The sequence below is a fragment of the Enterococcus sp. S53 genome (assembly GCF_016516865.1).
Classification (GTDB): domain Bacteria; phylum Bacillota; class Bacilli; order Lactobacillales; family Enterococcaceae; genus Enterococcus_D; species Enterococcus_D innesii.
In genome coordinates, this window is sequence record NZ_JACVUH010000010.1 from 1 (window position 1) to 57,671 (window position 57,671).

The following is a 57,671-nucleotide window of genomic DNA, read 5'->3' on the forward strand; positions in this document are numbered from 1 at the left end:
CGGTTACTACGCTCCCTATGGTCGCCTAGTACTGTTCATCATCTGCTCTGTTCCGCTTTGCGGACCAATCGCAGTGATTCACAGCAAAAAACACGTCCGTCCCTGGCAAGGGACGAACGTGTTCGTGGTACCACCCAAATTTAATTGTCATTTTGACAATTCTTTGATGATCGGTAACGGGATCAGGCGTCGTTCTCTACTCGAGTCTTTGAAAAGTCAGCTCTTTCAAGAACGCAACTCACAGATGATCTGATTTCTTGCAGGGTTTTATTTGGCTTCCACTCTCCCAAACTCGCTTGAAAAATATAAGAAATTTTTCTGTTCTGTGTCTTAGTTGTTATCTGTTTTGTTCAACTCGTCTAATAAGTTTCTCGCATCATCTAACGTTTTCACTTCAGGGCTTTCACTTACATCAACGATTTTTTCATCTGATTCAACAATGTCCACATCAAATGTTTCCACTGCTTCTGAGTTTACTCCAGAACCATTTTCACTGTCAAGTTCTTTTGACAAAACTTCTCTGATCACTTGGTGGGAATCTTGTACATAGCTTGAAAATGGCGCCAAAATTTCTTCCCATTCAGGGCTCTTCACTTGTTCTAATTGCGTTTGCAACATAACTAATAAGTTGTTATGGAAGACTCTGGTTTTCTTCTTCAAGTCATTTGTTTCTGTCGCCAATTGACGTGCATTATTTGTTGCATCTGTCAAAATCTCTTTGGCTTTTTCTTCTGCTGAGGTCATCAAGGCATGGGCATGTTTTTCTGCAGTAGCAACCATCTCATCCGCACGGTTTTGGGCAGAAGTAACGATTACTTCTGATTCTTTGCTTGCGCTTGTTTTTACTTTATCCGCCGTATCTTGAGCCACGATAATGGATTGGTTCAAGGCGTCTTTCAATTCATTGAAGTATTCGAGTTTTTCTTCTGCATGTTTCAATGATTTCTCTAACTCACGATTGCGTTGAACAGCTTCTTCATAATCACGAACAATCATATCCAAGAAGTCATCGACTTCGTCTTGATTGTAGCCTCTCATTTTTACTGAAAAGTTTTTATTTTGAATGTCTAATGGAGTTAATGCCATATTCTATACACCTCTTTGATTTATTTACGTAATACACCTAATAACAATCTAACTTTTTCTTTTTTCGTGGTTCCTTCTAACCCCTGTATTTGAATCCGACCAAATCCTCTTACTGAAACGATATCCAGTAAATCCAGAACAAAATCTGGTCGTAATGCTTCTGTCCAGTTTACTTTTACTTTTCCTGATTCGATCAACTGTTTCGATCGCTGACGAGAGATGTTGTACACGGCGGAGATCACTGTATCAAGACGCAATGAACTAACCGTTTCTCTTTCCTCGGTCCAGCCATCTTTAGGCACGATCAAATCGGTATATTTCGTTTCTTCCAAACGTACCGATACGTTGCCGATTTTATCCACTTGTAGTTGAATAAAATGACTGACTTCAGTAGCAACGAATACTTGCCATATTTCACCATCGGAAAGAATGTCTCCAAAGTATTCCCTCTTGACTCCAGTCCCCATTAACGTGCCCAAAACTTTTCCATGACTCAAAACCGTAAATTTTTTCGGGTATTGAATCGTAAATAAAGTCATGTCAAACTCATCGGTGGTGGGCTCATAGTAATCAGGATAAATTAAACAGCGTCGTCTTTCAGCAGCTTCGTATCCGCCAAAAAAACGGAAGCTTAAATCCGTTGATTGACGAATCAAGCTTTCTAAGATATACGCTTGTCTTGGATCTAAGAAATCAGTCAAGTATGGCGCATACTGCATTTGCACTTGTTCGATCCATCCTTGAGCGGAATCAATAAAAGGGCGTTCATCGTTTCGAAAATGTTGATAGACATTTGCGTTCACCGATAACCACCCCTTACGTTAAAATAAAATTGATTGTAGGATCAATATCAATGCTTGTGATGCTAGCTGTAAGACAATAATTGCAAATGCAATCGTAAAATCGATACCAGCAAAACTTAATTTCAATCGATCAAATAAACTCAAATACGGTTCACACACTTTTGCCAAGAAACGGCCAAAAGCGGATTGATACCCTCCTGGAAACCAAGACAAAAGTGCATAGATCACTAATAAAATGGTATACAGATAAACAGCATCACTCAGTAATTTAACGAATCTCAAGAATAAAATTGGCGTTCCTCCTCACTTTAGATATCAAAAAAATTGGTATCTGCTAATGTTTGGGCAGTGCCTTCAATTTCCATACCCTTAGGCGTGCAAAGAAAAATTTCATCGCCAACGCGCTTGATATCACCATCTTCAGCGTACACTGTTCCTGTTAAAAAATCAACTATTCGACGAGCTTGGTACTCTTCAATTAAATGAAAATTAACAAGTACAGCATCACCATTGATGACTTGCTTCGCAATCCCCATTGCTTCAGAGTAAACACGTGGTTCTACGATCGTTATTTTTCCTGCCACTTGCGAGGAAGTTTCTTTTGCTTTTGTATCTTTGACTCTCGTATTGGTTCTTTGTTGCGCCATCGGAACGACTTTTTCTTCCGTCTTAGGTACCGATCTTACTCGTTCAGCCGCAGCTGAGGATTGTTGATAAGCAGCAGTTTGAGGTTGCTGTCTGTATTGATAAGCTTGATTTTGTGGTTGACTTGTTGTACGGGTTGCCGCTTGGCCAGATGCATACGTATTCGCGGATGTTCTGGAGGCTGTAGAAGCTCCTCCTTGGTTCACAGCCGGTTTAGATGCTGTTCGTGCCGGTTCTTCAGTGGCATATGTTTCTTCGTAATAATCTTCTTCGTCAGTCAATCCAAAAAAATTGGTCAGTTTCTCTTTGAGCGACATCGGTCAACCTCCTTTTTTATTGAAATAATGCTGTTCCTACACGAATAAATGTTGCGCCTTCTTGGATCGCAATGGGAAAGTCATTACTCATTCCCATACTCGTTTCTAAGCAAGGGGCATGTGTAAGATGCAGGTCAGCGATTTGTTGTTGAATCCTTTTTAATTCTTTAAAAATCTGATGCTGCTCGTCTTTGGAAGCAGTGAGCGGGGCCATCGTCATCAATCCAACAACACGAATTTTATCGAACGAAGCGAGTGCTTCAATAAAAGCCATCACCTCTTCTACGAAAATCCCTTGTTTCGTTGCTTCCTGCGAAACATTTACTTCCACAAAGCAGTTGATCGGATGCTCTGCTCGTTTTTGAATTTCTTGTGCCAGTTTGATTGAATCTAACGCATGGAAAAAATCAATCTCGTTTATAATTGATTTTACCTTTCTACGCTGCAAATTGCCAATAAAATGCCAACGGACATCTGGAAAATCCGTTAATGCTGCTTTTTTTTCAAGTAGTTTTTCTACTCGATTTTCAGCACAATTCCGCACACCATTTTCTAGAAGTTCTCTTGTCGTTTCTGTATCGACGGATTTTGTTACAGCTGTCAAACAGACCTCACTGGCGTTTCTAGAAACAAGAGCACAGGAGTCCTGTATCTCTTGCTGGATCTTGTGCAAGTTCTCAGAAATCATGTGCTCTGCCCCCTAGCGTTTACGACGGAAAAATGGTGGTGTGCTTAATTCGTCGTCATCATTCGAGCGTACTTCATCACGGCTGAAGGTGTCGAATTCTTTCTTTTCTACATTTTCAAATGTGTTTTCTTCTACTTTAGGTCGTACATTTTGTTCTTTACGGATATCCCAATCACCGAAACCGTTGCTTTCCTCTGCTTGCGCAGGGCGTGCTTGGTCCATATCTAATGTGGGTTTTTGTGGGATAGAATGAATTTGGCTTTGGCTTTGTCTGCTAGAGCGAGACCCACGTTCTTTTTTAGAAGGGTCAATGCCAGTTGCAATGACAGTCACACGGATTTCATCGCCTAGGTCTTCGTTGATTGAGGTACCTAAGATAATATTTACATCACCTGTTGCTGCATGAGCGACGATATCAGAAGCATCTTGTGCTTCAAATAAAGTCATATCCAATCCGCCAGTGATGTTCAATAGTACTTGTTCGGCACCATCGATCGAAGTTTCTAGTAATGGTGAAGAGATTGCTTTTTTCGTTGCTTCGATTACACGTTCTTCGCCGCTAGCAACACCAATTCCCATCAAAGCGGTGCCTTGGTTTTCCATCACTGTTTTCACATCAGCGAAGTCCAAGTTAACGTAGCCTGGAGCAGTGATCAAGTCTGAGATCCCTTGAACCCCTTGACGCAAGACATTGTCTGCTTCACGGAATGCTTCAAGCATTGGTGTTTTCTTATCGACAACTTCTAACAAGCGATTGTTCGAGATGATCAATAGTGTATCGACATTCTCTTTCAATTTAGCAATTCCTTCAGCCGCAAAACGGCCGCGTTTTGGTCCTTCAAAAGTAAATGGGCGAGTAACGACACCGACTGTCAATGCGCCGATTTCTTTGGCGATTTTCGCTACGATCGGTGCAGCACCGGTCCCGGTTCCGCCACCCATACCAGCGGTAATGAAAATCATGTCCGCGCCTTCTAATGATTCACGAATAGAATCTTCACTTTCTTCTGCCGCTTTTTGACCAACTTCTGGTTGAGAACCAGCACCAAGACCGCGGGTATATTTAGGGCCTAATTGAATCACTGTTTCTGCTTTTGAATTTTTTAATGCTTGAACGTCAGTGTTGGCCGCAATAAATTCTACGCCTTTGACATTTTCTTCGATCATACGGTTGACTGCGTTGCCGCCACCGCCGCCGACTCCGATGACTTTGATCACAGCGCCGTCATTGATGTTATTATCAATTGAAAATTCCATAGTTTATCTTCCTCCTGAGAATCGTTTTAGATTATTCAAAGATATTTGAGAAGAAATCTTTTACTCGGTTTGTGATCGACTCACCTTTTTTCTCTTCTTCTACTTCTTCATAAGTTTCTTCTGGAGCTTCATATTGTTCGTAATGTACTTCTTGTTGTTGAATAGCAACGGGCTGTTGCGCGACTGTTTTTTCACCGGTGATCGCACTTTTGGCAAGCTGATAGACTTCGCTTAAGTTTGCTGAATAGTCAACGATACTGATTACATTGGTGAATACAGGATTTCTAAGTCCCATATGATTAGGAACGTAAAGCTTAACGTTTGTTTCGAATACTTCTTGAGCAAGATCTACGACACCTGGCAGGCTTGCAGCGCCACCAGTTAAAATCACACCACCTGGTAAATCAAGTCCATCAATTTCGTCTAAGACTTCTTTTGATTTAGTGAAAATTTGTTCCATACGGGCTTCAATGATTTCTGACAAATAGCGTTCATCAATCTTCACAGGTTCTGATTTTCCAATCACATCGACCGGAAATTCTTCGCTAGCTGAAGTTCGTTCAGGATACGCATCCCCATAATTGATCTTCAATGCTTCTGCATTGTTGAAAGAGGTATTTAAAACCGTTGAAATGTCTTTGGTGACAAATTCGCCGCCCTCTTGGTTCACATGAGTAAATTTCAATTGTTTGTCGTGCATCGCAGCTGTCGTTGTTTGGCCGCCACCGATATCGATAACGATCGTGCCAAAATCTTTTTCACCATCAGATAAAATCGATTCTGTCAATGCTAATGGCGTAATGACCACTTCATTGACGATCAGTCCGGATTTTTCCACACACTTACGAATGTTGTGAATGATGGTTTTTGGTCCTGTATAAACCACCCCAAACATTTCTAAGCGAACACCGATCATGCCACGAGGATCTTTGATCCCTTCAAACCCATCCACAGTAAATTCTTGCGGTAAAATAGCAATGATCTGTCTTTCGGGAGGGGTTGAACGTACAAGTGCTGCGGAAGCAACATTGCGGACGTCCTCGTCGGTGATCTCTTTTGATTCACTATTGACCGCGATCATCCCTTGACAATTTTCCACTTCAAGAAGATTGGCTGGTACACCAACACTTACACTGCGAATTTGAATTCCTGCTTTTTCTTCTGCTTGTCTTACTGCTCTTTGAATGGCTTGTACCGTTTTATCGATATCTACAATAATCCCACGGTTGATTCCTTCTGATTTTGCATTTCCTACACCAATGATATTCATTTGGCTGTCAACGTATTCGGCTACTACAACTTTTACAGATGTCGTACCGATATCAAGGCCAACATACATTCCCGTTTTTGCCATGGATGGGGTTCCCTCCTACTTAAATTGGATATATAGCGAACCATCACAGTCCGTTTTTAGAGTTCATTCGAATAATTTGTTCACTGTTACCAATTCTACCATATAATGGCGCTTTTTAGAAACAAGTTAATGAAAAAAACTCTTGAATTTTTCCTAAGAATCACTATCAGCTGTTTGATTTTCGTCTGCATCGTCTTCTTGTGTATTTGAAATAGGATACGTAAAGATCCCAACTTCCATATCCACAATACTGTCCTCGGTCAAATCTTTGGCAATTTGCGGATAATACTGCATTTGACTCACCATATTTGAGATGTTGACGATCACTTGATTGCCATCATTCATAAAGAGAGTCAGCAGCTCATCATTGCTGTCACGGGGGGTGTATTTGATTTGAGAAATGCCATCGCGAATTTCTGAACTTAATTCTTGATAGGCACTGAGTGTCGCTTTGATTTTATCTTCAGCCGAAAAATTTTCTAAAACCGGCAATCCTTCCTCTGGCTGCTCACTGATGTCTTCCAAAACAGCGCCATTTTCCAAAACTGGTGCATAGCCGCCGTCTTTGGCTAATAAAGCCACTTCTTGAAATTCAGTAACAGTGATATCGAAACGATTAATACCAGATAGAGAAATGGAAGCATTTTTTATGCGCGGCAATTCTTTTTTGATTGCGGCCACACTCTGATTCCGTTCAAAAAATTGCGGCCACATCTCTTCATTGACGGCTAGGTCAGAATTTTCGAGAATCGCTTCTGCGGATACTTCTTGATTGCCTTTGACCACCACATTAGCCAAACGACTAAGCGGCGAAACAAAATACAAAACAATCAACAAAGGAATCATCAGTAGACCGATAATCAGCGCTAAGCGGCGAATCAATACCTGATTGCGGTACGCCTTTAGATTAGGCAGCCGATCAGCGAAAGAGCGAGCTTTTTTTTCTGGCTCAGTCACTCCTTCTTTCTCATCGTCTGTTTCTTCTATCGCTTGTTCTGCTTCAAAAAGAGTTTCTTCTGTCAACTCATCTTCATGTGCTTGGGACATGTCTTCTGTTTCATCAGACGCGGATGACGACCAAGCTGGCTGATTGCCTTTTTCTTGCAAATATTTTAGATTTTCTTTTTGCCAAGGGGTCAACTCTTCCGTTGACGAGGGGGTTTGATCATCATGAGGTGTTTTGTCTTTACTAATGATAATCGCTCCTTTCTATCCCACACATTGTACTATTTGATTACCTCTTGCACAAGTCGAAATAATCGTTCCGAGGCATCGCTGATCCCTTGTTCTTTTGAGGCTTTGGCCATCTTACTACGAAGGGCTTCATCTTGCATGATACTATCTACTGCTTCCACGAGGTTTTGGCTGTTTAATTCATGATCGGCAATCATTTTGACTGCTCCTGCATTGGCTAAACTTTGGGCGTTCTTCGTTTGGTGGTCATTGGTCACATAAGGACTTGGAATCAGAATCGCTGGAATCCCTAATGCCGTAAATTCGGCGATCGATGTGGCACCCGCTCGACCAATCAACAAATCGCTATTTGCCATCACTTCTGCCATTTGATCGATATAGGGACGAATACTGATATTAGGAAAGGCATCTTTTGACATCCCAATTTTTTCTTCGATCTCTTTGTAATACCTTTCGCCAGATGCATAAAGTAACTGATACTCTTTTTGAGCAAACAGCGGCAGCGCATCAATGATCGCTTGATTGATTTTCAGAGCTCCTTGACTCCCACCAAAAACTAAGACTGTTTTTTTCGCCGGATTTAAATCGTAAGAAGACAAAATCGTCGACTTTTGACTATTCCGTACTTCTTGACCACGAGGATTGCCCACCAACACCGTTTTCTTCGCTGGAAAGTATTGAGAAGCATCGTGAAAAGCAATGGCGATTTTATCCACATATTTGGTTAGAAATTTATTGGTGATTCCAGGTACACTATTTTGTTCATGAATAATGGTAGGTATTTTCAACTTCGAGGCAGCAAAGACCACGGCGCCGGATACATAGCCGCCGGTGCCGATCACTACATCCGGTTGGAACTCTTTGATGATTTTCTTTGCCGCGTAGTAGCTTTTCATAAAAAGCTGGATCGTTTTTACGTTATCCAAAGATAGCTTACGCTTAAATCCTTGAATCTCTAATGTTTTAAAAGGAATACCTGTTGGAGGGACGATTTTATTCTCTAAGCCCCTTGTTGCACCAATGTATAAAAATTCGGCTGTCGGGTCAATCTCCTTCACGTAATCCACAAAAGACAACGCTGGATAGATGTGTCCGCCAGTACCGCCGCCAGTCACAAGTATTTTCATATCCTTCACTCATTTCTATTTAAGTTCTGCTACTGCCGCCATAAATTTGTCGCCTCGAACTTCAAAATCAGGGTATTGATCCCAACTTGCATTCGCCGGTGACAATAGAATCGTATCTCCAGCAGCACTTAAAGAAAAGGCTAATGGGACGGCTGTTTCAACATTCTCTGTCATTTCAATCGTTTTTACACCAGCTGCTTGAGCAGCAGCGGCTAATTTTTCTTTTGTTTCTCCAAACACAACGATAGCTTTGAGCCCATTTAGTGCTGGAACCAACTCATCAAAGCTGTTGCCACGATCCAATCCGCCTGCCAGTAAGACCAATTTTTCATTGTCAAAACCACCTAAGGCCATTTCTGTTGCTAAGATGTTGGTTGCTTTGGAATCATTGAAAAATTTCACCTGATTGATGGTGGTGACATACTGGGTCCGATGAGGTACACCTGTAAAGGTTTGTAACGCTTGCTTAATGGCTTCGTTTGGCATATCGCAAAGTTTACCGACAGCAATCGCTGCTAATGCATTTTCTATATTATGATCTCCTGGCACGCCAAGTTCATCAGCTGCCATGATCACTTCTTCTTTATAATAGAGGATACCGTCAAGCATGTACGCGCCTGCTACTTTTTCCTTGGTGGAAAAAGGAATGATTTTCGCCTTTGATTTGGCCGACAGTGCTTCTAGTTCTGGTTGGTTCCAGTTAATCACTAAATAATCGTCAGCGGTCATTCGTTGTTGCAAGCGCCATTTTGCTAAGACATATTCCGGGCGACTACCATGGTAATCGATATGGGCTTCATAAATATTCGTGATGACAGCGATTTTCGGCCGCAAGGTATCGATTCCCATCAATTGGAAACTTGAAAGCTCCATCACCAAGCGATCTTCAGGCTTAGCTGTTTGAGCAACGGAACTTGCAGGAAACCCGATATTTCCAGAAAGCAATGCCTGTCCTTTTTCCATTCCAGCATTCAAGACATTGGCGATCATGGTCGTTGTAGTGGTTTTTCCATTCGTACCAGTAATACCGATAATCGGCGCTTCAGAGATTTGATACGCCAGTTCCACTTCCGTAATCACAGGAATTTTTTTCTCTAAAGCTTTTTGGACAAGAGGTTGTGAATAAGGGATCCCTGGATTTTTAACAACTAGGGAGAACCCTTCATCCAATAATTCAATTGGGTGGCTGCCAGTGATCACTTTGACCCCTAAAGCCAAAAGATCTTGTGCTTCTGGATTTTCAGCAAATGGCTTTCCGTCATTAACGGTCACAAGTGCGCCCAAATCATGTAACAATTTGGCCGCACTGAATCCACTACGCGCTAATCCTAGCACAAGAACTTTTTTATTTTGATATGTTGTAATTTTTTTCATTTTCTTCATCTCCTACCATACAAGGGCTATTGTGAGCAACGAGCAACCTAACGCGATACACCAAAATACAGTGTCGATCTTCCACTCAGACCATCCACTCATTTCAAAATGATGATGAATGGGTGACATCTTGAAGATTCGTTTGCCCGTTAATTTGAATGAGGCAACTTGCAGCATCACGCTTGCTGTTTCACAAACATAGACCAATCCGACAAGCAAGAGGGTCCATTCTTGGTGTAAAAGAATCGAGATAGCTGCCAGCAGACCGCCTAAAGCCAGTGAACCGACATCCCCCATGAAAATTTTTGCCGGTTTGCGATTGTAGGGAAAGAAGCCGATCAATCCGCCAATGATCGCAAGACAAACGATCAAAACATCGATTTGATCTTGTCGCCAAGCAATCAGTGCGTATGTTGAAAAAGAAATCGTGCCCAGTCCTGCGACTAGTCCATCGATCCCATCCGTCAAGTTGACTGCATTTGAAAAACCCACAAGCCAAAAAATGACGAACAAGCCATAAAAAATCGATAGCGATACATCGATCCCAAAGAAATTCAGTACATCCGCATTGCCTTCAGATCGGAAAACAAAGTAAAAGACGAGTCCGCCTAAAATCTGTCCAATCAGCTTTTGCAGCGAGTTTAAGCCCATATTTCTTTTGCGGAAAATCTTGATGAAGTCATCAAGAAATCCTAATGCACCATAAACCAAGGTAATGAACAAAAGAATGAACAATGAAGCAGTCAATTGATTTTGCCATGCTCCTACCCAGATGGCAGTGATCATTGCAGAAATCAAAAATACAAACCCACCCATCGTTGGTGTTCCGGCCTTTACATTGTGCCATTTGGGACCGTCACCACGTATTTCCTGTCCGTATTTCTTCATTTGAAAATAGCCGATAAACAAAGGCATTGTGGCTGTTACGATCGCAAAGCCACTTGCCAAAGGTAATATCATCTCTGTCCATTCCATATTGTTCTCTCCTATTTATTCGTTTTCACTTAGTGTAAACTTGATCGATTGCCCCGATAATTCGGTGTAAGGCTCAACGCTTTGTTTGGTACAATAGCCGTCTCCTTCAAAACTAACATCTACATTTAGTAGACTGCCAAATTTAATCAAATCTGCTTTTGACCAGGAAGTTGTATCCGGCATATAGTACTTATCGCTATCGGTAACGAGCAGTACTCGTTCTCCTGGCATGATCGAAGTTCCACTGTCAACCGATTGGGCAATGACTTTTTCACCATCCCCGATGACTATTGGAATCAACCCAGCTTTTTGAACGTCGGTTGCAGCAGATTCTGTATCGAGATTGCGATAATCCCCCACAGTCGTTTCGCTACCAGATGTTGTGCTTTCTTCTAATGCAGAGTTTTTCAGATCCATGACCCGTTTCATCAATGGATTGGCAATCTCACCTAACACGGTACTTTCATGCTTCTCTGGTAGTTTAATGGTCAAATACAAAATATATTCTGGTTCTTCTGAAGGAAACATCAAAACGACAGAATACAGATAATTGGTGCCTCCAGACAAATACTTGCCGGTTGTTGGATCAGCTACTTGGGCCGTCCCGGTTTTCGCAGAAATGTTGTAGCCAGGTAATTCATAAACGCCATAGGCACTTCCGTAATTTTCACTTTCGACAACATCACGCATATATTCGCGAACCTTCGTTGCCGCTTCTTCTGTGATGGGGTGCCCCACCTCTTCAGGTTGCGTGACCGTTTCTTCTCCAGTATTGCCATCAACGATTTTACTAATAAATTGTGGTTTCAGCATCGTTCCATTATTGGCGACCGATGTAAAAGCCTGCATCATTTGGAAATTCGTCACACCAATCGCTTGACCAAAAGAAGTCATCGCCTGGCTGACAGGATTATCTTCTGGGGTGATTCCCGTATTTTCGTTAGGCAATCCTGAATAGGTGCTACGACCAAAGCCAAATTCTTTTAAGTATTGTTGCCAGCGGTCAGCCATTCGCTGTTCCAAGGTCACCATTCCAATATTACTGGACCACGAAAGAGCTTGGCGCATCGTCAAGGTTCCTTTTTGACCAAAGTCCCAGTCATTGATGGTGGCATCATAAAGTTTCAATCCATCAGGGCTTGGGGTAAAAGTTTCGTTCTCATTGAAGATGCCTTGATCGATGGCAGCTGCCGTCGTTAAGATTTTCATGGTGGATCCTGGCTCATAGTTGTCTTCAACCAATAGATTTTGCCAATCATTGATTGAATCCAAATTTTCTGGATTGTAGGTTGGTCGTTGTGCCATCGCTATAATCTCGCCGGTTTTGGCATCCATTAAATTGGCTGTTAAGTTTTCTGGTTTGTTTTCTTTAAAGACACTGTCCATCAGCGTTTCCAAATAGCTTTGGATACGACTATCGATGGTTGTATAGACGTCTTTTCCATCCACCGCTGCGACGGTTTCGGCAACTGTTCCTGGTAGCGGGTTTTGATTGTTATCTTTTTGATAAACAATCTCGCCATCAGTTCCCGATAACACATCATTGTAGGCAGCTTCTAACCCGGTTTTACCGACTAGACCAGTATCGTCGTCATTGGCAACCGCATAGCCGATAAAGTGAGAAGAAAAGACCCCATTCGGATAAAGGCGAGCTGGATGGCTATCAAAATGGAAGCCAGCAATATCTTCTTGTTCCATCGCATCTTCAATCGCATTTTTTTGTTCTAATGTAATATTATTTCCCTTACTCCCAAAAGACACTCGCCACAATTGTTGCTCAAGACCATCCTCTAACGTATTGACTGCTGTCTCTTGATCAATGGACAAGACATCTGACAAGATTTTGGCCAACTTATTGAAGTTTGCTTTTTCTGCAAAGAGATTCTTATTACCATCTTTGTAATTTTGATTTAAAACAGCGTAAATAGAGTATGAGGTCACGTCCTCAGCAATCGGGATTCCATTGCGGTCATAGATCGTTCCTCGTTTCGCCTTGATAACTTCACTGCCCTCATAGAGATTTTTGGTTTTTTCTGCTAATGAAGTCCCCGCAACATCTCCGACAATGACGATATAGCTCAAACGCGTGACAAACAAAAAGAACAATCCAATACTCGTAGCAAACAGAATAATACCTACTTTTTTGCGATTGTTCGTTGTAGTTTGATTGTTCTTTTTTAAGTATTGCTTGAATTTATCTGTTAACTTCATTTAGTCCACTTTCCTTAAATTGCCATCATCGATCGACAATCCATTATCCTCAGCAATCTTTTGGATCCGTTCGGTTTTAGAAAGCTCATTTTTCTCTTGTTCCAACTGTTCTGCTTGTGTCGTTTTTTCACTGATATCCGATTGGATAAGAGAAATATCATGTTCGACTTGGCTGATATTGGTCCGAATATTGATGGTCAAGATCGCCAACGTCAATACAGCGATGATCACAAAGGCAGCAATCAGTTTTTCTAGAGTAGAAATACTTTTTAACCGACGAGCCGGAGATGCTAGTACACGGATGACCTCAGGACGCTGGGGATCAGTAGGCAGTTTTTCAGTTGTCGGTTCAGAGTGATCCAAAGGTTGTGATTCAAATGGTTCTCTGAATTCATAGTCATGAACTTTTAGTTCTGCCATAGTTGTTACCCTTCGCTTTCCTTGATTTTTTCCGCGATTCGTAGTTTCGCACTACGAGAACGATTATTTTCAGCTACTTCTTCCTCAGTAGGAAGCAGTGGTTTTCTTGTTATAAGTTTTAGTGTTGGTTGAAATTCTTCTGGTATCATCGGCAGACCTGGCGGCATGTCCTTCGGTGTACTGTATTCCTTGAACATCGATTTCACGATTCGATCTTCTAAAGAGTGGAACGTGATCACACTGACACGTCCGTTAACTGATAAAAGATGAATTGCTTGTTCAAGAGATTCTTCAATTACACCTAGCTCATCATTGACTGCAATTCGAATGGCTTGGAAAACCCGTTTTGCTGGGTGACCGCCCTTTCTTCTTGCTGGAGCTGGAATGGCTGCTTTGATGATATCGACCAATTCCCCCGTTGTTTCGATGGGATGATCTTGTCTCACCCGCTCGATTTCACGAGCGATTTGTTTTGAGAATTTTTCTTCTCCATAACGGAAGAAGATCTTGACTAATTGATGGTAGTCGAATTGATTGACCACTTCATAGGCAGTCAATGCTGCAGTTTGATCCATCCGCATATCCAGCGGTGCATCTTGGTGGTAGCTAAAGCCACGTTCGGCTTCATCTAATTGGGGTGAGGAAACACCTAAATCGTACAAAATCCCATCGACTCGGCTCACACCGTGTTGATGCAATGCTTCCTTTAAATAGCGAAAATTACTTTTAATAAACGTGACCATCCCTTTAGCAACATATGGTGCTAAACGTTCTTTTGCATGGTCGATGGCGGTTTGGTCTTGATCAAAGGCAAAGAGATGTCCCTCTTCAGATAGTTGTGACAATAGATATTCACTATGACCGGCTCCACCTAATGTACAATCGACATAGACGCCTTCTGGACGAATCTTTAACCCATCAACGGTCTCCTGTAGCATAACGGTGTAGTGTTGAAAATCTGCCATGTGTTTTTTCCTCTTCCTATCAAGCCTATAAGCCAAAGTCGATCATTGTTTCAGCAATTTCATCAAAGTTTTCTTCTGCTTCTTCAGAGAATGCTTGCCAACGCGTTTCATCCCAAATCTCAATCCGGTTTGAAACCCCGATGATCACGCAGCTTTTAGTAAGGTCTGCATGATTTCTCAATGTAACAGGGATATTGATCCGACCTTGTTTATCGATCTCGCACTCTGTTGCAGCAGAATAAAAGAAGCGGACAAATGTCCGAGCATCCTTTTTCGCTAAAGGCATTTCGTTTAGTTTTTCTTCAAGTTTTTCCCATTCAGATAAGGGGTAGCCAAATAAACAGCCATCTAATCCACGTGTCACCACAAATTTTTCTCCGAGTTTTTCTCGTAGTTTTGAAGGGACGATTAGTCGGCCTTTTGCATCTATCGAATGTTGAAATTCTCCCATAAACATCGATAAATAACCCCCGATCTCCACCTGATATTCACAGTCTACCACAATCCCCCACTTTCTACCACAAATTATATGAAATTTGAAAGGGAAGTTGTTTGACTTTTCTTTACCAAATGAACAAAAAGGGAGAAAAAGACTTCTTAGAGTTTTTAAAAAAACTTTAAGAGAAAAAATGGACGTTTATCAATGGTCAAACTACTATAAGTAACTTACAATATTTAAAATGATCAAAACGATATGAAAGATGATCGTAAAGAGGAAAATACTGCGCCAATACATTTTAAAATAGCGACTATATTGGATTTCTTCATAGTAGTACGCCTGAAAGACGGCCAGTAGAATGCCTAATAGAAAAATGGAGATCAAATAGTACAATGTGATCGCTTGATCAAAAGTATATTTTGATAATTGGTGAATCCCCACCATTAAAAATGGTACCGCTAAATCCGGTGCCTTCACATGGAAACGATCACTCAACGAAAGTGCAGAAACGATAAAACGACAAGCAAAATAAACGAGCACAGGAAAAATATACCAAAACAAAACGATTGGATTAAATCCAGACATACAGCAAAATCCTTTCTAACAACTAGTGTCACTATACTTTATTTTCTTTACATCCATGTTTCAGTTCTTTTAAAAATCTAAGCCGGAATAAGACAGCCATGAAATTTTTTAAGGAGGCTCTTATTTCAGCAACTAACTTTTGAAAGTTTTAAAGAATGTATTTCTTTACCTATTAAAGCAGAAGGGCGTAGCTTCAACAAGCCTATCTTGCCATTCTAACGAATTTTTTTATGGTGAAATTGAAATTTTCTTAATTTCTCCTTGGATCAACTTGAGTTCTTGAGAAATTGAGGGTAAACTGTCACTAGAATAACTCTAAAAGGTGGATTAGAATGAACGAGAAAAAACCAAAAAGTACCTTTGCAAAAATCACACAAGTCGTGATCTGGACCATGCTTATTCTCACTGTCGGCTCGATTTTCTTAGCAGCATACACAAGTATTATGGGTTAATCCTATTAAAAAGTGCCCTTTTCCAAAATGATGGCTTCCATCTTTTGGAAAAGGGCACTTTTTTTACAGTAACGGTGACACGAGTCGTGCCAAACCTTCTTTGATTTTGATCGTCAACTTTCTTTGTTGATATGCTTCGATCGTTAGCGGCTTCGAATCGATCGAATCTGCTAGAAACGCTTCTTTCGTTTTGGTCGCTAGCTGCGCATCATAGATGATTGTATTAACTTCAAAATCTAGGCGAAAAGATCGGACATCAATATTTGCCGAACCAATCGATACAAGTCCACTGTCAATGATCATCGTTTTTGCATGCATAAACCCTTTTTCATAAGTCTCGATGATTGCGCCAAAGCGGAGCAATTCAGCCGCAAATGAATAGGTCGCCCAATAAACTAAAGGATGATCAGGTTTGTTCGGAATTTGTATATGAACTTTCACCCCAGAGAGCAGGGCTAACTTTAAGGCATTATGAATGGCTTCATCCGGAATATAGTACGGCGTTTGGATTAGGATCTCTTTTTTAGCTAAATTGATCATTTTCAAATAAGTCATTTTGATTTCTTCATGTTCCGTATCAGGACCACTAGTGATGACTTGGGCAGCGACTGTCCCCGTTTGTTTGATCTCAGGAAACAATGCCGGATCATATTTGATTTCCAAGGCATGTTGTGAGTTCCAGTCCATTAGAAACCGATTTTGCAGCGAATAGACTGCTGAGCCGGCAATTCGCAAGTGATTATCTCGCCAATAACCGAATTTTTCCACTTGTCCTAGATACTCGTCTCCCACATTAAATCCACCTGTATAACCAATCTCACCATCAATCACCACGATTTTACGATGATTCCGATAATTGATTCGCGGATTGACATAAGGAACGAACAAAGGAAAGAAAAAGGCAATTTGCCCGCCATGTAGACGCAACTCATCAAAAAACTTCAAGGATACTTGGGTACTGCCCCAAGCATCTAATAAGACTCTTACTTTCACACCTCGCTTTGCCGCTCGTACCAATGCTTCTTTGACTTCATTCCCTAATGCATCGCTGCGATAAATATAATATTCCATATGAATATGATTTTTTGCCTGTTCGATATCAGCAATCAAAGCATCAAATTTCTGCCGTCCATCGGTATAAAGCGTCATGCTATTGGCTGTCGTATAGAGAGATTGACCAAAGACCGTCAACAGATAGACTAACTGCTGGACTTCTACTTGAGCAGTCGGCGGATGCGGAAACAAATGACGCGAAAGTGCTTGTTTTTGCTCTTCTAGTTCAACATTTAGACCAATCTTTGCTTGCGAGCGCATATCAAAGATCTTTTCCTTGGAGATCCCTCTTCCGAAGAAAAAGTAAAGAACAAAACCAACAATAGGAATAAACATCAAGACCAAAAGCCAGGCCCATGTTTGAGCAGTCTGCCGCCTTTCTCTGAAAATGATAATAATTGATAACAAAATATTGACTATAAATAAAATGGTTACTAGATTGTCCATTACAACCATTTTTTCACCTCTTCCCCGATTTCCCGCTACTAAAGCATATCAAAAAATAGTACCTAAAGTAAAGAAACACTGTGAGGAAACAAAAAAAGCCGATCTGACGATCGACTTAAGAAAACATCGGTTTAGAATTTTAAGAATCGGCGCATCGATAAGACGGAACCAAGTGAACCGATCACGATCCCAATCAACGCCATCACACCACATACTTGAATCAAGAACAGATTTGGTGCAATTAGACTGTAATTTGAACGTAGCAAGGATGGATTGACCATTGCATAAACTTGATGATACCCGAAGTACATCAACGCAATTGGGACGATTGATCCTAAGAGTCCGATCCAGCCGCCTTCAAGAAAGAATGGCCAACGAATGTAGCCGTTTTTCGCCCCTACCAGACGCATGATTTGAATTTCTCTTTGACGAGATAAAATCGTGATCCGAATCGTATTGGAGATCAGGAACATTGCTACAAAAATCAGTAAGACTGCCGCCGCTAAGCCCCAAGTCCGCACAGCCGCAGACAATTCAAAGATTCGGTCAGAAGAATCTCCGCCGTAATCGGCTTTGAAAACATTTGGCAATTCGCCCGCTTGTTCAGCGATCTCTGTCGTATACTCTGGATCTGTTGCACTGACGACAAACACGTTATAGAGCGGATTGCTGTCGCCTTCGAACAAGTTCCATGAATCTCCCATGGCATCTTGGATCTTCTGCAATTCTTCGTCTCGACTAGAAAATTTCACTTCCGAAACGTTAGGTAGATCGTTTAAGGATTGTTCTAAAGCATCCATATCTTCTTGTTCCGTACCAATATCAACGAAAACCGAAACATCCACATTCTCACGAATGTCTTCGGCTAATTTTGTTGCATTTAAGATTACACCTAGAAAAATACCGACTAATGTCAGTGTGATCGTTACCGCACTCAACGACGCGATGGTCATCCAGCCGTTACGCTTTAAACTTTTGATACTCTCCAGGAGATGACGGAAAAATGTTCTAATCATCGTAACCATATTCTCCTTCCGCTTGGTCGCGAATAATGCGGCCATTCTCAATCGCGATCACGCGATGACGAATCGTATTTACGATCGTACTATTATGGGTCGCCATAACGACCGTTGTTCCTTGGGCATTGATCCGATCAAGCAATTTCATGATTTCCCACGAGTTTTCAGGATCTAGATTCCCCGTTGGTTCATCCGCAATCAATACTTTCGGCGTATTTACGATGGCACGAGCGATTGACACACGTTGTTGTTCCCCACCGGAAAGCTCACTCGGAAATACCCGTACTTTATGTTTTAGTCCGACTAAATCCAGAACTTCCATCACCCGTTTTTTGATATCACGGGGTTTGCGTCCGATAACTTGCATTGCATAAGCAACATTTTCAAAGACCGTTTTCCGCGGTAAAAGTTTGTAGTCTTGGAAGACCACGCCGATTTCTCGGCGCATCAAAGGGATCTCACGGTTTTTCATGCCGACCAAATCATATCCTGCGACATTCAAAACGCCTTTTGTTGCTCTTTCTTCTCGATACATCAATTTGATAAAGGTTGATTTTCCGGCACCGGATGGTCCAACGACATAGACAAACTCCCCTTGATCAATTGAAATCGAAAGGTTGCGGATAGCAGTCGTACCATTAGAGTACTTTTTCATTATATCTTTCATTTCTATCATACAGCTATCTCTCCATCTCAAATTTTCATTCTGGCTTATTATAGCATGAATATATTTCACCTTGCTTGCAACAGATTACAATTATGTTTCAATCTGTTTAAGTCACACCAGGTTATTTTTGATTCAGTTTTAGCTTCAAATACGCATCGATAAAGCCATCCAAATCGCCATCCATGACTGCCTGTACATTCCCAGTTTCGAAATTTGTCCGGTGATCTTTGACCATCGAATAGGGATGGAAGACATAGGAACGGATTTGCGAGCCCCATCCAATTTCTAACTGTTCGCCTCGCAAAGCTGCTGCTTCTTGTTCTTTCTTTTCCACTTCTAATTGATACAGCTTAGCTTTCAACATCCCCATCGCTTGCTCGCGGTTTTTCAATTGTGAGCGCTGGGCTTGGCTAGCAACTACCGTACCTGTCGGGATATGGGTGATCCGCACAGCAGATTCGGTTTTGTTGATGTGCTGTCCACCAGCGCCGCTTGCGCGGTACGTATCGATCTTCAAATCATCTGAGTTGATCTCCACATCGATCGCCCCATCTAATTCCGGCATCACATCCACCGAACAAAATGACGTATGCCGTCTCTTAGCAGAATCAAAAGGTGAAATACGGACCAAGCGATGCACGCCTTTTTCCGACTTCAAATAGCCATAGGCGTTGTGCCCTTTCACAAGTAATGTGACACTTTTGATCCCCGCTTCATCACCGGCTTGATAGTCCAAGGTTTCCACCTGATATCCATGTTGTTCGCAAAAACGAGTATACATCCGTAACAGCATGCTGCCCCAGTCTTGCGACTCGGTACCGCCTGCGCCCGGATGGAGCTCGATGATCGCATTGTTCCGATCATAGGGTTCATCTAACAACATCGACAATTCATAAGAAGCCATTTTCTCATTTAACTTACCGATTCGTGCTTCAAGTTCTGCTTCCATTTCCGGATCAGCTTCTTCTTGAATCATTTCTAGCATCACTTCGAGCTCTTCCAATTCTTCTGCTAGCTGATTGAATTGATCGTAGGTCTCTTTGTTGGCATTGTTGGCGTTAATGACTTGTTGGGCTTTTTCCGAGTCATCCCAAAAGGTGGGATCTGCCATTTGGTGCTCCGCTTCTGCAATGTCCTCTTCTAACTGATCTAAGTCAAAGAGACCCCCTAAAACTGATTATTTTTTCATTCATCTGGGTCAATTGATTCCGAATATCTGCGATTTCCATTAAAATTCCTTCTTTCTTTTTTTCTTACAAACGAAAGTAGACTGGACAAAAACGTCTGCCAGCCTACTCTCACCTTTTTCAAAACTTGTTACATATTTTTCCCGTGGCAATTCTTGAATTTTTTCCCGCTTCCGCATGGACAAGGATCATTGCGACCCACGTTTTTGAAACTTGGCGCTTGGGCAGCCGGTGCTTCTTCTACCCCTTGCGCTTCTCCTTGGGCTACTTGTTCCCGTTGAACGTTTTGACGAATCTCTGCCTTCATAAACAGACGCGTTACTTCATACTCGATGGCTCCAACCATGTTTTCAAACATATTGAATCCTTCTGTTTGGTACTCAACTAATGGATTGTTTTGTCCATAAGCCCGTAACCCAACCGATTGACGCAACTGATCCATAGCATCGATGTGGTCGGTCCACTTCGTATCAACGACTCGTAAAATCACTACTTTTTCAAATTCCAGTAATTGTTCTGGACTATTAAGTTGTGTTTTCTTTTGTTCAAAGACTTCTTCTGCCCGTTGGTTTAGATAATCTTTGATCTCTTGAGCTGATTTTCCCTTGATGTCTTCGATGCTGATGGTATCTTCATGAACAAGTGCATTGGCCGCAAAATCAACGATTCCTTCATAATTCCAATTGCTTTCTTCTAATTGCGTATGACTGTCAACGACCCGGCTGATGGAGCGTTTCACCATATTCATTAATTGTGGTGAAAGATCCGTTTCTTCCATGATCACTTCTTGACGTTGTCCGTAAATAACTTCCCGCTGTTCTCGCATTACGTCATCGTATTGCAAGACGTTTTTCCGGGTATCGTAGTTATTCCCTTCCACTCGTCGTTGGGCAGATTCTACTTGTTTTGAAAGCATCTTACTTTGGATCACGGCATCGCCTTCATCGATTTTCATCCGATCCAAGAACAATTTGATTCGTTCAGAACCAAAACGCTTCATTAAATCATCTTCTAGCGATAAGTAAAATTGCGACATCCCTGGATCTCCTTGACGTCCCGCACGTCCCCGCAACTGATTATCGATCCGTCGTGATTCATGACGCTCAGTACCGATAACTGCCAAGCCGCCTAGTTCTGCAACACCAAGACCTAACTTGATGTCCGTTCCCCGACCAGCCATATTGGTCGCGATCGTTACAGCGCCTTTTTGTCCCGCATTCAAAATGATTTCTGCTTCTTTAAAGTGATTCTTGGCATTCAATACTTCATGAGGAACTTTCTCACGATCAAGCATTGATGACAGTAATTCAGACGTCTCAACAGCGACCGTCCCTACAAGCACTGGTTGTCCTTTACGGTGACGCTCTTTGATGTCTTGAACGACTGCTTGGAATTTGCTGGTAAGCGTTGGATAAAGCAAGTCCGCACGATCATCCCGTAAAATTGGTTTGTTTGTAGGAATCTGAATGACTTGCATGTTATAGATTTCTCGAAACTCTTCTTCTTCTGTTTTCGCTGTACCGGTCATCCCAGACAGTTTTTTGTACATCCGGAAGTAGTTCTGGAATGTGATCGTCGCCATCGTTTTGGTTTCATCTTCGATCTCGACACTTTCTTTTGCTTCGATCGCTTGATGTAGCCCGTCAGAATAGCGGCGGCCATCCATGATCCGACCTGTAAATTGGTCAACGATCATTACTTTCCCATCTTGCACCACGTAATCAATGTCGCGAATCATAATGTAATTCGCTCGTAGCGCTTGGTCCAAGTGATGGGTCAATGCCGTGTTTTCAATATCATACAAGTTTTCTAAGCCGAAAGTCTCTTCCGCTTTTTCGATCCCACGCTCTGTCAAACCGATCGTTTTTGATTGGATATCGATTTTGTAGTCTTCTTCTTCCGTCAAGCGTTTGACAAAATTGTCGACCCGGGTGTATAGCGCAGTTGATTTTTCTGCTTGTCCTGAAATGATCAACGGTGTTCTCGCTTCATCGATCAAGATCGAATCGACCTCATCGACGATGGCATAGTTTAATGGACGTTGTACCATTTGATGACGGTAAACCACCATGTTGTCCCGCAAATAGTCAAACCCTAATTCATTGTTTGTACTGTAAGTGATGTCACAAGCATACGCCGCACGTTTTTCTTCTGCTGATTTTGAGTTGATGTTCAAGCCGACCGTCAAGCCTAAAAAGTTGTACAGCTCTCCCATCTCAGTCGAGTCACGAGTTGCCAAGTATTCATTGACGGTTACGACGTGGACGCCTTGACCACTCAAGGCATTCAAATAAACAGGTAATGTCGCCGTCAAGGTTTTCCCTTCACCGGTACGCATCTCTGGAATATTCCCATCATGTAAGACGATCCCACCCATTAATTGGACGTGGTAAGGATACAGACCCAAAACGCGTTTTGCAGCTTCACGAACTACTGCAAAGGCTTCAGGTAATAATTTATCCAAAGTCTCTCCCTCTTGGAAACGACGACGAAATTCATCGGTTTTCCCGCGTAATTGTTCATCAGATAAAGCGGCCATTTCATCCGCATGTGATTCAACTTGATTCGCAATATGGTCAAGACGTTTTAATTCTTTTTTGTCGTTTTCGATTAATTTTCTAAAAAAATTGGCCATACCTTAATAATTCTCCTTTTACTTCTACATTATCCTAGCTGGAAACTCTCCTAACTATTTTAGCACTAGTTCACCATAAATGAAATATTTTTCGATAGAACTATCGCATCAATCTTGCGTGATAAACGGATTCTTAACCTTTTTTCACAGATTTTAAAGAAACGAAGGGAAAAAATACGCAACAAGCCATTGATCGGCGCCAAAAGTCCAGCGCACGTCCAAATGACTTGTTGCGAATGTTTGCAAATTAGGCCGTTTTAAAACGGGTTTTTAAGAAAGTTAAGAAAAGCATCAGCAGCATGCCTAAAGACTGAATCCCGATCATCAAGATGATATCAGCGCCAATAAATCCTGCCAACATTGCCACCAGAGAGCCTACCCCCAATGCATTTAAAATCACGTTCGTGCTTTCTTTGAAGCTGCCGATTGTCGACAGTCGTGATTTTTTCGTCACCCAGAGGAAAAATGCTGCGCCTATGACGAGAATACTATTCATTGCCACCAATAAAAATGCCACTGTGATCGTCTGACTGAAGAAAATCGCCGTCTCGTTGTTGCGATAGAAGCCGTCTTCGATCACTTTCTGAAACGAAGTCGCATCATGCACTTGATCAGGCATCATTTCCGCCGTGTAACGCATTTCATAGTGATAGGTTTGTCCATCGATTTCTTCTTTGATGGTCCAGTCTGTTTCTCGGAAATTGATGGCATATTTGGCTTCCTCAAGGTCCGCTTCTGAAAGCCCAACGCCTATAATGCCCGTTTCTGTTTGCGAAAAGACTTGTGACTCATCCGTTAAAAGTTTGCCATCTTCCAGCTGCAGTTCACTGTATTTGGCTGCTGTTTCAGCAGTCATGAGTGTTTTTGCATGGGGGAAAAATGCTGCAAAGGCTTGATCCGTTTGCTTGCTGATCATCAAGGTCAGCGGGACCATCAGCAAGGACATCAAGAAAATATAGACAAACACTTGCTGCCAGCGATTTAATTTTTTACGCCATGCATAGACTTTTGTTGGAGAAAAAATGGCCCCAAAGTATGTTAAGGGAAATCGTTGTTCAGACATCCTATCATTCCTATCCTTTTGTTCCACCCGAGGTCAAACCTGAAACAAAGTATTTTTGTAAGAAGAAAAACAGTGCAGCGATCGGTACGGCGATCAAAATCGCCCCAGCCGCAAAAAGTGCTACCCGTTGGTTACGGGCATCGTTGATAAAAGTCTGCAGACCGACTGCGACAGTCAAACGCTCTTGCGAGCGAAGCAAGAACCGCGCTAGCAAGAATTCGCCGAATGGTCCCATAAAGGCCCATAATGCTTGCACGGCGACCATTGGTTTTACGAGGGGCAAAACGATTTGCCAAAAGATGCGAAAATGCCCTGCACCATCAAGTTTTGCTGATTCATCCAAGTCAATTGGTACCGTATCAAAGTACCCTTTCATCAGCCAAGTGTTCATGGGAATCCCACCACCGATATAGATCAGTGTCAAAAACCAAAAACTATCTAGACCGTTTGCTAATAAGCCCATGACATAAAAAGCGGTCAACGCCGACATCGTTGGCACCATCTGAACGATCAAGAACACCATCAAACTGCTCTTACGACCGGCAAAGCGATAACGACTGTAAGTATACCCTGCCAGCGTTACGATCATTACTTGGATCACCATCGTGGAAACAGCCACGATCAAAGTGTTTTTATACCATGTCAAATAGGGGGTTTCATTGAACAATCGTCGAAAGTTGTTCAATGTCCAATCCGCATCAAAATCCAAGCGAAAAGCGATCATATTCCCTGCCTTAAAGGCTGAGGTTGCGGTAATCAACAAGGGATAGATGATAATGATCGATAAAGCGATCATAAACAAGTAGGTAAATAATTTGCTGAAAGAAAACTTTTTCTTTTTCATCCTCAGTCCTCCATATTAAATGCATTCGTCTTTTTAAACACCAGTAATGAAATGGAGATCACCACAAAGGAAATGATCAAGGTCAATGCAGATGCGATCGAATATTGTGGCGAGCCACCCGTCGTCAATTTGTAGATCCATGAAATCAAAATATCTGTCGAACCGGCATTTCCGCCTAAACTTCCTGGACCACCTTCGTTAAAGAGATAGATCATGGAGAAGTTATTAAAGTTCCCTGTGTATTGCGTAACGAAGGTTGGTGCTGCCACCAAAAAGATCGCCGGCAACGTAATATTGCGAAAACGCTGAATCGCATTTGCCCCATCCATTTTGGCTGCTTCGTATAAATCTTCAGAAATGGATTGTAAAATCCCTGAGACCATGACATAAATATATGGAAAACCTAACCACCCTTGAATCAAAATAATCGCCGTCTTTGTCCAAAACGGGTCGGTTTTCCAAGCAATATTGCCAATATCAACAAAAGGCAAGTTGTTCAATAGCGGGATCACCTGAGTATTGATTGCTCCAGCGGTATCATTAAACATGTTCGAAAAACTCATGATCGTGATGAACGCTGGCACCGCCCAAGGAAGTAAGAAAATCACCCCGAAGACCCGACGGAACTTCACAAATTTTTGATTGGCAACAACTGCTGTCAGTATTCCTAAGGTAATTTGCAGAGTAGTTGCTAAAACGGTCCAAATCACCGTCCAACTAAACACTTTTACAAAGGTGTCGCGGTAAGAACTTAAGGTGAAGATATTCGTAAAATTCGAAAAACCGATCCAGTCGATTAAGTTTGCTGGCGGAATATGTCGAAAATCATAGTTGGTAAACGCCATGAAGAGTGTCACCATTACCGGAAAAATAATTGCTACGATCATCACCAGATAGGCTGGGATCGTCAATAGATAAGCGAAACCATCCTCATACAATTTATTGAAAAACTCTTTTCTCGTAACTGCCACCGGGAACCCTTTTTCAATACTTTGGCGAACTTGATAGGCATCTTTGATATTTAAAACCCAAAAGATAATGAAAATAACGGTAACGATGACCTGTAGCGTTCCTTCGATCAACAAGAACAAAGAATTGTGTTCCATCGGTACGGATCCCAGTGTGACAAAATTATATAATGCTTGTCCACCGAACAAAAGCATTTCGCCAAGAAAAATTAGAAAGACCGCAAAAAAGAGTCCCGCTTTAAATTTCTGACCATTTTTGAATTGTCCCACCCCAGGGATGATTGAAAGAAGCGCTGTCTGCATGGCTTTTGAATTCGTCCTCATATGTATCCTCCTTAAAATCGAAAGTCTGCCAAGCGGCCGACGATCCATAGAAATCAATCTCATCAAGCAATTTCTTGCGTGCTACGTTGCAAGGAATCCTTTTGACAAACATCCTCTATAGAATCGTCGACATGAATGACAGACCGTAATCGGCTATTTATTAATATTTCTGCTCAATCGCTTCTTCGATTGTTTTGGCAGCATTATCCGCTGCTTCTTGAGGAGTCATATTACCTGAACCTGCATCAAATAGCATGTTTTCAGCCCTACCCAAACCTCAGACATTTCAGGGATATTTGGCATTGGTTGTGAAACACTGTATTGCTCGATTACTGCTTTTGCTACTGGATCATCAGAAGCAGCGACTGTTTCTTGAGCCATAATGTTTGCTGGAATATCATGACGCATTTCATACAATTTCTCTTGATTGGCTTCGTTGGTCAAATACTCGACAAATTGTTGAGAAACGTCTTTGTTTTGTGAGTAGTTGGAAACAACCCACGCTTTTCCTCCGCCAAATGTTTCATAATCATTGCCATTGCTCAATGTTGGGATTTTCGCTACGCCATAGTTGATCCCTGCTTCTTCAAAGCCGTTCACGCCCCATGGGCCGTAGATGATAGCTGCTGTTTTGCCTTGGTTGAAGTAATCCAACATCAAGTTTTCGTTGGCTGATACGTCCAGCATTCCTTGCGGCCAAACATTTTGGAACCAATCTGTTGCATAGGTGATCGCTTCAACAGAACCTTCATTGTTGATCCCTAAATCAGATGGATCTGTTCCTTCATCCCCAAAGACATAACCACCATAACCAGCTAATAGACCATACGTATAATAAAAGTCTGTCCAGCGAGCTAAGAAGCCAACATTGTCATCGCCTTCTGCAAAACGATCATCTTTTGCTAGTTCTTCTAAATCAGAAAATGTTGCTGGCGCTTCATCGATCAAATCTTTGTTATAAAACATGACAACCGCTTCAATCATTGCTGGTGCGCCATAGATTTTATCATCGATCGTCACTTGTTGCTTGTCTGTATCGCTGTAACGGCCATCATCTGGCAAAGTCATCTCTGCCAAATGCCCTTGCGATCCTACTTGACCCACGCGGTCATAAGGAGACATCGTAACGTCGGGTCCTTTGCCAGCAGGTCCGTCTAATTGAAGCGCATCCATTTGATCGAACATGTCCATTTCTACAACGTTGATGGTCACATCATTTTCAGATTCAAAGTCAGATTTCACTTCATTGATATAATCAATATAGTCTGCGCCTACAGAGACCGTGATCGTTTTTTCATCGCTACCTGAACCTGCATCTGCATTGCTACCATCGGTACTACCGCTGTTGCCACCACATGCCGCAAGCGCTAACAATGCGCTTCCTGAAACTAATCCTAAAGCTGCCTTTTTCCAATTCACTTTCATCCTCTTTACCTCCTGCAATTTGTAACTCCATTATGCAACCGGTTTCTTAAAATGGCAAACCTTTTCTAAATGTTAGCGATAACAAAAATAGAAAAAGCCTTTAAATTAAGATATCGAAGAATCAAAAAGAAATTGCGCAACCATTTGCTTAATTTTCACCTTGTGGATTCACGAACCACCAGTTGAGGTAAAAAGCGCTGTTGTCGCTGGCTTGTATCATTATGTTCGATTTTTTGGATCAATAATTCGCCGCAAGCTTCCCCCATTTCCACGATGGCTTGCTTCATCGTTGTCAATTTTGGCGAACTTACCTGATCAAGGAATACGCCATCATAGCCGATGATCCCAAAATCAGCTGGCACCTCCACTCCGATCGACTGCAAGCCTTGATTAATGCCTAAGGCTAAACGATCAGTAGCACAGATAAAACAAGTGTTTTTCACTAAATGCTCATTCTGCGTTTGGATAAACTTGCGGGCGGCGGAAGAGCGATTGTCGAAACGATAGATTTTTGGTGCTTGTCCCGCTTTTGTGACTGTATCTATGTATCCTTTTTCTCGGCTTTTCGTAAACGCTTCTTCCAACTCTAAACCAATATAGACCAATTGTTGATAGCCGGCCTCGATAGCATGTTTGCATGCAGAAACGATTCCCTGGTAGTTGTCACTGTCGACAAAACTGAACCCAGCTTCATTTTCACCAAATAACACCACAGGCTTCCTTAAATTTCTTATCCAGTCCATGTCAGCCTGCCGAAAGCCCGTAATGATACTGCCATCTGCTGGGCCACGATCCACCCCGTCAGTCGTAACCAGCTGCAAAGAATAGTGTGCTTTACCGATAGAACGAGCGATCCCAACCAATAAGTTCATATAGTAAGGTTCTGTCGTATCCATCTCCTCTAAGATATACACTTTGATGATATGGGAACGCTTGGAAACTAATGATTTGGCAGCAATGTTCGGCTGATAATCCAATTCAAGCATCGCTTGATGAACTAATTCCTTTAACTCTTCAGTTACTTTGTCCGGATGATTGATCACTCGAGAAACGGTCATTGCGGAAACATTTGCTTTTTTAGCAACATCTGCTAGCGTAGTCATGATTCACTCTCCTTGTATTATTTCATCTATAGTATAACACATTAATTTAAAAGATAACTTGAAAGGATTTAGATATAAAAAGAATTTCTCCCTCTATAGACAATATAAAAAAACAGAGCAGCTTCTCAGCTACTCTGTCAAAAAAGACTTTTTGGGGTGTCGAGAAAAAGACTCAACACTTGTTAATCTGTTTCGATCAACCCGTATTTGCCATCTTTTCGACGATACACAATGCTCGTTCCATTCGTTTCCGCATCTTCAAAGATAAAGAAGTTGTGTCCAAGCATGTTCATTTGTAAAACAGCTTCTTCACTGTCCATTGGTTTTAAAGACAAACGTTTTGTACGTACGATGTCTAATTCAGAACCATTGTTTTCTTCATCATTTGCTTCAGTTGTGAACAAATCACCATCTGTTGGCGGAACCAACGCTGTCTCACGAGATTTGCGGTTGATTTTTGTTTTAAATTTGCGGATTTGGCGTTCCAATTTGTCAACAACCAAATCGATACTAGCATATAGATCAGGTGAGGTTTCTTCCGCACGCAGAACTAAGAATGGTAAAGGAATCGTTACTTCTACTTTTGCTGTTTTTTCAGTATATACTTTCAAATTAACATGTGCTGTTGCTTCCGGCACATCATTAAAATAACGTTCTAATTTACCTACTTTTTTCTCGACGTAATCACGGATCGCTTCTGTTACCTCGATATTTTCGCCGCGCACATTATATCTAAACATAAAAATTACCCCTTTCGTCTACCAGTAAAGAAGGAAAAGGACCACTCTTTTCTTCTTCTTAACTCTATTATATCGAACTCTTGGTCATTTGCCTAGTAAATCGAACAATTTTCTTTAAGCGTTTTCAAAATAACGATTCAACGGGCAAAGGAAAAGGATCGAATCGACTGGGGGGCAAAGGTCTGCAATGCTTCAGCTGCGTGATATAACGTTCTACCGGTAGTGTAAACATCATCGATCAACAATAATTTTTTCCCTTTAATTTCACATGCTACATCCGGCTTCACCGCAAAAGGTTGGGCCTCCTCTAATCGTTGCTTGCGAGAACGTTGAGCTTGTGGTGCGGTATCAACCACTTTATCCAGCCATTCTTGCGACTTGACTCCGGCTGCGTCCAGCACAGCGGTCACTTGATTAAACCCTCGCTGCTGGTAACGTTCTGCCGATAGCGGGATGGGTATCAAACAATCGTATTCAAAGTTGTTGATCTTTTGTCTGATGGCCGCAGCAAAGGTCTCCCGCAACTGATAGTTTCCCATTAATTTGTATTCGTGAATCCACGCCTTCATCCCTTGATCGTAAGCGAACAGTGCCCGATGCTGCAAATAGATCATGGGACAGGTTTTCGCCCAAAAGAGACAGTCACTGCAGGAAATGGTATCCTTTTTGCCACATGTTGGGCAGCAGCTTTGCCAATCGATCACGGTAAATCGCTGAGCGCATTGTGGACATAATTCTTTTTCGGGGATGCGCCAAGGAGCCAACAGCTCAATGATCGTTATCTCTCTTGGAAAAAATATTTGGCACCAACTACACTCCATCAGTCAACCAGCTCCTTGCTAATTGGTTCATCTCATTGATTTCTTTAATTGCTTGACGGATCGCTTCTGTCATTTGGTCGTAGAAAAAAATGACTTCTCCTTCTGTAAACGCACCTTTGCGATCGACACGGCCAGCGATTTGTACTAACGCCGATTTTGTAAAGACCGGGTGATTGGCTCCCAGTACCACCACTGAGACATTTTCAAACGTTACGCCTCGTTCTAAAATCATCGTTGTAAACAACACCTTGTACATTTGGCTGCGCGCCGATTGGACTTTTTCCCTCCGTTTTTCATCTTGTGAAGAAACACTAGTGATGAGCCATGATGCTTCTTGCCTGAGGACAGCCCCTTCCATTTCCTTCATCAGCTGAATACTTGGACAAAATACCAAGACAAAGTTTTTTTTAACCAACCGCTGCAAGTGCTGTAGCAATGGTCGCAGCCAACGTTTTTTGCGATAAGCCTGCGCCCAGCGGCTATATTGAATAGGTTTGGGAACGATCAGCGGACGCTGATGAAACCGCAACGGCATTTTCAACACAGCGAATTTTCCACGAATTTCTTGCAGCAGCCGTTCTGAAGGCGTCGCACTTAAATAGATCAGACACCCGTTTTCTGCCAAGGCATTGTATAATCCGTAACGCAGCTGCGCATCGCCCTCGTAGGGAAATGCATCTACCTCATCCACCACGATCAGTTGAAAGCTGCGATAAAAATGCAGTAGCTGATGAGTGGTGGCAATAAGGATCGTTGTATAACGATAAGGCTCTTCTGATTTCCCATAAAGGAGCAGGCTTTCCTCTTGTGGGAACGCTTGTTGAATCCGGGGGAACAGTTCACGACAGACATCGATCCGTGGCGAGACGATCGCCACACGACCACCTTCTTGCCGTACGTGGCGGATCGTTTCAAAGATCATCTCGGTCTTCCCTGAACCCGTGACTGACCAAACAAGAGACGATTTCTTTTGTCGACAATTTGCTACTAGTTGCTGAGAAATTTTTTGCTGAAACGAAGTCAACACTCCTGGCCAAACGATCTTGTGATCAAAGGCTGGAAGATCCGTTTGTTGAATTACAAGTTGGCCATCTGATGTGATCCGACCATAGCGAATACAAGTTGGACAGTAATAGTAGCCTATCGGTAATTGCACCGACGGCTTGTGGTGGGAAGATCCGCAACGCTGACAAACGATTCTCTTCCCCTGCTCGAGCATTGCCGGTCGAGAATCAAAGGGTTTTCCTATACTCATTGTTTCATCTAAAACAAAAAATTGTCTTCCTTTTTGATTAGTCATAACATACACCTCAGTTTTAAGTACGCAAAAAAAACGGTTCAAGTACTTTTCAAAAAGTACTTGAACCGATTACAGATTTCTTGTTTGCTTCAAAAGTAGGTCCTGATTATTCGCCGATCAATGTCAAGGCTTGATCTAAGACTTTTTCGCCGTTCATCATGCCGTAATCTGCCATGTTGATTACTTCTAATGGAATTCCTTTTGGCGCTAGACGTTTCTCAAAATCGCCTTTCATGAAACGAACTTGTGGTCCTAATAATAAAACATTTACGTCTTTGCTTTCTAAATGTTGATCTGCTTCTGATGCGGAAACTGCAAAAATATCTGCTTCTAATCCTTTTGCTTCAGCTGCTTTTTGCATTTTCGTTACTAATAAGCTTGTACTCATTCCTGCAGAACAAACTAACATAATTGTTTTTTTCGCCATATCGAACACTCCTTGAATTTTAAGAATAAGATAACATTTCCTATCTCTAGTATAGAACAAGTTTGAAATTTGTCAACGCTTTCTATCCAGCAACCAGTTTGATTTTACTAAACGATTAAAAACGACATACTCTTTTTTTAAATTGACGAGGACTACCTCGTAGCCGGCATTCAGCCACGCATACGCCCCATTTTCTGGATGGCGGTAATCATTCGCCCACCAATCGCTACTGGTGCGGGCACTTTTGGGCAAACCGGATGCGGGGAAAAGAAATTCATCAAACTGCGTAAACGTTAAGGTGATTTGCGAACCGCCGTTGTTCTTTAAATAGTGAGTGATCGTATCGTACTTTTTGCGTCTACCCAAAGCAAATGCCTCCTCTTTTTAGGGTCTATGTTCGTACCTGTTTCTTTCTTCTATTTGTAACTTTCCTTCCGATTGCCTATACTAGAAACATAAAGGAGGCGATCGTACGCGTGACTTATCGAACGATTCGACAAGACGGAGAAACAGAAATAGAAATCAAAAAATCGCGTTTCCTCTGTTCATTAAAAAGAATTCAATCAGAAGACGAAGCCAAAGCGTTTATTCAAGCCCTCAAGAAAGAGCATTGGAAGGCAAATCATCATTGCAGCGCCTATGTATTGGGTGAAAACCATGAGATCCAACGCAGCAGTGATGATGGTGAACCTAGCGGCACCGCTGGGGTACCGATTTTAGAAGTCTTAAAGAAAAACGAACTGATCAATGTGATCGCCGTTGTTACTCGCTACTTCGGTGGAACGAAACTGGGTGCTGGTGGATTGATTCGCGCTTATTCAAGTTCGGCCTCTGCTGGAATAAAAGAGGTAGGAATCGTCGAGGGTATTTTGCATCAAGAACTTGCCTTGACCATCGAGTATCCCCTTTTAGGCAAGCTCCAAAACTACTTAGAACTTCAGAATATCTATATAAAAGATATTGCTTATACGGAGAAAATCGTTGTCACCTTAATGATTCCTGAAGCAGTACTTGCCGACCAAGAAGCCGCTCTGATCGATTTGCTACAAGGTCAAGTGCAATTGACCAGAGGGACTACCGAATATGTAGAACGCTTGATCGAGCAGTCAATAGAGTAAGCCAGCTTACTAAAGACCTTCCAGTGTGTGCTCTTTTCCTCAAGGAGGACGCTGCCAAGTTTGCTACAACCAATGCAGGAAGCCCAAATATTTGAAAAGCCGAAACGGTCATTCACCCAGCGACGCTAAGCAACAGCAGATACGCTCGTAAGGTCCTTTCGGCTTTTTTGGGCTTTTTGTTGCCAATTGGAAGAGACAGGTTATTTTTCCATATAAAATTCAAAACGATTACCAACATATTGGGTACGCACGTATTCAAATGGTTGACCATCTTCAAATGAAGTGATTTGCCGCATACGTAAAATCGCATCGCCGCGTTTGATTTGTAAGTAATCCGCAATTTGCTCGGAAGCGACCATGGCTGAGATCGTTTGCGAAGCACCACCAATTTTCCGCTGTCCTTTTTCTTCCAACACTTTATAGAGGGAAGAGATGATCTCCTCCTTGCTAAAGTCATGAATAAACTTTTCAGGGATACTCGCGACTTCAAAACAGATCGGCACATCATCCGCATACCGAATCCGCTCCATCCGTAAAATCGTTTCGTGACCTTCTAATTGCAGCTTTTCCATTTCACTGGAGCTAGGTGCAGTTAAGAAATAAGCGACCGCTTTGCTAGAAGGCTTACGACCAAGAGAATTCATAATTTCGGTAAAACTCGTCGTGCCCGTCATTTTTTCCTGTACTTTTTGGCGAGCCACATAAGTGCCGGAACCGATTTTACGCTCAAGAATCCCCTCATCTGCTAAGGTTTGGATCGCTTGTCGCAACGTCATGCGACTCACGCCGAATTGTTTCGACAACTCCCGTTCTGAAGGCAGACGATCCCCGATTTTGTATGTATTGTTTTCGATATTGGCTTTAATTTGATCATGAATCTGGATATAAACAGGTAATTTTTCCACCACTACACATTCCTCCGTTCCCCTCCTATTATAACTGGTATATACCTAAATAGCTAATAAAAAAAGCAAAAACTGCTCTGTTTTTCTCAATTTGTGCGAATTCTTTCCCCATTTTATAGGCAGAAAAAGAAGTTATCACAAATTGTCCAAACAAGAGCAGTTTCTTTGCTTTTAAATTGGTTCGGTCGCTGACTTGGGAATTTATTCAGCCAGCGCTTTATTAGCAGTGGCCATCAGCAAGCGGATACGATTCAATTGATTGACGATCGAGACGCCTGGATCGTAATCAATCGCTGCAATGTTCGCCTGTGGGTATTGACGACGTAATTCTTTCATAACACCTTTTCCTACTACATGGTTAGGCAGGCAGCCAAATGGTTGCAGACAAATGATATTGTTGACATCATTTTCCAACAGATCAATCATCTCACCGGTCAAGAACCAGCCTTCTCCCGTATGATTGCCGATGGAAACAATCTCGCTCGCTTGCTCCGCAAGCTGATGGATCGAATGGATACCATCAAAACGCGTTGACGCCCTAAGTGCTTTATCCATCGGTTTTTGGAGCCTTTCAATCGCCATGATCGCAAAATCAGCGATCATTTTACTTTTCTTCGCCATCCCCAAATGCTCGTAGCGCCAAATCTGATTGTAGAGGGAATAATTCATGAAGCCGACAATATCCGGTACGACCGCTTCCGCTCCTTCTGCTTCTAACAGGCGAACGACATCGTTATTAGCTGTCGGTGAATATTTCACTAAAATCTCTCCCACGACTCCGACACGCGGCTTCTTGATATCTGTTAGGGGCACTTGATCAAAGGCTTGAATGATTTTTTTCATATTGCGATTAAACAGACTGAAGGAGCCATTACGAACGTTTTTGGCAATTTTTTCCAGCCATTCTTGATGGAGCCGATCGACAGCCCCTGCTTCTTGCTCATACGGACGGGTGCGATAAACGACCCGTTCAAAGAGATCTCCGTATAAAAATGCCACCGCCAAACGCTTCATCATCGGTAAGGTAAAGCGAAAGCCCGGATTTGATTCAACCCCGGTGTTGCCCATCGAAATAGATACCACCGGCACTTGTGGGAATCCTGCATCGTTCAGTGCTTTACGTAACAAAGGAATATAGTTCGTTGCACGACACCCGCCGCCCGTCTGGGTCATCAAAACACTGGTATTTTCAACATCATATTTTCCGCTTTGCAATGCTTCTACTAGCTGTCCAATGGAAATGATCGCCGGATAACACGCATCATTATTGACAAAGCGTAAACCGACATTAACCGCCTCACGATCTTCACTAGGTAGACAGACCACTTGATATCCAGAAGCTTGCAAAGCAACATCGACTAACCCGCTTTGATGGATGGGACTCAACATCGGCAATAAGAGCGTGTGCTGCTTGCGCATCTCTTTGGTAAAAATGATCTTTGCCGGTTCCTCGTATTGCTTTTTAGGTACAAAGTGCTGTTTGTCCCGTTCGTTGACTGCTGCTTTCAAGGAACGCAACCGAATCCGGATTGCCCCAAGGTTCGCTCCCTCATCGATTTTCAACACCGTATATAACTTCCCATACTGCGCCATAATCTCTTCGACTTGATCAGTAGTGACTGCGTCGATCCCGCAACCGAATGAGTTTAATTGAACCAGTTCTAATTGTTTGTTTTTCGCGACCACTCGAGCTGCCGCATACAATCGCGAATGATAGACCCATTGATCCACAACCCGCAGATCGCCGACATTTGCTAAATGAGCAATACTGTCCTCAGTCAATACATGGAAGCCTTCTTGGGTAATGACTTCTGCAATCCCATGGTTGATTTCAGGGTCCAAATGATACGGTCTTCCAGATAAAACGATCCCTTTTTGATTGGTCGTCATCAGCATACGTAGCGTTTCTTCTCCCCGTTGCGCAATATCTGCCTTGAACTGGTCCAGCTCCTCGAAACCGCTGCGTAGGGCTTGGGCAATTTCTTCTTCTACAAAACCAAAATCTTGAAAAGTACTCGTTAAAGTTTTGACCATTGAGGCTTCATCCGCCAAATTCAAAAACGGACAGCGGTAGTCAACCGCCCCTTCACGAATCGCATCGACGTTGTTACGAATCACTTCTGGATAGCTTTGCACAATCGGACAGTTAAAATGATTCTCAGCGGCAGTGTTCTCTAGTCGCTCAAAAATGACCCCTGGATAAAATATCAACGGTACGTTTTGATCGATCAGTGCTTGGATGTGTCCATGGGCTAGTTTGGCTGGGTAACAAACCGTATCACTAGGAATCGTTTCAATCCCTTGCTCATATAGTTCTTTGTTGGAACGTGGCGACAACGTTACTCGAAACCCTAACTTGGTGAAAAAGGTATGCCAAAGCGGATAATTTTCATAAAGATTCAATACTCTTGGCAGGCCGATTTCGCCATGGACGGCCTCTTTTTTACGTAAGGAACGGTACTTAAACAAGCGGCGATATTTTTCATCCACAAGATTGACTTTGCGGTCTTCTTTCTTGATTTTGATTCGCGCACCACGTTCGCAGCGATTCCCGGTAATAAATTTTCGACCGTCAGAAAAGAGGGTCACCGTCAACAAGCAATTGTTTTCGCATAGACCGCAATTCGTAAATTCTTTTTCTGCTTGGAAATCGGCCATTTCTGCAGGAGACAACAACGTACTAACATCGTCATGGGCTGCTTCTTCTAAAGCGATCAAAGCAGCACCATATGCCCCCATCAAACCGGCGATCGATGGTCGAACGACTTCACGGCCGCTGATCAATTCAAAAGCGCGCAGAACCGCTTCGTTATAGAAAGTCCCTCCTTGGCAGACGATTTTCTCGCCGAGGTCTTCAGGTCGCCGAACCTTGATCACTTTATAGATAGCATTTTTTATGACCGAGTAAGACAAGCCGGCTGAAATGTCGCCAACAGAAGCCCCTTCTTTTTGGACCTGTTTCACTTTTGAGTTCATAAAGACGGTACAACGCGAACCAAGGTCAACCGGTGCTTGGGCTTTTGTCGCTGCCAACGCAAATTCTTTGACATCCTGATTCATAGATTTGGCAAAGGTCTCAATGAACGAGCCGCATCCTGAGGAACAGGCTTCATTCAATTGAATCGAAGATAACGCGCCATCTTTGACCGTCATCGCCTTCATGTCTTGCCCACCAATATCTAGGATAAAATCAACCCCCGGCTGGAAATGTTCGGCAGCTTTGTAATGGGCCATCGTTTCAACTTCACCGATATCGACTTTCAGTGCATGTTTGATCAAGTGCTCGCCGTAACCTGTGATCGTTGACTTTGCGATGTAAACGTCAGAAGGCATCTGACAATAAAGCTCTTGTAAAACCGCCATCGTTGTCGCTAACGGTTCGCCTTCATTATTGCCATAAAAAGAAAACAATAATTCCCCTGCATCATTGATCAAAACCACTTTCGTTGTGGTTGATCCTGCATCGATGCCTAGATATGTAGCGCCTGTATGCTCAGACAACGCTTTTTCTGTGGCCACCGCTTGAGCATGGCGAGCACGAAAAGCAGTCAATTCCTCCTCGTCTTTAAACAATGGGGCTAATGTATCAGTTGGCGCGAGTTTGCCATCTTCTCCGTTGGCTAAGCGGGCCAATAGCACGGAAAGCTGTTGCTCTTCTTCTGCATACAGTGCGGCCCCCATCGCTACAAACAGTTCTGGATTCTCGGGAAAAATGATATCTGCTTCTTGCAGGTTCAACGTATCGATAAATCGTTGACGCAATTCCGACATAAACGTCAGTGGACCGCCTAAGAAGGCTACCTTGCCTTTGATTTTACGACCAGCAGCTAAGCCAGCAATCGTTTGATTGACCACCGCTTGAAAAATACTCGCCGCAATGTCCGCTTTTGCCGCTCCTTCATTGATCAGCGGCTGCACATCGGTTTTGGCAAAGACCCCGCAGCGTGAGGCAATCGGATAAAGAGTTTGATAATCTTTGGCTAGTTCATTGACCCCATTGGCATCCGTTTTCAATAAAACCGCCATCTGATCAATAAACGCACCCGTGCCACCGGCACAACTGCCGTTCATTCGCTGCTCCAATGCCCCTTCAAAAAAGGTGATCTTCGCATCTTCGCCGCCTAATTCGATAGCCACATCAGTTTCGGGAATCATTGTCTCAACTGTTTTGGTACAAGCGATGACCTCTTGGACAAACGGGATCCGCAAAACTTCCGCCAGACCCATCCCACCCGATCCGGTAATCGCCAGCGCCAGCGGCTGATCTTCGATCACTTCTTGCGCTTCTCTAATGATTTTTTCCGCTGCCTTCTGGATATCTGCATAGTGCCGTTCATATCTTGAAAAACACGTTTGATTGCCTTCATCTAACAGAACCATCTTGACTGTTGTCGACCCGACATCGATACCCGCTTTATATTTTTTCATTTGTTGCCTCCATCTAAACAACACTTTGTTGATTATCTAACAAGCCGTTTGTTATAATACTTATGTTCATTGTAATTCTTTTGATTGATAATTCAACAAACAATTCTAAGGAAGGTGTGGGATAAACAACAATTACCCGTTTTTTGTTGTTTATTTTGAAAGGAAATTCACAATATGAAAAAATTGGATTTACGTGTCAAACGAACCAATAAGTACATTATTGAAGCTTTTATCCGCTTAGTGGAAGAAAAAGGCTTCGAGCAAGTGACTGTCCAAAATATCGCCGATGAAGCCATGATCAACCGTGCAACCTTTTATGCCCATTACAAAGACAAACAAGACTTGTATGAAAAGATATTTGACTTGGCTGTCGAATCATTTACCGCGATTCTTGATTTTGAAGATTTTGTTCAAGGCAATCGCATCAAAATCCGCAAAATCGAAGCGGCCATGACCGAACTTTTTTTACACATTCAAAACAATCGTTCCTTTTATTTGACGATCATGGATGCCTCTGCCATTGAGATCATCCGTAAAAAGTTGGGCCTGATTTTGACTGAACGTTACCAAGAGATCTTTTCAACGTTAAGAATCACCGAAGGAGACATTGAAGTGCCCTTAGACTTCATCATTGACTATATGACCTCGATATTTGTTGGTACCTTGCATTGGTGGCTAACGGCAGAAACAACGATGACACCCGACCATCTAGCAAAACTTGTCATCAAACTGGTGGCAAACGGCCACCTGACTGTCTTGGGGATTGAGATTGAGGAATAAAAAAAAGAAGCTGCGAATATGCAGTTTCTTTTTTATTCCTCAATTAGTGATTCTTTGAACGCCATTTGATCGTGTCTTTCGTCTTGCGCTGTTTCGTTACTTTGATTCCTTTTGGAGCCACACGAATCGCATAATCTTCCTTTTTCACCACATCATAGACATGCTCTGCAACTTCCGTTACTTTTTCTTTTAGATTCAATTTAAATTTCATGTGTTTTCATCTCCCGAATGCTTTACTAATAGCCTATCGCAAATAAAAAAAATCTTCAACTTATAGCCCTTCATAAAAAAGGATTTTTAGGGTTTTCGTTCCTCTTTATTGGACAAGCGATTTAGACACAACCAATACTTCGTAATGCTGAACTGTTTTTCTAGGTTTAAAGGATTTGTTCAACAGATTGCCTCCAGTTAGACGCACTTATTTTCTATTTTCAATAAAAAAGTGTCAGTAGAAAATCCAACGATTTCCCACCAACACAAAATAGTGTAGTTTCCAACTACCACGAAGTTCGATTAATAAATCAAATAGTCAGAAGCACCGGCTTGCTTGATCTCGATCACCAGCTTATGAGGCAGGCAAATGCTCGTCTGCCCATTGCGATAGATCCAGCTGGTTTTGACAGCAATTTGGTCGGGGCTATTGTCTTCACGCACTCGGATCGCACCATCTTTGATCTCGACGATATTGTACTGACCTTCTGCTGGATAATACGTTTTTTCCATCGCATCGATTTCTTCCAAGTTGAAACGGTCAACCTCTTCCCCATTGATTCGCACGATCGCATAACGATCCCCAGTATCACTTTGGGCTTGCGCTTCAAATAGAAAAAGCGGTAAAAAAGAGCCAACAACTAATAGAACAAACAATAGATAATCATAGGGCTTTAATAGTTTTAAAAATGGCTGGATCGTCTTTTTCATCACATGTACGCCTTTCACTGTTCATTTTCGGAAGGTAATCGCTCTTCAAAAAAGGCAGTTAAATCAATGATCTCTTCCTCTGTGAAGGTTTCTTGCTCCCATTGGTCAAGAATTTTTTCTTGCAAAGCCAAATCCATTTCCCAAAAATGATTGATTTTTTTGAAATGCTTTGGATCAAAGGACCGAAAAACCGGATAGATCGCTAAAAACGCTTCAAAGGTAAGATCCCAGTCCTCAGTATAATCTTTAACGACCCCTTCTGACAAGGCTTTTTCCGTCGGATCGCCGTTTTCTTTGATCAAGCCGGCTTCGTAAAAATGGCGATAGATGGCCTCTTTGGTGATCTCAGGATGAAATTTTTTACTATGATGGTAGGCTTCTTCAATCAATGACGGATAGATGATCTCCATTTTTCCCCCTGCTTTCTGGACGGCGTCATAAGACGGCGCTAGTTCTTTTCAATTGGGTGCTGTTCTTTATATTCTGCTAAAGATACATGGTGGCTGCGCTTGAAGGTTCCTGTTGTCCCATCAAACGAAATCGCTGGTGCTTTGACACCATAGTGGGTCCGACGCTTATTCTTTTTTGCTTTTGATGTTTTTCTTGCAGGTACTGCCATGTCATTTCCAACTTTCTTTCACTTTTTCATTATGCACGCAGCTGCAATGCATTCTTTCGTTTGTTTCGTTTAAATTCATGAATGATTTTTAATGCGCGTTTCCTTGTTTTGATGTTCGGGCTCTTTAAACGTCGATACGCACTAGACAAGTCCGTTTTTTCCATATTGACTCCTTTCTGTTACCAGCTTGCTTTTGTAACGCCGGGAATTTCTCCGAGATGTGCATGCTTACGGAAATTGATCCGTGACATGCCGAATTTATTCATGTAGCCGCGCGGACGACCATCGATCATATCCCGTTTTTTCAAACGAGTCGGATTCGAATCCTTCGGTAGTTTGGCCAATGCTTGGGTATCTCCTTGCGCTTTTAGTTCTTGACGTACTGCTCGGTATTGTTCGATCAGTTGTACTTGTTTTTTGTATTTTGCAATTTTTGATTTTTTTGCCATTCAGTTATTTTCCTTCCTATTTCTTGATTTCACGAAAAATCGCTCTGCGCCGCAACTTTGGTGAATATTTTTTTAATTCTAAACGTTCCGGCGTATTGCGCTGGTTCTTATTGGTCAAATAAAGTCTTTCCCCTGTCTCCACACATGCCAAAATAATATTGTTTCTCATAATAACCAGCTCCTTTCTCTTGCGTCACACCAAAAAAAGTTAAAGTGTAACGATTACGTTTTGTATCATATCACACTAAAACACAGGAAGCAAGCAAAACTATTTCTTCTTTTTGTTATTTAACAAGTGAAGAAAACGTCATATGAATTTGGTTTCAATCGTCGCTGTTATTGGCGGCAAGATAACAGGAACCTGCAACTTTTGATCGCGCAAAAAAATCACCTGATCTTTAAGGAATCATTGGTCGGGCTTTTCAAGAAGCCCAAGTCGTGATCCTTTATCAGGTGATTTCATTCGGTTAATTTACTGATTTGTTCTCATGTGATGCAAGCCATTCACTGATCGCCTGCAAGCGTTCTATCCGCAGGTTTGGCAAGCCATTGCGTGATAAGCCATGAGAGGATTGAGGAAACAGCATCAGCTTCGTATCGACGCCTTGACGTTGCAACGCCATGTAAAACTGCTGACCTTGTTCTTGCGGACACCGCAAATCATTTTCCCCATGGAGGACTAGTGTAGGTGTCTTGACTTGGCTGGCATAGGCCAAAGGCGACATCTTCCAAAGTCCTTCGATCGCATCAAGTTCCCGCAACAATTGGAATTTGACAAAGGCAGGTCCAATGTCGCTCGTCCCATAAAAGCTGATCCAATTTGAGATCGAGCGTTGCGTAACTGCTGCACAAAAACGATCGGTATGGCCAACGATCCAGTTGGTCATAAAGCCACCATAGCTGCCGCCAGCTACATGGATCGTGTTCGTATCAATTTCTGGATGGTTTGCCACCACGGCATCAACCCCCAACAATAGGTCTTGATAATCTTTATTGCCATAATCACCTAAAATCGATTTGACAAACGTCTGCCCGTACCCTTGCCCGCCACGAGGGTTCAACAAGATGACCCCATAGCCGTTAGCGGCATGGACTTGCATCTCGTGGAAAAATGTTTCGCCGTAGCAGACTTGCGGACCGCCATGGATGTACAAAATTGCTGGATGACTTTCTTGTGTTTCGGTCGGGGGTAAATACCAGCCTTGAATTTGCCAACCATCTGCTCCTTCGTACCAAAATGCTTCGGGTTTACTGATCGCTAACTGTGACATAACTGCTTGGTTGGGATCGTATAGATCGGTTACTTCGCCACTTGTTAAGTCAATCAAGCCTAAACGACTAGGGATCGTTGGCGTCGCATAAGCAACAGCAAGTTTGGCTTCCGAATAGATCGCCGCATCAAGGATATCCATTTTTTCATCAAGCAGTTTGGTCCATTCTCCTTGGATCGAGGCGCGGTACAATTGTAGCTTGCCATGCTCCGTTACAGGAACAAGGAATGTGTCATCCGTCAACCAGGTGATCGCTACGCCGCGATTTTTTTGTTGAAAATCACTGATGATCGCATTGCCAAAAGCGATGTCAAGATCTTGGGAAAGATTTTTGACCGCTTTTGTTTTTAAGTCGACCAAAAACAAATCATCCAAGGTCACAAAACCATAGGAAAGATCATTGCCTAATAGTAATAGCTGATCATTGCGCGCTGCAGCAAAAGCATACGTTCCTTCTGGCAGGATGTTTTCTAAACTTTCTGTCTTTTTCGTCTGGCTATCAAGGAGACAAACCTTCGAGCCATAGTCCCATTCATCTTCTTCCTCTTTGTCAAAGGTGAGGAACAACGTCTTCTGATCATCCGCGATGCCAGAAAAAACAAAGGGAGAATCATGCTCAAAAATCAGTTCCGTTTCTTGTGTCACAATCGTTTTTTTGACGATGGCATGTTTTTTTTCTTTTAAAAAGCCGACGCCATCCGCCAAGTAATTGACTTTCGTAGTAACTTTTACTTGTGGAAATTCCTTTTGCTTGTCCGTCTTTTCTTTGTCAGCTTGATCCTCTGAGACTGTCTCTTCTTGTGCCAGCTGGTAATAGATAGCCGTTGCGTCTTGCTTCCAAAAATAGTCCCCCAGACCCTTCTCAGTGACAAGTGCTTGGGGCTTGCCGCCTGACACTGGCATCGTCCATAACGTACTTTCACCTTTTTTTGGATCGGTCGTCACAAAACTGAGCCTTTGCTCATCTGGCGAGACCTTTAGGTTGTTGTGGGTTGTCGCTTCTGTGCCCCACTCACGCCGTTCGTTGGTCTTTGCGTCAATACTATAAATCGCTGAATCATACGTATTGGTCTCTTGGTTGACTGCCGTTTCCAAGTAAAAAACCTGATTTTGCCCCACTGCAGGCTGCGCAATCGTTTTCAGTTCAAACAGTGTCTCATTCGTTATTTTTTCCATTCATTTCCCTCCAAATATACGTATTTTCGCAGTAACTATCTACTAGTATATCAAAAGAAACGAATTTTTCTGCATTTTTTAATAGTGAAATCCTCGCAAATTCGCTACTTCTTCAAAACCAGCCGACTTCCCTGTCTGCCTTAAGATCTCTTGCCCATTTTCTAAAAGGGTCAAGGTGATTTCCGTACTGGCGCTTTCGCGAATGATCCGATTCATTTGTCCAATAGAAGGTGCTAACAACGAATGGCCTTCTTTCGTCAAAACTTCGATCGTCAGCAGCCACTGTTTTTGTTTGAGATGGATCACTAAACGGTCTTCCGTGCGTTTGACATCATGAATCTTTGCACCATGATAAGTAGCAAAACGATATTCTTGGCTGCCGACTTGCAGAACACAAATCGTTCCCAAAAAAGCAAAACCAGCAAAGGGAATGTCGGCTGCGGAGAAAAAGAACCGAACATCTGGCGCATCAAAGCTGTTGCACTGAACCCAAATATAAGCTGCTGGAAAGGAGGTTCCCCAATCTTTTTCCAAATAACCGATCCCGTTCGTAAAATCGATTGGTTCTTCGTTCCAGTACAGCGTACCTTCTAAGGTATGACTCATGCTCAAGACACCGTGGTAGCACTCCATAAATGACAGATACGAAAAAGGCCCCATGATACTCGGCGCATAACGTGTCCGCTGAATCGGTTTGTGGTCGTTATACTTTACTGACCCTTGTACTTGAAGTTCGTTATTTTTTAAAGAGACTTGGATGCCTGCTTCACTAAAGATATTGTCACCAATCGTTACTTTTCGCTCCTCTTCTGAAACCTGAAAATCAGTTTCTGGAAAGGAAAAGTAATGCGCCCCTTCGTGATTGATCACTTGAATGAACACTTCTTTGGTCCCGTCTTCTTGAATCGAAAGACCTGGAATAAAAGCATAGACTTCTTCACCGATTTGGTGCTTATGGTACCAGCCTTCAAAAAAAGCGGTCTGCTTGTCGTGGCCGTGAAAGAACCGATCTGTTGTCAACATCTTGATTTCCCTCCGTTTCTTTTTTAGTGTAGCATGAAGCAGAAAGATTCCTCAGGATAATGCTTTTGTCCATGTAAAAAAGCCAGAAACAAGCAAGACACTTGTTTCTGGCTTTGCTTATTGCTCTTTCATCACTCGACGGGTCCACCAGAGAAAAATTAGAAACCCTACAACGAGCAGTGTCAAACATCCGCCGGTCATCCAGGATGGATCACCAATGTGATAAAATGCCATGGTTTTTTGCAGGCAACCAAGCAACACAAATACCCCCAGTAGAAAAACGATCGGATAAAAAGCTTTTTCTTTGCGTGATACAACAAAAACGATTGCCGCTACCAGCAAACTGCCCACCAATACTACATCAAAAGGAAATACGATCGTCAGGAGCCACCAGTTTGGGGTCAGCAGATTGATCAACAGTGAAAGACCAATCCAGCCACTCACAACGAGCCAAAGGGAGCCGAAACGAATCACCTTGCTTGTGCCCTTCTTTTGATAGATGGTTTTGCTGATGATCGCAAAAATCCCGATGACCGCTAACACAGTTACCAATCCTGTCAAAAGATAATCCAGCAGGTTGAGAACCAGTGGCCCTTGTTTCGTAAAATCAGCTATAAACTTGATGCCCCAACTGATGCCAACCGCTAGATACGCCAATTTGAGACGCTCTTTGAGATTACTCTTTGGCGTGTTTGCCAATAGTTCATCTGCCACCCCTTTCGGATCATTGCCAAAATAGTGTTGCGCCTCTTCTCCATGAGTTTGTGCTTCTAATAAATCCATTGCAATCGCGTATACCTGCTCTGTGACTTTATGCTCATCGTAAAAAAGGCTGGAAAGTAAGAGGTAGCTTCGAAAATCATCAAAAAATTGGCGATTTTTCTCATTGAATTGTTGCTCGATCAGATTGGTTTGCTCTCGCCAATAGGTCGTCTCTTGTTTATTTGCCATGTTTCCTCACTCCTTAAATAATCCTTCGACTTTCTTCATTAGGTTCGTCCATTGTTCTCTAAATTGTGCCAAATAGTCTATGCCTTTCGGGGTGATCGAGAAATACTTGCGATCAGGTCCTTCAGGTGATTTTTTCATCTCAGAGGTAATAAGTTCTTGTTTTTCCAACTTCTGCAGCAAAGGATAGATCGTGCCGCCAACGATCGTTTCAAAGCCTCTTTGCTTCAGTTCCTGTACCAGTTCATAACCATAAATCTCTTTTTGAGCAATCACTTGCAAAACACACCCTTCCAAAACCCCTTTTAGCAATTGCGTCTCTTTCACGATTTCCCTCCTTTGGTTCCCTTTATCTAGTTTGTTATACAAACTAGTGTTGTACCTAGTATACGTATTTGTCACTAGTTTGTAAAGCATACTAGTAGTGAAAATAAAAACGGCCTTTTAAATAAGACCGTTTTTGACAAACTCGATGCTTTTTTTCTAGATGACAATATCGATATCCTCGGGTAAGAGGCTCTTGTAAAAATATACTTTATTCCGCTTTGATTCTAAAACCATTAGAATAATTTTTTCGGTGCAGTCTTTCAATACCTGTTTAAATACTGCTTCCCCTTCAGTATTCTCAGTGGCTCCTTTTTCTTCATCGTATCCCCTACAAGAGAGAAGCGCAAGATCAAAATGATAGGTCCTGAGCTGGTTGACTGCTGTAACTGAATTAACGGTAAACTTTTTGTTCGTTACCGTCCCGCCAACGATGGTCACCTCAGCAGCAGTATGTTCCGATAGTAGTGCGGCAGTTAGCACACTATTGGTTACCACTCGTAACCCATGAATTTTTTTCAGGTAAGGGATCAGGTGCAAAGCTGTGCTAGAACTGTCTACGAAAATGGTCATATCGTCCTCAATATACGTCACTGCACGTTCTGCAATTCTGCGTTTTTCTTCATCATTGACATAATTCCCCACTTTTGTCAGATAAGCCGCATCGACCTTCTCTGAATCGATCAGCATAGCACCACCTCGGGTACGTCTGATTTGTTCTTCGTTTTCCAGTTCAATCAGATCGCGTTTGACCGTAGCATCACTATAATGTAAGAATTCAACTAATTCCCCCAGAGAAGCAAATTTCGTTTCATTTAAATACATCATGATTTTCTGCTTACGCTCATCTTTTGCTTTCCCCATACATAAACTCCTTTAAAAAAAGAAATTCCCAACAATTTAATCCTGTGCCAATCAATCATTTCCTTTATTATCTCTGATAAAAACTTGCTTTGTCAACCGTATTCAGCAGTGTCAATTTATGGCGTACAACAGCTTTCACATCTTCTATTGGTTGTACATATACTTGATTTGGTTCATACATAGCAGGGTTTTCCGTCAATACGTTTCTGACTGAATCAAAAAATACGGATTTCAAATCAGAACTAAGATTTACTTTGCATACGCCATATTTTACAGACTCTCGCACTTCATGATCTGGGTTTCCTGACCCACCATGCAATACAAATGGTAAAGCAATACGATCGTTCAACTTTTTCAACAAATCGATGTTCAGTTTAGGGGTGATATTTTTTGGATACAACCCATGAGCCGTTCCGATCGCAATGGCAAGGGTGTCAATGCCGGTAGCGCGTACAAAGTCTTCGGCTTGGTCGACATCTGTGTAAATAATTTCTGCAGCTCCCCCTTCTGCGGAGCCGTTGTTCCCAATCGTACCAATTTCTGCTTCAACGCTGACACCAACCGTATGTGCCAGTTCAACAACTTCTTTCGTGATTTTTTTATTTTCTTCGTAATCGGCTAATGATGCATCGATCATCACCGAGGTATAGCCATTACGGATCGCGCGCATGACATCGTAGATTGATCCCCCGTGATCCAAATGAATAACGACTGGTACCTTACTTTTTAATGCGTACTCCCGCACTGTCGCTATGAAACAATCTCCTAAGTATTCGATCTCATCAGGATGAATTTCTAAAATGACTGGTGCATCCTGTGCCTCAACTTCTTCCATGATTGCTTTTAACATATCAAAATTGCAAATATTAAATGCTGGAACAGCAAATTTATGTTCTTTTGCTACAGCAAGTAATTCTTTCATTGTCATTAACATTGTGACATTCCTCTTTTCTTTTGATTCGTTTCGCTTCAACCTATAAATAGTTTCTAAATCAGTTTTCCTTCATCGGTTGGTTGGCGTTCCATTTCAGTTCTAGATTTTTTCAAAAACCCTAACATCAATGCTGTAACCACCGTTCCAGAAACGATTGCCACGACATACATCAACGGATTGTTCAATACATTGGGAATCGGTAAGATCCAGATACCACCATGTGGAGCTAATGAAGTTACGCCGACACCCATTGATATTGCAGCAGCGGTTGCTGAACCTGCCATCAAACTAGGTATTACTCGTAATGGGTCAGCGACAGCAAATGGAATCGCACCTTCAGTAATATAAGATAATCCCAAAACCCAGCAAGACTGAGCAGAAGTTCGTTCTTCTTGAGTAAATTTTTGCTTAAACAAGATAGAAGCCAAGGCAATGCCTAGAGGAGGTGTCATCCCGGCAGCCATACAAGCCGCAATTGGTGCATTAACTCCTGCCGACATCAAACCAATACTAAAGGTTGAAATCGATTTATTGATGGGACCGCCCATATCAGCTGCCATCATAATGCCTATCAGTAAGCCGAATACCACACCACTCGTAGAACCAAGTCCATTAAGCCAATTCGTCAAAGCATCCAATACATAAGAGATTGGTTTATCAATGAAATAAAACATGGCAAAGCCAGTCACAGCAACTGAGATCAAAGGAACAATAATCAACTGATAGAGTGCCGCAAATGATTTTGCTACTGTTACTTTATTCGCTAAATAATCCGTAGCATACCCAGCGAGTAAACCACCAACCATTCCACCTAAAAAACCAGATCCTCCACTTGCCGCCATCGTTCCCGCAACCAAACCAGCGGCAAAGCCCGGTCTACCTGCAACGGAAGTGGCAATTCCTGCTGCAAGTGCAGGAACCATCAATGCAAAAGCCGTATTCCCACCAATCGTGCTTAAAACTTCGGCAATTTGATTGTATGAAGGATCGCTAGGATCAGCTGCATTGATCCCAAAAGCAAAACTAAACGCAATTAAAATTCCACCGGCAATAACCAAAGGCAACATGTAATTAACGCCATTCATGAAATGATTATAAATGCCAGCTTTCTTTCCAGATTCGTTTGAAGCATGTTCGGCTTGGGCAATCGTGGTCACTTCTACCCCATCAATTGCCTCTTGAATTACTTTTTCTGGTTCTCTGATTGCTCTTGCGGTTGACACTCTTTTAACTTTTTTTCCAGCAAATCGGTCGGTCTGTACTTCTTTGTCAACCGCTAAAATGACAACCTCTGCCTGTTGAATTTCTTCTGTACTCAAAATGTTTTCGACTTTTACACCTTGTGTCTCGATTTTGATTGTATATCCCAATGATTTTGCCGTTTTTTCCAGTTTTTCAGCAGCCATATACGTATGCGCAATTCCAGTCGGACAAGCAGAAATACCGACAATTTTCATACAGGTTCCCTCTTTTCTGATTGATTTGATTGAATATTATTAATAATATCTGAGGCGTCTTTTGCCTTCTTTACTGCATTTCGAAATCCTTCGTGCATCAACAATCGTGCGAGATTGCTTAAGATGATTAAATGATCGTCAGTACTCTTTTCAGGTACTGCGATGACAAAAGAATAGGTGACTGCCGTTCCGTCAATTGCTTGATAATCAGTAATTGGACTCGACTTTACGAAGGCGATTGCAGGCCTTAGTACTGCCTTACTTTTTGCATGAGGAATACCAAAATGATCTTCAATCCCAGTAGAGATTTGTTTCTCGCGACGAAATAAATCGTTTTTGTACTTCTTTATATTACTGATAACTCCTGAGGACTCGAATAAAACAGATGCTTGAGTAAACAATTCTTCTTTTGTCCGAATTTGCTCATCAAATAAAATGAATCGTTCATTAATCAGTTGACCGATATCCAATTTCAACACCTCCATTTTTTGTAATCGTTTTCGAAAACTTGCCTAAACTATACCATCGTGAACTAAACAGTTCAATACTATGAGCTATTTAATGCAAATAGACGAAAAAAAGTGGAATACGTTCATAAAAATGATCTATAAAAGTCAAAAAAAGAACAAAGAACGACAAATCATCGTCCATTGTTCTCTTATTTCGATTAATACCTAACCTATACTAAAAAATTTTTAAAAGAAGAACCGTAAGTAAATCTCTACTTTTCTTCCATTCCCGATCTCTACACTTACAAGTCATTCTTTCGAATCAACGCTCATGTAATAAAACATATATCAACGTTTCACCCCACGTTGATAGGAATCATTGTACGCTTGAAAGGACTTATCGTGAAGTTTAGCCGCTGCATCTGCCAACCAGTTGACATTTCTGATCAACGCGCGGCCTTGTAAAACCAAATCCACTTGATTGGTTTGCAAAAGATATTCGCAAAGATCAGGATTATCCAATAAACCGACTGCTGCTACGGGAATATCAACCACTTGCTTGATAGCTGCAGCAAAGGGCACTTGGTAGCCATCATAGATCGGAATATTAGGCTTTTTATCCACCACACCGCCTGTGGAACAGTCAAGACAATCAATGCCATCTGCTTGAAGCCATTGGGCTACTTGCTGCCAATCTTCCAACGAATTTTGGCGACCTGGTTCTTCATAGTCTGTCAATGACAAGCGCATCCACAAGGACCCAGAAAAGACCATCCGAACTGCTTGTACCGTTTCTTTTACAAAGCGATAGCGATTCTCTAAAGAACCACCATACTGGTCGGTGCGTTGATTGACGAAAGGCGAAAGAAATTGGTCCATCAAGTAGCCATGAGCCCCATGAAGTTCGATCATCGTGACACCCGCATTGGCTGCTCGTTGGGCAGCCTGAACAAAACTATCTTGCACCCGTTTGATCTCCGACAGGGTCATTTCTGACGGTAACGGGTAGCGTTCGTTAAAGGCAACGGCACTTGGTGCCAAAGGATTGCTGGCATCAACTGCTTTTCGTCCTGCATGGCTTAGTTGGATGCCTACTTGCGCATCGAACCCATGCAGCAGTTCCACCAATTTCGTCAGCTCTGTTTGCTGTTCTTCATTCCATAGCCCTAGATCATTGTTTGTGATTCGTCCGTCTGGTTCAACGGCAGTCGCTTCAATAATGATCAAGCCGACTTTGCTTAATGCTCGCGCCCCATAGTGAACAAAATGAAAGGGTTCCGCAACACCGTCTTCTTTTTTTACTTCATACATACACATCGGCGACATAACGACGCGGTTGGCCAATGTTAAATTCGCTAGCTTCACTGGTGACAATAGTTTGGACATGTTGACACTCCCTCAACGATTTTTCGCTTTGTATTTTTCTCTATATTCAGTATAAACAGCCCCTTCAAAAACACAAGCAATGACCCTTTTTCCCATTTTTAAAACAAAAAAATAGACGCATTCTGCTTGCTCCCATGACATTGGAACAATCAGCTGCCTCTTCCCACTATTATTATACCGCATCCAGAGTCAAAAAAATAGACTAGTATTTTTGGTGAATGCTCGTATAATTGAGATACTTTGGAGAATGGATGTGAGTCTGAATGAACGACCTAAAGGCTGAAAAGAAGCGTCTCGCAGACACGTACCAGCAATTGCTGACACGAAAGACAGTGCTGAGCAGTTTCTTGACTGAAGACAGAAAAAAAGATCGCCTTGCGATGCAAAGCATCGGCGAAGAGATTCGCTTAAACTTTGATAATTTTGCTGACCGCCTAGATACTTTTGCTGCCATCGAAAGTAAGAACCGTGAGATCGACCAAATGAACGCCGCTCTTCAATCTGCTGAACGTGAATTAGCTGCCATCGACCGTCTACTAGATAGTCCCTACTTTGGTAAAATCTCCCTACAGTTTGAAGATGAAGAAACGATAGAAGATTTTTACATTGGGATCAATGGTTTTGTTAATGAAAATAAGGAAGGGCTGATCTATGATTGGCGCTCCCCAATTGCCGAATTGTTCTATGCCAAACGCTTGGGCCCGGTCTCTTATCAAGTGAACAATCAGAAGATTTCTGCCGCTCTTGAACATCGCCGACAATTTATTATCGAAAAAGATCACTTGAAGCAAGCCTTTGATACCTCAGTGGCGATTCAAGATGAAGTGTTACTGGCAGCCCTTGAAGCCAATAATAGCCCAAAAATGCAAGATATCACTGCTTCGATCCAACACGAACAAAACGTCATCATCCGTGACTTAGCGCATAAAAACCTACTGGTCAACGGTGTTGCTGGAAGCGGAAAAACGTCTGCTGTCATGCAGCGGATTGCCTTTTTGCTGTACCATTTTCGTGAAGAGATGACCGCAGAGAATGTCTTGATTCTCTCCCCGAATTCTCGGTTTATTGATTATATTTCGCAAGTGCTGCCTTCCCTCGGGGAAAAAAATCCATTGACGCTGACCATGCGGCAGTTTTGCCAAACATTTCCTAGCGTTGACTTAGAATCGGAAGAGGCTTATTTTGACCGCATCCAGCAAGCCCCCTGTGAAGCAATCGACCTTTTGCGCAGCGCGGACTTCAGTCGCTTTCTTCAATCCTTGAGCAAACAGCTGCCAGAAGAACTTGTGCTTCAGTTTAAACCAATCAAAAGAAAAAATGTCGTCCTTTTTTCTGAAGAAACGATCGAGACTTTCTTTCAAGAGACACCGAAGCAGGCATCCTTGCGCGATCGCATCCAAGCAGTCAAAAAGAAATTGGCTTACGCTTGGGAGGAACGACTGCAAAAAAATGCCTTAGCAGCGAATGTTCACGACCAAGTTCGTTCTTTGACTGAAGACGAACAGCGCTCCCTATTAGGGACAGTTTTAAAGGATGATTCAGAAAAAACAATTCAGAAAGCAGCCATTCGCCTCCTGAAGAAAAAATACGCAACGATTTCCAAACAAATCAAAGACCTTAATTGGTTTGATACGAAACGATTGTTAGCAGACAGTGCCGACTATTTTACTCATGGACAGATCACTTTGACACAAACAACAGCTAGTTTGGATTATACCGTTTGTCTATTGCTGATTCGTCATTTGCTTGCCGAAAAACAACCTGTCCCTGCGTTGCGCTATCTGTTTATTGATGAAGTCCAAGATTATACGCCAGCACAAATTCAGTTTCTATTATGTCTTTTTCCTATGACCGCTTTTACCCTCGTGGGGGATCAGCAACAGGCGATCTTTACAAGTGCCATCACCGTATCAGAAATCCAAACGTTGTTTCAACAACAGGCGAAATCCCTCGAAACGTATCAGCTGACTACGAGTTATCGGTCTAGCGGTGCAATCACACAGTTATTTGCCCAAATGCTGCCAAAAGAAACCAATTTAAACATCTCTGCCGTTCGACCAGCAGGAAAGTTGCCACAGTTTTATGCCAATCTGACTGACGTTGCCTTGGTAGACATAGTAAAGGAACTTAAGCAGCCAGTAACGATCATCACCAAAGATAGTCGATCTAGTGAGGAGCTCAAACAGTTCTTCGATAAACAGGCCGTGTCATTTCATGGAACGGTTTTACCGATTCATCTTGCCAAAGGATTGGAATTTAAGCAGGTTCTTTTATATGATGTTTCAGAAGAAAATTATCATACCGATCAAGATAGACGGATTCTCTATACGGCGATTTCTCGGGCAATGGAAGAACTGGTGGTAACTTCAAAAGGAACCTTTTCGCCGTTTCTCACTCCTTGAATAGTAGCTTGATTAGATTTGAGAGAACCCTATCTTGTTTCTCCGGGTAGTTCTCTCACCTAACTGATCAAGAAGTGAAAAAGCTATCGATCAAATAAAAAAGCATCAACGCGATTGCGTTGATGCTTTGCTTTTGATTTGATTAGCGATGGATGTAAGTATATCCAGATGCGCTCAATGTTGCAGTGTTTGGTCCACCAGGACTGTCAAAGCCCATTCCGCCTTGAGAGATCGTGATCGTATTGTTTGATGGGTTGTATGATTCAACATAGGCTACGTGACCATAAGTTGGATCAGCAGTCCAAACGCCACCAACTGATTGACCAGCGGCAAAGACTACAACGGCACCGGCTGCTGGTGTACCATTGACAGTGTATCCATCAGCTGCAGCTGACGCACCCCATTGTGCACCATTCCCCCAGTAAGTACCTACCCAAGGAGCACGGCTTTTCACGTACCAAGTACATTGACCCCAAGCATACATGTTCCCTGAGCTTGAATGATCTTTTCCGCCGCCAGTAGAAGTACTTCCGGTAGAATCATTGTTTGATGAAGAATTTGAACCTGAGTTATTTGAACTTGAATTGCTTGAACCAGTGTTTGAAGAGCCTGCGTTCGATGAACTTGAGCTATTAGAACTGCTGGTATTGCTGCTTGAGCTTGTGTTGCTTGAAGAACTACTTGTTGCTGTTTCAGTAGAAGCAGTTGTATTCTCTGTTGTGCTCTCCGTTGATTGAGCAGCAGCTTCTTGCGCTTCTTTCAAAGCAGCGGCTTGTCTTTCTTCTTCTGCTTTTTGAGCAGCAGCAGCTTCTTGTTGTTCTTTCAAGACACGGGCTTTTTCAGCTTCTGCTTCTTGTTTTTTCTTGTTCAATGCATCTTTGTCTTTTTCAGCAGTTGCTTGTTCAGCTGCTAAGTTTGCTTTCAAGACATTTAAATCAGCTTGTTTTGCTGCAATGGCATCTTTTTGTTGGCTAAGTTCTGCTTGGTTTGCAGCAACTTCTTGGATCTTGCTTTCGTTTTCTTTGACTTTGTCTTCAACATCTTGTTTGTCTTGTTTTTGTTGTTCAACTAAATCATTGTTCGCATTGACGATCGTTGTCATCGCTTGTACGCGACCGATAACATCCGTTAAAGAGTCTGCTTCTAAAACAGCATCAATGAAATTGGTGCTTTGACCGTTAACTTGTACATCACGGGCTTGCTTTTGGATTGCTTCTTCACGTTTGGCAATACGCAATTTCAATGTTGCGATTTTGTCTTGCAATTTCTCAGCTTCTTGACCTAACTCAACTTGTTTTGCTTCTAATGAAGCAACTTTTGCACTCACTGTTTCAATTTCTGCTTCTAGAGAATCGATCTGTGATTGGGCGTCAGCTTGCTGACCTTTAAGAGAATTGATTTTTTGGTCTTGCTGCTCGATTTGATCATCAATGGAATCTGCAAATGCTAATGCAGGTGCTGCAACTGCGGTTAATGTTAGTGAACACACCATTAATGCTGATAACAAACTATTCTTCACTCGTTTTTCCTCCGACTAGCTGGTTGATTTGACAGATGAACTGCCTTTATAAAAACTTAATTTTGTCTAAGAAAGTTTAATGTTCGATTTAACGACAAATGAATTCTACCATAATGATATGACACACAGATAAAGGAAATGTTACAAAAATGTTTCAATCTAACACTCCCTTTATCTCAGCGATAAATAACAGGACAATTAAAGACCGTTAAATCAACGTTTCTGAATAAATCACCGCGTTTCTTTTTCATTTTCAAAAAGTGACGTTCTTTCCATTTTAGTTATTTTTACCCTATAAAAACACCTAATTAATAGCATTTATAGTTTTTTCGGAATTATCTTAAAAGAAAAACTATGAAACCAAGAAATCATTCAAAAAAAGACCATTTATGTGACAAGATCCCTATTCCTTTCTATAATAAATAAAACAAGCGAGGAGGGAATCGCGATTCGTACACACAAAAAATGGTTTTGGCCATTGGCACTTCTTACACTTTTAGTCACCTGTTTCCTGTTATTCTTTCAATTTCGTAAGGTGCATGAAGCCGATACTCCATTGCAACAGGCAAGCAACAGTGAGTTTTGGCTCTTAAGTGATATTCATTTTCTTTCCTCCACGCTTCATGATAATGGCGAAGCCTTTCAGACCTTCACACAAGGAGCTGCTGGCAAAGAGATGACGTATCAAGAACAATCAATCGAGGCCTTCACCGCTCAAGCCTTAAAAGAGAAACCCACGGGAATTATTTTGACTGGTGATATGACGCTCAATGGCGAGAAAGCAAGTGCTCAAGAGTTGGCAAGATTGCTTGCACCATTGCAAGAAGCTGACATTATGGTTTTCGCATTACCTGGCAACCACGAGATTTACAATGGTTGGGCGCGAGCATTTCAAGGTGAAAAGGAATACTATGCCGATCAAATCAGTCCTGAGGATTTTCAAACGATTTTTGCTGAAGGTTACGAAAAAGCCAACAGTATCGACAAGTCTTCCCTTAGCTACAGCATTCAGTTAAATGACAAGTATCGCCTCTTTTTGCTCGATTCATGTATCTACGATTCTGAGGTTAATTGGGATGATCCTACAACGAATGGTGAGTTGAAACCAGCTACTCTAACTTGGTTGGAGGAGCAATTAACCCTGACAAAAGAAGCAGAGCAAGTACCACTGGTCTTTTTACACCATAACTTGTTCAGTCATAATGAGTTGTTACAAGACGGTTATGTTCTCGACAATGCCTCCGAAACTGTCACTTTGTTGGACCGTTTCAACGTGCCAGCCGTTTTCTCTGGTCATATCCACATTCAAGACATTAACGAAGGGAATGATTCGCTTTATGAAGCAGTCACTGGGTCTTATTCAACAGCAGAATTAGGCTACGGCGTCCTTTCTCTTTCTGAAAAGGAAATCGACTATGAAGCTCGTCAAATTGATCTCGATGCTTGGGCGGCTGAAACGAAGCAAACTGATGAACAGTTGCTGGACTATCAAAACTACCAGAAGAGTGTTTTTGAAAATGATACCGACCAACTGGTTCGCGACCAATTGTCCGCCGTGTCTGAACTGTCAGATACCCAGATCACACAACTTTGCACGTTTGTCACGAAGCTGAACACTGCCCTTTTTACTGGCAATGATACTTACTCAGCCGAGAAAATAGCTGCCATCAAAGATTCCGAGGAGTATCAGTGGTTAGCGACCTATTCTTACTTTTTGAAGCAATATGTCGATTCAATGCTGGACGATCAAACCGATGATCGCAAGCTGACGATCCCCCTCACAGCAGAATAAAGCCAAAAAGTGTCTTCTTCCTTTCTTTTAGGAAAAAGACACTTTTTCTTTTCTAATGAACGATAGCCCTCTCGTTTGGGTAAACGAGAAGGCTATCTGACGAGTCAATATTTATTCTTTGAAAGTGCAGCATACTATTACTACTATTATTTATTTCTCATTTAAACGATACAATCCCTAACCTCTATTGTATCCTTGTAACTCTGAAGTTACGCCAGGTTTGAATAAATTTCTTCAAAACAAGTAACGTGTGGTACAAAAATATTTGTCGCTTATCAATAACTATACCATGAGACAGAGTGCAAATGGAAGAAAACGTACTTATTCTTAAACATTACTTAAACAAAAAGCTTTGTTTTCATACAGTGTTGCCCTTTAAGAATTTTACGTGAAGCGATTAACCTTCCTGTCATGCATATCTGCTAACCATTCGTATAAAGGAATTCCTTTTATTCAATAGGTAAGTCGTGCTGTTTTAAAAAAGATAATTTATCCCAGTAGCCTCTTTGAAATAAAATTTTATCATTTACTATTTGAAAAAAACCGCAGCCTCTCAAACCTAAAGGGTCACGCCACTCTAAAATTGCCCATTGTCCATCTTCGAAAATATTCTCCACGATACAAACCATTTTTGCGTTAGAAAAATCTTGCTCAAACATCTGCTTTATCGCTTCTTTCCCAATAACTGGCTCATTGGCAACCTGATGATTGATTGCATTGTCATCATATAATTCTGAAATACTTTCTACATCTGCCTGATTAAACGCATCAACCCATTGGCAAAGTATTTCTTTTGGCTTCATATAAATCCCCCTCGAAATGTAATCATCTTTGTTCCAATCGCAATAAAAAAAGTAGCTAATTTGTATCAATATATTCTACTTTTACAATTCATTCAAGACAATATCGATGAAACGAATAAGAATGATCGATCTTTCACATCGATTACTCTTGTATAAGTACGGGGGACCATATATTGAATCGTGGCATT

At 42.1% G+C, this 57,671-nt stretch carries 54 protein-coding genes, 3 pseudogenes and 1 other annotated feature; of the genes and pseudogenes, 5 read left to right on the plus strand and 52 right to left on the minus strand.

The window, feature by feature from the left end:
* Positions 1-105 precede the first annotated feature (105 nt).
* Positions 106-335: a binding site (T-box leader), on the minus strand.
* The 16 genes from IAE45_RS12425 to IAE45_RS12500 all read right to left on the minus strand — a co-directional run bounded on the left by IAE45_RS12425 (position 331) and on the right by IAE45_RS12500 (position 15,440).
* Positions 331-1,086, minus strand: a complete 756-nt coding sequence (locus IAE45_RS12425; RefSeq protein WP_077453523.1) for a DivIVA domain-containing protein — start codon at positions 1,084-1,086, stop codon at positions 331-333. It overlaps the preceding feature by 5 nt.
* Before the next feature lie 20 nt (positions 1,087-1,106).
* Positions 1,107-1,889, minus strand: a complete 783-nt coding sequence (locus IAE45_RS12430) for a YlmH family RNA-binding protein (protein WP_016613826.1) — start codon at positions 1,887-1,889, stop codon at positions 1,107-1,109.
* An 18-nt stretch (positions 1,890-1,907) separates the two neighbouring features.
* Positions 1,908-2,171 (minus strand): YggT family protein, encoded by a 264-nt coding sequence (locus IAE45_RS12435; protein ID WP_005228822.1) that lies wholly within the window; start codon positions 2,169-2,171, stop codon positions 1,908-1,910.
* Positions 2,172-2,197: 26 nt separating this feature from the next.
* The gene (locus tag IAE45_RS12440) at positions 2,198-2,851 is read right to left on the minus strand and encodes a cell division protein SepF (RefSeq protein ID WP_200125930.1); all 654 of its coding nucleotides are present in this window, start codon (positions 2,849-2,851) and stop codon (positions 2,198-2,200) included.
* A gap of 16 nt (positions 2,852-2,867) precedes the next feature.
* A complete protein-coding gene (locus IAE45_RS12445; protein WP_077453525.1) occupies positions 2,868-3,539 on the minus strand; it encodes a YggS family pyridoxal phosphate-dependent enzyme in 672 nt (223 codons plus the stop codon).
* Between the two features lie 12 nt (positions 3,540-3,551).
* Complete coding sequence (ftsZ, locus tag IAE45_RS12450) at positions 3,552-4,796, minus strand: cell division protein FtsZ (RefSeq protein WP_005237278.1); 1,245 nt, start codon at positions 4,794-4,796, stop codon at positions 3,552-3,554.
* Between the two features lie 31 nt (positions 4,797-4,827).
* Entirely contained in the window at positions 4,828-6,150 is a 1,323-nt protein-coding gene (gene ftsA / locus IAE45_RS12455; protein ID WP_081118410.1) for a cell division protein FtsA, read from the minus strand.
* A 153-nt stretch (positions 6,151-6,303) separates the two neighbouring features.
* The gene (locus IAE45_RS12460; RefSeq protein WP_096742360.1) at positions 6,304-7,290 is read right to left on the minus strand and encodes a cell division protein FtsQ/DivIB; all 987 of its coding nucleotides are present in this window, start codon (positions 7,288-7,290) and stop codon (positions 6,304-6,306) included.
* Positions 7,291-7,376: 86 nt separating this feature from the next.
* On the minus strand, positions 7,377-8,471 hold the full coding sequence (gene murG, locus IAE45_RS12465) for an undecaprenyldiphospho-muramoylpentapeptide beta-N-acetylglucosaminyltransferase (RefSeq protein WP_077453529.1): 1,095 nt from the start codon (positions 8,469-8,471) through the stop codon (positions 7,377-7,379).
* A 15-nt stretch (positions 8,472-8,486) separates the two neighbouring features.
* Entirely contained in the window at positions 8,487-9,845 is a 1,359-nt protein-coding gene (gene murD / locus IAE45_RS12470) for a UDP-N-acetylmuramoyl-L-alanine--D-glutamate ligase (protein ID WP_200125932.1), read from the minus strand.
* A 12-nt stretch (positions 9,846-9,857) separates the two neighbouring features.
* A complete protein-coding gene (mraY, locus tag IAE45_RS12475) occupies positions 9,858-10,820 on the minus strand; it encodes a phospho-N-acetylmuramoyl-pentapeptide-transferase (protein ID WP_005237283.1) in 963 nt (320 codons plus the stop codon).
* A gap of 15 nt (positions 10,821-10,835) precedes the next feature.
* Positions 10,836-13,031, minus strand: a complete 2,196-nt coding sequence (locus IAE45_RS12480) for a penicillin-binding transpeptidase domain-containing protein (protein ID WP_142424782.1) — start codon at positions 13,029-13,031, stop codon at positions 10,836-10,838.
* Entirely contained in the window at positions 13,032-13,451 is a 420-nt protein-coding gene (gene ftsL / locus IAE45_RS12485; RefSeq protein WP_200125934.1) for a cell division protein FtsL, read from the minus strand.
* 5 nt (positions 13,452-13,456) lie between these two features.
* Complete coding sequence (gene rsmH / locus IAE45_RS12490; RefSeq protein ID WP_077453533.1) at positions 13,457-14,416, minus strand: 16S rRNA (cytosine(1402)-N(4))-methyltransferase RsmH; 960 nt, start codon at positions 14,414-14,416, stop codon at positions 13,457-13,459.
* A gap of 25 nt (positions 14,417-14,441) precedes the next feature.
* Positions 14,442-14,873, minus strand: coding sequence for a division/cell wall cluster transcriptional repressor MraZ (gene mraZ, locus IAE45_RS12495; RefSeq protein WP_005228792.1), 432 nt, complete (start codon positions 14,871-14,873; stop codon positions 14,442-14,444).
* Between the two features lie 198 nt (positions 14,874-15,071).
* A complete protein-coding gene (locus tag IAE45_RS12500; RefSeq protein WP_077453534.1) occupies positions 15,072-15,440 on the minus strand; it encodes a DUF3397 domain-containing protein in 369 nt (122 codons plus the stop codon).
* A gap of 332 nt (positions 15,441-15,772) precedes the next feature.
* Between IAE45_RS12500 and IAE45_RS12505 the strand changes: the two genes are divergently transcribed.
* On the plus strand, positions 15,773-15,892 hold the full coding sequence (locus IAE45_RS12505; RefSeq protein ID WP_005237290.1) for a DUF4044 domain-containing protein: 120 nt from the start codon (positions 15,773-15,775) through the stop codon (positions 15,890-15,892).
* Positions 15,893-15,955: 63 nt separating this feature from the next.
* Here the strand turns inward: IAE45_RS12505 and cls are convergent, their stop codons facing one another.
* The 16 genes and pseudogenes from cls to IAE45_RS12580 form a co-directional block, all read right to left on the minus strand.
* Positions 15,956-17,401, minus strand: coding sequence for a cardiolipin synthase (gene cls, locus IAE45_RS12510; RefSeq protein WP_096742357.1), 1,446 nt, complete (start codon positions 17,399-17,401; stop codon positions 15,956-15,958).
* Positions 17,402-17,523: 122 nt separating this feature from the next.
* A complete protein-coding gene (ftsX, locus tag IAE45_RS12515; RefSeq protein ID WP_077453536.1) occupies positions 17,524-18,408 on the minus strand; it encodes a permease-like cell division protein FtsX in 885 nt (294 codons plus the stop codon).
* The gene (gene ftsE, locus IAE45_RS12520) at positions 18,401-19,087 is read right to left on the minus strand and encodes a cell division ATP-binding protein FtsE (protein WP_005237293.1); all 687 of its coding nucleotides are present in this window, start codon (positions 19,085-19,087) and stop codon (positions 18,401-18,403) included. Before ftsE ends, ftsX begins: the two co-directional genes overlap by 8 nt.
* 112 nt (positions 19,088-19,199) lie before the next feature.
* Positions 19,200-20,307 (minus strand): peptide chain release factor 2 gene (prfB, locus tag IAE45_RS12525; protein ID WP_102136372.1). Its coding sequence is split into 2 segments (ribosomal slippage): positions 19,200-20,234 and positions 20,236-20,307, totalling 1,107 coding nucleotides; the frame shifts between segments, so codons are not numbered across the junction.
* A gap of 88 nt (positions 20,308-20,395) precedes the next feature.
* Positions 20,396-20,470: pseudogene (locus IAE45_RS19370) on the minus strand (SEC-C metal-binding domain-containing protein); the annotation flags it as partial.
* Positions 20,471-20,515: 45 nt separating this feature from the next.
* A pseudogene (gene secA, locus IAE45_RS12530) lies at positions 20,516-22,900 on the minus strand (preprotein translocase subunit SecA); the annotation flags it as partial.
* A gap of 247 nt (positions 22,901-23,147) precedes the next feature.
* Positions 23,148-23,963: a DUF1189 family protein gene (locus IAE45_RS12535; protein WP_140965684.1), complete on the minus strand. Its 816-nt coding sequence runs from the start codon at positions 23,961-23,963 to the stop codon at positions 23,148-23,150.
* A 10-nt stretch (positions 23,964-23,973) separates the two neighbouring features.
* The gene (locus tag IAE45_RS12540) at positions 23,974-24,807 is read right to left on the minus strand and encodes a sugar ABC transporter permease (protein ID WP_077453539.1); all 834 of its coding nucleotides are present in this window, start codon (positions 24,805-24,807) and stop codon (positions 23,974-23,976) included.
* Between the two features lie 2 nt (positions 24,808-24,809).
* Entirely contained in the window at positions 24,810-26,099 is a 1,290-nt protein-coding gene (locus IAE45_RS12545) for a carbohydrate ABC transporter permease (RefSeq protein ID WP_077453540.1), read from the minus strand.
* Between the two features lie 160 nt (positions 26,100-26,259).
* A pseudogene (locus IAE45_RS12550) lies at positions 26,260-27,524 on the minus strand (extracellular solute-binding protein).
* 155 nt (positions 27,525-27,679) lie between these two features.
* On the minus strand, positions 27,680-28,627 hold the full coding sequence (locus IAE45_RS12555) for a LacI family DNA-binding transcriptional regulator (protein ID WP_140965685.1): 948 nt from the start codon (positions 28,625-28,627) through the stop codon (positions 27,680-27,682).
* A gap of 182 nt (positions 28,628-28,809) precedes the next feature.
* Positions 28,810-29,367 carry a ribosome hibernation-promoting factor, HPF/YfiA family gene (gene hpf / locus IAE45_RS12560; RefSeq protein WP_005237301.1) on the minus strand — a complete coding sequence of 186 codons (558 nt, stop codon included), beginning with the start codon at positions 29,365-29,367 and terminating at the stop codon, positions 28,810-28,812.
* A 137-nt stretch (positions 29,368-29,504) separates the two neighbouring features.
* Positions 29,505-30,188, minus strand: a complete 684-nt coding sequence (locus IAE45_RS12565) for a ComF family protein (protein ID WP_200125938.1) — start codon at positions 30,186-30,188, stop codon at positions 29,505-29,507.
* A complete protein-coding gene (locus tag IAE45_RS12570; RefSeq protein ID WP_081118400.1) occupies positions 30,178-31,488 on the minus strand; it encodes a DEAD/DEAH box helicase in 1,311 nt (436 codons plus the stop codon). The genes IAE45_RS12565 and IAE45_RS12570 overlap by 11 nt, the downstream gene beginning before the upstream one ends.
* A gap of 106 nt (positions 31,489-31,594) precedes the next feature.
* The gene (locus IAE45_RS12575) at positions 31,595-31,915 is read right to left on the minus strand and encodes a PTS sugar transporter subunit IIB (RefSeq protein ID WP_005228768.1); all 321 of its coding nucleotides are present in this window, start codon (positions 31,913-31,915) and stop codon (positions 31,595-31,597) included.
* 72 nt (positions 31,916-31,987) lie between these two features.
* Positions 31,988-32,281: a DUF7662 domain-containing protein gene (locus IAE45_RS12580; RefSeq protein ID WP_005237305.1), complete on the minus strand. Its 294-nt coding sequence runs from the start codon at positions 32,279-32,281 to the stop codon at positions 31,988-31,990.
* A 110-nt stretch (positions 32,282-32,391) separates the two neighbouring features.
* Between IAE45_RS12580 and IAE45_RS12585 the strand changes: the two genes are divergently transcribed.
* Positions 32,392-33,033 carry a YigZ family protein gene (locus IAE45_RS12585; protein WP_081118399.1) on the plus strand — a complete coding sequence of 214 codons (642 nt, stop codon included), beginning with the start codon at positions 32,392-32,394 and terminating at the stop codon, positions 33,031-33,033.
* 200 nt (positions 33,034-33,233) lie between these two features.
* Here the strand turns inward: IAE45_RS12585 and IAE45_RS12590 are convergent, their stop codons facing one another.
* Positions 33,234-33,941, minus strand: a complete 708-nt coding sequence (locus tag IAE45_RS12590) for a GntR family transcriptional regulator (RefSeq protein ID WP_005228765.1) — start codon at positions 33,939-33,941, stop codon at positions 33,234-33,236.
* Between the two features lie 198 nt (positions 33,942-34,139).
* Positions 34,140-38,366, minus strand: coding sequence for a 2-hydroxyacyl-CoA dehydratase (locus IAE45_RS12595; RefSeq protein WP_200125940.1), 4,227 nt, complete (start codon positions 38,364-38,366; stop codon positions 34,140-34,142).
* A 174-nt stretch (positions 38,367-38,540) separates the two neighbouring features.
* Here IAE45_RS12595 and IAE45_RS12600 point away from each other — a divergent pair, with 174 nt between their 5' ends.
* Positions 38,541-39,146, plus strand: a complete 606-nt coding sequence (locus IAE45_RS12600; protein WP_005237309.1) for a TetR/AcrR family transcriptional regulator — start codon at positions 38,541-38,543, stop codon at positions 39,144-39,146.
* Positions 39,147-39,189: 43 nt separating this feature from the next.
* On the opposite strand, the gene IAE45_RS12605 is transcribed toward IAE45_RS12600, so the two are convergent.
* The 16 genes from IAE45_RS12605 to IAE45_RS12680 all read right to left on the minus strand — a co-directional run bounded on the left by IAE45_RS12605 (position 39,190) and on the right by IAE45_RS12680 (position 50,967).
* Positions 39,190-39,357, minus strand: a complete 168-nt coding sequence (locus IAE45_RS12605; protein WP_005237320.1) for a hypothetical protein — start codon at positions 39,355-39,357, stop codon at positions 39,190-39,192.
* Positions 39,358-39,659: 302 nt separating this feature from the next.
* Entirely contained in the window at positions 39,660-40,067 is a 408-nt protein-coding gene (locus tag IAE45_RS12610) for a NusG domain II-containing protein (protein ID WP_005237322.1), read from the minus strand.
* Between the two features lie 14 nt (positions 40,068-40,081).
* Positions 40,082-40,477 (minus strand): hypothetical protein, encoded by a 396-nt coding sequence (locus IAE45_RS12615; protein ID WP_077453547.1) that lies wholly within the window; start codon positions 40,475-40,477, stop codon positions 40,082-40,084.
* Positions 40,478-40,515: 38 nt separating this feature from the next.
* Positions 40,516-40,686 (minus strand): 50S ribosomal protein L32, encoded by a 171-nt coding sequence (gene rpmF / locus IAE45_RS12620; protein WP_077453548.1) that lies wholly within the window; start codon positions 40,684-40,686, stop codon positions 40,516-40,518.
* Between the two features lie 29 nt (positions 40,687-40,715).
* Positions 40,716-40,850, minus strand: coding sequence for a putative metal homeostasis protein (locus IAE45_RS12625; protein WP_005237325.1), 135 nt, complete (start codon positions 40,848-40,850; stop codon positions 40,716-40,718).
* Between the two features lie 15 nt (positions 40,851-40,865).
* The gene (gene rpsN, locus IAE45_RS12630) at positions 40,866-41,135 is read right to left on the minus strand and encodes a 30S ribosomal protein S14 (protein ID WP_077453549.1); all 270 of its coding nucleotides are present in this window, start codon (positions 41,133-41,135) and stop codon (positions 40,866-40,868) included.
* Between the two features lie 16 nt (positions 41,136-41,151).
* On the minus strand, positions 41,152-41,304 hold the full coding sequence (gene rpmG, locus IAE45_RS12635; protein ID WP_005225339.1) for a 50S ribosomal protein L33: 153 nt from the start codon (positions 41,302-41,304) through the stop codon (positions 41,152-41,154).
* A gap of 298 nt (positions 41,305-41,602) precedes the next feature.
* Positions 41,603-43,582, minus strand: a complete 1,980-nt coding sequence (locus tag IAE45_RS12640) for a S9 family peptidase (protein ID WP_200125944.1) — start codon at positions 43,580-43,582, stop codon at positions 41,603-41,605.
* Between the two features lie 78 nt (positions 43,583-43,660).
* Positions 43,661-44,605 (minus strand): tocopherol cyclase family protein, encoded by a 945-nt coding sequence (locus IAE45_RS12645; RefSeq protein ID WP_195265996.1) that lies wholly within the window; start codon positions 44,603-44,605, stop codon positions 43,661-43,663.
* 117 nt (positions 44,606-44,722) lie between these two features.
* Complete coding sequence (locus tag IAE45_RS12650; protein WP_081118392.1) at positions 44,723-45,556, minus strand: hypothetical protein; 834 nt, start codon at positions 45,554-45,556, stop codon at positions 44,723-44,725.
* Between the two features lie 6 nt (positions 45,557-45,562).
* Entirely contained in the window at positions 45,563-45,880 is a 318-nt protein-coding gene (locus IAE45_RS12655) for a PadR family transcriptional regulator (protein ID WP_008377296.1), read from the minus strand.
* Positions 45,881-46,036: 156 nt separating this feature from the next.
* Positions 46,037-46,741 (minus strand): DeoR/GlpR family DNA-binding transcription regulator, encoded by a 705-nt coding sequence (locus IAE45_RS12660; RefSeq protein WP_016610590.1) that lies wholly within the window; start codon positions 46,739-46,741, stop codon positions 46,037-46,039.
* A gap of 67 nt (positions 46,742-46,808) precedes the next feature.
* Positions 46,809-47,675, minus strand: coding sequence for a ketose-bisphosphate aldolase (locus tag IAE45_RS12665; protein WP_195265997.1), 867 nt, complete (start codon positions 47,673-47,675; stop codon positions 46,809-46,811).
* A gap of 53 nt (positions 47,676-47,728) precedes the next feature.
* The gene (locus tag IAE45_RS12670; protein WP_200125946.1) at positions 47,729-49,132 is read right to left on the minus strand and encodes a PTS fructose transporter subunit IIC; all 1,404 of its coding nucleotides are present in this window, start codon (positions 49,130-49,132) and stop codon (positions 47,729-47,731) included.
* The gene (locus IAE45_RS12675; RefSeq protein ID WP_325123424.1) at positions 49,129-49,611 is read right to left on the minus strand and encodes a PTS sugar transporter subunit IIA; all 483 of its coding nucleotides are present in this window, start codon (positions 49,609-49,611) and stop codon (positions 49,129-49,131) included. The genes IAE45_RS12670 and IAE45_RS12675 overlap by 4 nt, the downstream gene beginning before the upstream one ends.
* Before the next feature lie 318 nt (positions 49,612-49,929).
* Positions 49,930-50,967 (minus strand): NADH:flavin oxidoreductase/NADH oxidase, encoded by a 1,038-nt coding sequence (locus tag IAE45_RS12680; RefSeq protein ID WP_081118387.1) that lies wholly within the window; start codon positions 50,965-50,967, stop codon positions 49,930-49,932.
* A 263-nt stretch (positions 50,968-51,230) separates the two neighbouring features.
* Here IAE45_RS12680 and IAE45_RS12685 point away from each other — a divergent pair, with 263 nt between their 5' ends.
* Positions 51,231-53,369, plus strand: a complete 2,139-nt coding sequence (locus IAE45_RS12685; RefSeq protein ID WP_195266000.1) for a HelD family protein — start codon at positions 51,231-51,233, stop codon at positions 53,367-53,369.
* Between the two features lie 142 nt (positions 53,370-53,511).
* Here the strand turns inward: IAE45_RS12685 and IAE45_RS12690 are convergent, their stop codons facing one another.
* Positions 53,512-54,888, minus strand: a complete 1,377-nt coding sequence (locus tag IAE45_RS12690) for a CHAP domain-containing protein (protein ID WP_223080545.1) — start codon at positions 54,886-54,888, stop codon at positions 53,512-53,514.
* 391 nt (positions 54,889-55,279) lie between these two features.
* Between IAE45_RS12690 and IAE45_RS12695 the strand changes: the two genes are divergently transcribed.
* Positions 55,280-56,680, plus strand: a complete 1,401-nt coding sequence (locus IAE45_RS12695; RefSeq protein ID WP_195266001.1) for a metallophosphoesterase — start codon at positions 55,280-55,282, stop codon at positions 56,678-56,680.
* A 449-nt stretch (positions 56,681-57,129) separates the two neighbouring features.
* On the opposite strand, the gene IAE45_RS12700 is transcribed toward IAE45_RS12695, so the two are convergent.
* Positions 57,130-57,483 (minus strand): nuclear transport factor 2 family protein, encoded by a 354-nt coding sequence (locus tag IAE45_RS12700; RefSeq protein WP_081118384.1) that lies wholly within the window; start codon positions 57,481-57,483, stop codon positions 57,130-57,132.
* Between the last annotated feature and the right edge of the window lie 188 nt (positions 57,484-57,671).

Bases quoted from the DNA above. Each gene is read 5' to 3' on its own strand.
- IAE45_RS12660 (WP_016610590.1), bottom strand. From the start codon at position 46,741: ATGGGGAAAGCAAAAGATGAGCGTAAGCAGAAAATCATGATGTATTTA.
- IAE45_RS12605 (WP_005237320.1), bottom strand. From the start codon at position 39,357: ATGAAATTTAAATTGAATCTAAAAGAAAAAGTAACGGAAGTTGCAGAG.
- rsmH (WP_077453533.1), bottom strand. From the start codon at position 14,416: ATGGCAGATTTTCAACACTACACCGTTATGCTACAGGAGACCGTTGAT.
- ftsE (WP_005237293.1), bottom strand. From the start codon at position 19,087: ATGATAGAAATGAAAGATATAATGAAAAAGTACTCTAATGGTACGACT.
- IAE45_RS12615 (WP_077453547.1), bottom strand. From the start codon at position 40,477: ATGGAGATCATCTATCCGTCATTGATTGAAGAAGCCTACCATCATAGT.
- ftsX (WP_077453536.1), bottom strand. From the start codon at position 18,408: ATGATTAGAACATTTTTCCGTCATCTCCTGGAGAGTATCAAAAGTTTA.
- mraY (WP_005237283.1), bottom strand. From the start codon at position 10,820: ATGGAATGGACAGAGATGATATTACCTTTGGCAAGTGGCTTTGCGATC.
- murD (WP_200125932.1), bottom strand. From the start codon at position 9,845: ATGAAAAAAATTACAACATATCAAAATAAAAAAGTTCTTGTGCTAGGA.
- IAE45_RS12500 (WP_077453534.1), bottom strand. From the start codon at position 15,440: ATGTCTGGATTTAATCCAATCGTTTTGTTTTGGTATATTTTTCCTGTG.
- IAE45_RS12685 (WP_195266000.1), top strand. From the start codon at position 51,231: ATGAACGACCTAAAGGCTGAAAAGAAGCGTCTCGCAGACACGTACCAG.
- IAE45_RS12575 (WP_005228768.1), bottom strand. From the start codon at position 31,915: ATGGCGAAAAAAACAATTATGTTAGTTTGTTCTGCAGGAATGAGTACA.
- rpmG (WP_005225339.1), bottom strand. From the start codon at position 41,304: ATGAGAAACAATATTATTTTGGCATGTGTGGAGACAGGGGAAAGACTT.
- IAE45_RS12535 (WP_140965684.1), bottom strand. From the start codon at position 23,963: ATGTCTGAACAACGATTTCCCTTAACATACTTTGGGGCCATTTTTTCT.
- IAE45_RS12670 (WP_200125946.1), bottom strand. From the start codon at position 49,132: ATGAAAATTGTCGGTATTTCTGCTTGTCCGACTGGAATTGCGCATACG.
- rpsN (WP_077453549.1), bottom strand. From the start codon at position 41,135: ATGGCAAAAAAATCAAAAATTGCAAAATACAAAAAACAAGTACAACTG.
- IAE45_RS12480 (WP_142424782.1), bottom strand. From the start codon at position 13,031: ATGAAGTTAACAGATAAATTCAAGCAATACTTAAAAAAGAACAATCAA.
- IAE45_RS12600 (WP_005237309.1), top strand. From the start codon at position 38,541: ATGAAAAAATTGGATTTACGTGTCAAACGAACCAATAAGTACATTATT.
- IAE45_RS12650 (WP_081118392.1), bottom strand. From the start codon at position 45,556: ATGGCAAATAAACAAGAGACGACCTATTGGCGAGAGCAAACCAATCTG.
- IAE45_RS12425 (WP_077453523.1), bottom strand. From the start codon at position 1,086: ATGGCATTAACTCCATTAGACATTCAAAATAAAAACTTTTCAGTAAAA.
- IAE45_RS12565 (WP_200125938.1), bottom strand. From the start codon at position 30,188: ATGGAGTGTAGTTGGTGCCAAATATTTTTTCCAAGAGAGATAACGATC.
- ftsL (WP_200125934.1), bottom strand. From the start codon at position 13,451: ATGGCAGAACTAAAAGTTCATGACTATGAATTCAGAGAACCATTTGAA.
- mraZ (WP_005228792.1), bottom strand. From the start codon at position 14,873: ATGTTTATGGGAGAATTTCAACATTCGATAGATGCAAAAGGCCGACTA.
- IAE45_RS12555 (WP_140965685.1), bottom strand. From the start codon at position 28,627: ATGACTACGCTAGCAGATGTTGCTAAAAAAGCAAATGTTTCCGCAATG.
- rpmF (WP_077453548.1), bottom strand. From the start codon at position 40,686: ATGGCAGTACCTGCAAGAAAAACATCAAAAGCAAAAAAGAATAAGCGT.
- IAE45_RS12445 (WP_077453525.1), bottom strand. From the start codon at position 3,539: ATGATTTCTGAGAACTTGCACAAGATCCAGCAAGAGATACAGGACTCC.
- IAE45_RS12680 (WP_081118387.1), bottom strand. From the start codon at position 50,967: ATGTCCAAACTATTGTCACCAGTGAAGCTAGCGAATTTAACATTGGCC.
- IAE45_RS12540 (WP_077453539.1), bottom strand. From the start codon at position 24,807: ATGAAAAAGAAAAAGTTTTCTTTCAGCAAATTATTTACCTACTTGTTT.
- ftsA (WP_081118410.1), bottom strand. From the start codon at position 6,150: ATGGCAAAAACGGGAATGTATGTTGGCCTTGATATCGGTACGACATCT.
- cls (WP_096742357.1), bottom strand. From the start codon at position 17,401: ATGGTTGTAATGGACAATCTAGTAACCATTTTATTTATAGTCAATATT.
- ftsZ (WP_005237278.1), bottom strand. From the start codon at position 4,796: ATGGAATTTTCAATTGATAATAACATCAATGACGGCGCTGTGATCAAA.
- hpf (WP_005237301.1), bottom strand. From the start codon at position 29,367: ATGTTTAGATATAATGTGCGCGGCGAAAATATCGAGGTAACAGAAGCG.
- IAE45_RS12570 (WP_081118400.1), bottom strand. From the start codon at position 31,488: ATGACTAATCAAAAAGGAAGACAATTTTTTGTTTTAGATGAAACAATG.
- IAE45_RS12665 (WP_195265997.1), bottom strand. From the start codon at position 47,675: ATGTTAATGACAATGAAAGAATTACTTGCTGTAGCAAAAGAACATAAA.
- IAE45_RS12595 (WP_200125940.1), bottom strand. From the start codon at position 38,366: ATGAAAAAATATAAAGCGGGTATCGATGTCGGGTCGACAACAGTCAAG.
- IAE45_RS12505 (WP_005237290.1), top strand. From the start codon at position 15,773: ATGAACGAGAAAAAACCAAAAAGTACCTTTGCAAAAATCACACAAGTC.
- murG (WP_077453529.1), bottom strand. From the start codon at position 8,471: ATGAAAATACTTGTGACTGGCGGCGGTACTGGCGGACACATCTATCCA.
- IAE45_RS12645 (WP_195265996.1), bottom strand. From the start codon at position 44,605: ATGTTGACAACAGATCGGTTCTTTCACGGCCACGACAAGCAGACCGCT.
- IAE45_RS12545 (WP_077453540.1), bottom strand. From the start codon at position 26,099: ATGAGGACGAATTCAAAAGCCATGCAGACAGCGCTTCTTTCAATCATC.
- IAE45_RS12640 (WP_200125944.1), bottom strand. From the start codon at position 43,582: ATGGAAAAAATAACGAATGAGACACTGTTTGAACTGAAAACGATTGCG.
- IAE45_RS12700 (WP_081118384.1), bottom strand. From the start codon at position 57,483: ATGAAGCCAAAAGAAATACTTTGCCAATGGGTTGATGCGTTTAATCAG.
- IAE45_RS12610 (WP_005237322.1), bottom strand. From the start codon at position 40,067: ATGAAAAAGACGATCCAGCCATTTTTAAAACTATTAAAGCCCTATGAT.
- IAE45_RS12625 (WP_005237325.1), bottom strand. From the start codon at position 40,850: ATGGAAAAAACGGACTTGTCTAGTGCGTATCGACGTTTAAAGAGCCCG.
- IAE45_RS12440 (WP_200125930.1), bottom strand. From the start codon at position 2,851: ATGTCGCTCAAAGAGAAACTGACCAATTTTTTTGGATTGACTGACGAA.